A 57671-nucleotide genomic window follows, 5' to 3' on the forward strand; every position below is an offset into this window, starting at 1 on the left:
CTCTCCGGCTCTGTGTCCTGATGCATTGTCGTCTCCGCTCCGGTCAGGCCGGGGTGACGGTGTAGTCGGCGGCGCCGCGGAAGACGTCGGCGTTGCGACGGGCGAACTGCGCGAACGTGGTCGGTTCGATACCGAAACGCTCGTGGGTGGACAGGTCGACGGTCGAGCGGCCCAGCCGCTTCCGCTCCTGGAAGAGCTGCGCGAACGCCCTCGCGCGCGGGGGCGGGTATCCGGCGGCCAGCCAGTCGCGCTGCTTCTCCTCGGAGGTCACGTCGCGGTAGCGGACCGGCCTGCCGATGGCGTCGGAGAGGTGCTTGGCGGCGTCGGCCATGGTGAGGGCCTCCGGCCCGGTCATCGGATAGGTCACCCCTTCGTGGCCCGGGGTGGTGAGCACGGCGTAGGCGACCTTGGCGATGTCCTCGATGTCGACGGGGGCGAGCGTGGTGTCGCCGAGCGGCAGGCGGAGCTCGCCGTGGGCGACGATGTCGGGCACCTCCTCGAAGTACACCTGCATGAACTGGCTCGGCCGCAGCAGCGTCCACGGCAGGCCGGAGGCGAGCAGGTACCGCAGGACCTGCTCGTGGCTGCGGCTGGAGCGGAACCGTTCGTTGTCGAACCCCTCGATCGAGTCCTTGCCGGAGAACTTCACGAGGTGGCCGACGCCGGCCTTGACCGCGGCGTCGATGAACGTGCACTGGGTCTCCAGCAGCTCCGGGCCGGCGCCGCTGATCATCAGCGCGCGGTCCACCCCGTCCAGCGCGGACTCCAGCGTCTCTGGCCAGAGCATGTCGCCGTGGACGACCTCGACGCCCGGCAGTGCCCGCAGGTCGCCGGCCTTGTCCGGGTCGCGCACGAGTGCACGGACCGGTGTGCCGTGCCGGGCGAACTCGCGCACGGTGGCCGATCCGGGACGTCCGTTGGCTCCTGTGATGAGGATCATCGCTCCTGCTTTCAGATCGGGAACGGCTCGAAGATTACATATGAGAACCTTTTAGTACAACTTCGATACCGACTGAATTCGTTGTGGAAGTGCCCGCCGGATAGACTCGACGGCGTGGCAAGCAACGACGGCGTGGGAAGCACGCGAACCTACGGCGACGCCTGCGCGGCCGCACACGCCCTCGACCTGGTCGGCGAGCGGTGGGCCCTCCTGGTCGTCCGCGAACTGCTTCTCGGCCCCAAACGCTTCAGCGACCTGCGAAGCGGCCTGCCGAACGCGGGCCCCAACCGCCTGTCCCAGCGGCTGCGCGAGCTCGAACACTCCGGCATCGTGCGCCGCCGCAGGCTCGGCCCGCCCGCCCGGTCCTCGGTGTACGAGCTGACCGACTGGGGGCGCCAGCTTCAACCGGTCCTGGTCCACCTCGGCCGCTGGGGCCGCCGGTCACCGTTCCGCGACCTCGACGCCGGCATCAGCGTCGACGCCCTCATGCTGGCGCTCTCCGGGGACTTCTCCGCCGAGGCGAGCGACGGCCTGTCCGCCGTCTACGCCCTGGTCTTCGGCGACGACCACATCACCGTCCGCGTCGCCGGCGGCGCCATCGACATCACCCGCGGCGAACCCGCCGCCCCCGACGCGACCGTCACCACCGACCCCAGGACGTTCGCCACCGTGCTGACCCGTAGACGCCGCCTGGAGGACGCCGTCCGCGCCGGAGACCTCACGGTGTCCGGCGACGTCACCGCGGTCGAGCGCCTGCTCGACTCCTTTCCCCGTCCCGAAACGGCCGAGGCTCCGCCGGCATGACGGGGCGCCGGGCCCCTGTCCAAAACGGCGCAGGTGCCGCGTCGGTTGATCGGGCGGCCGCACCGGCGGCCCTGTCATGGACGGAGGATGAGATGAGCGCAGATCTTCACGAGCAGGCGGAGCCGGGAGGCGTCGCGTCGGCGCACGACGGGGAGCGCGCCGTACTCGCCGTGTTCGACGCCACGTCGGGCGCGTGGGCGGACGGCGACGGCGCCGCGTTCGCCGGCCGGTACGCCGAGAACGCCACGGTGATCCTCCCCGGGGTCCACCTGCGCGGCAGAGCGGACATCCAGAGGAGCATGGGCGACGCCTTCGCCGGCCCGTTGAAGGGGTCGAGACGCGTCCACACCCCGCAGAGCATCAGGTTCGTCGCCGAGGACGTGGCGGTCGTGGTCACCCGGAGCGCCACCGTGTTCCCCGGCGAGGACACCCCTCCGCCCGGCCGGTGGGAGCTGGCGACCTGGACCTTCGCACGACGCGACGGCAGGTGGCTCGTCGAGACGTACCACAGTTGCCCCGCAGACTGATCGAGGACGCGTCCGATCGGCCGCGTCACGAGCTCACCGGATCGGACCGAAGCTGAATGGAGAAGGCGATGAACCGCCTCATCGTGCACATGCAGGCGTCCATGGACGGATTCGTCGGCAGCGACGTCGGGGGATCCACCTGGCAGCTGTGGGACTGGGGGCCCGACTGGCCGTGGAGCGCCGATGTGAGGAAGCGCTTCAACGACGTGGTCGGCGCCGCCTCGGGCATCCTCCTGAGCCGCCCGATGATCACCGAAGGGTACCTCGGCCACTGGCGACGGACCGCGGACGAGCACCCGGACGACCCCGACTACCGCTTCGCGCACCGTATCGGCGAGCTGCCCACGTTCGTGGTCACCGGACACAGCCTGGACGGCGACTGGCCGAGGACCACGGTCATCAACGCCCCGCTCGCCGAGGGCGTACGCCGGGCTCTGACGACGGCCGGTGGAGACGTGATCTGTTTCGGCGGCGCCGGGTTCGTCAACGGCCTCCTCCGCGAGGATCTCGTCGACGAACTCCACCTGTTCGTCAACCCCGGCGTCGCCGGGGAGGGCCCACGGATCTTCGACCGGACAATGAGCCGCGACTCCTACGAGCTGGTCGACGCGTCCCCGTCCGACTGCGGGATCCTGCTGGCCAGGTGGAGGAGACGCCGCCGTTCGCCGGCCGAGACAGGAGCCTGACCATGGAGACCTGGGCGCCCGCCATCACCGCCATCACGCTCTTCGTCGAGGATCTCGCCGCCTCGAAGGCGTTCTACACGGACGTGTTCCAGCTGCCCGTCCACTATGAAGATCCCCACAGCGTGGTGTTCCGCGTCGGATCCACGCTCGTCAACCTGCTGTCCGTCGCGGAGGCTCCCGGCCTGGTCGCGCCGGCCAGAGCGGGAACGTCGGACTCTGACGCCCGGGCCGTTCTCACGATAACCGTGGACGATGTCGACGCCGTGGCCGCCGGCGTCGTCTCACGTGGCGCCGTGCTCCTGAACGGTCCTGTGAACCGGCCATGGGGAGTGCGTACGGCGAGCTTCAGGGACCCCGCCGGCCACATCTGGGAGATCGCCGGCGAACCCACCGCCGCCGGCTGAACCTCGAAGGGGTACCGGTCGGACGGGCCGAGCCGTCCGACCGGCGGCCAGGATCCCCTATGCCGACTGCCTCACCGACATCACGGCCCACGGCGCGAGTTCGACGTCGAGGTCGAGCACACCGGTGCCGGGCACGGTCAGCGTGAACCTGAGGAGCGAGTCGGCGACTCCGCTCAGGTGCTCGATCTCCGCCCGGGACGGGTTGAGGGGGGATCCGAGCCGGTACCACGCCTCGGCCACGTTCCCGTGCTCCCAGTCGAGGATCTCGACGAGGAACGCGGTGCCCGGCTCGAGTCCGCCGATCGCGTGCCGGATCCTCCGGCTCGGCCCGATCTCGGCCCGCGCGCGTGTCGCCGGGTACGTCTCCTCCGAGCCGACGGCCCTCATGCCCATGTCGCCGGGGTAGTTGAAGAACAGCGCCGACACGGCCGACGTCCGGCTGTCCCGGGTCACGACCCCGTCGGACGTCTCCAGGAGCAGCCGGTCGCCGAGTCGTTCCAGCATCGTGAACGCGTGGAACGTGGGCTTGTGGACGCCGGCCTCGTTCACGAGGCCGAACCCGCCGTGGAACGGCCCGATCCCGGCGCCTCCCTCCTCGAACACGTCGGTGAAGGTCCAGTAGGAGATCGAGTCGGCGAGGGTGGCGCACTTCAGGTACGACCGCGTGATGGAGGTCGCGGCGAACACCGTGTCGTGGATGAAGTCGCGCGATGACGGCGACGTCGACCACTCGGTGATGTGGATCTCCGCGTCGGGGTACGCGCTGTTCCTCACGAGCTCGCGCAGCAGGGTCAGGTCGTCGAACGTCGCGTCCGCGTACCGGGTGATCGGCACCGCCTCGCCGTCGGCGCCGAACGCGTAGTCGGTGGGGTACGTGTGGGTCGAGATGAAGTCGATCGGGAGCTCGCGCTCCGCGCACCAGGCGATGAAGTCCTCGATCCACACCGGGCGCCAGTCGAGCGCGTCGACGTCGGCCGCGGCGGCCGTCCCGGTCATCGCGGAGCGGTCCTCGACCTCGCCCTTGTAGCGGTCGTCGGGCACGAAGACGCTCGTCGCGGGACCGCCGACCTTCAACGCGGGGTCGATCGCCTTGATCGCCCGCACGGTCTGCGCGTAAAGCTCGAAGTACTCGGTCTTCGTCCCGGTCCAGAAGTGGGGAACGAGGTTCGGCTCGTTCCACACCTCGAATCGCCACTCCCGCACCTCGGCGATGCCGTACCGGTCGATCCAGTGCTCGACCGACCTCGTGACCAGCTCGACCCAGCGCGCCATGTCCTTCGGCGGACTGCAGTGAGCGCCCCACCAGAACAGCGTCTCCGTCACCGTCGCCAGCTCGCGCGGCATGAAGCCCAGCTCGACGAAGGGGCGGACGCCGCGGTCCAGGATGAAGTCGAACACCTTGTCCACATAGCTGAACGTGTACACGGGCGAGGCGAGGGGCGAGTTCGGGCCGAAGCCGCCGCCGTAGCTCTCCCGGTAGACGAACATGTCGTCGTGGAAGACGCCGTGAAAGCGGATGTACTGAAATCCCAGGGTGTCGACGGCCTCGGCGAACTGCCGCTGCCAGTCGGCGCGCAGTGCCTCGTTCGCCCGTCCGGCGCCGACACACCTGCTCCAGACGTGCGGGAGCGCGCTCTCGTCGCACAGCCTCCCGTCGATCCGCAACCGGGGTTCGGACACGTCGTCGTTCGTCATGCGTTACCCGCCGTCGAATGGAGAGCTTCGAAAATATTTCGCAAGATATTCGGTACTGCCTGGACAGTAGGGTGGCCTCTCTCCGGTGTCAACGGGTGGACAAGGCAGAGTGCCTGGCACGGGATGAACGAAGATCTCCGTGGTAGGTTCGAAATAGTTTCGTAGCTCGGAAGGGGCCCTCATGCGGCGGCGAGGTCGTTCGGAGCGAGCCACCTTGGCGGACGTCGCCCGGCTGGCCGGCGTCTCGCCGACGACCGCCTCCAAGGTCCTCAACGGGCGCAGCGACGTGGGGGCGAACACGCGCGAGCTCGTTCTCGGCGTCATGGCCGAGATCGGCTACAGGCCGACGGCGGCGCGTCACGAGCAGACCCGGGAACGGGCCCTCGTCACCGTGCTCGACATCGTGGAGTCCCGTTACGCCGGGACCGTGCTCCAGGGGATCCTCGTGGCCGCGACCTCCGCGCAGGCCGAGCTCCTCCTGCGCCTGCCGCCCGGCGAATCGATCAGCACGAACCGCACGGCGGCGCGTTCCTGGATGGTGGAGCAGAAGAAGTCCGGCGTCGTCGGTCTCATCGCGCTCGCCGTCGCCGTGCCCGACTCGGTGCTCCTCGCCGCCGAGGATCTCGAGGTGCCCGTCGTGGCGATCGACCCGATCGACACGACCGAGTCTCGGGTCGTCAGCATCGGCTCCACCAACTGGGCGGGCGGCCGTTCGGCGACCGAGCACGTCATCAGGCTCGGCCACCGCAGGATCGCCTGGATCGGCGGCCCACTGGGCTCCGCCCCCTCGGTGGAACGCTTCCACGGGTACCAGGCCGCGCTCGACTCCGCCGGCATCGCGCCGGACCGCGCACTGGTCCGCCACGAGGCGTTCTCCGTCGAGGCGGGACTCCGGCACGGCCACGACGTCCTCACGCTCGCCGAGCGGCCGACCGCGATCGTCGCGGGCAACGACGAGATCGCCGCCGGGGTCCTCGCCGCGGCCAAGGAGCTTCACATCGCCGTCCCGGGTGAGCTGTCGGTCACCGGGTTCGACGACACGCCGCAGACCGAGTGGACCGCGCCCCGGCTGACGTCCGTCCGGCAGCCTCTCGTCGGCATGGGCCGGATGGCCGTCGAGACCGTCCTCGGCATGGCGGACGGCGTCCAGCCCGCCTCCCGGCACCTCCAGCTGGCGACGACGCTCAGCGTCCGCGAGTCGACGGGCCCCGCCCCGTCGTCCTGATCCGCGCGGCCGACCGGCCGCCGTCTAGCGTTGCCTGAGGCGGAGTGCCTCTTTGCGGACCTCGGCCTGGACGGACCGCTCCCGCTCCAGCCACTCCGGGTTCTCCGCCTTCAGCGCGTCGATCTCGGCGGTGGTGAGCGGTCCGGTGATGCCACCTCTGATCAGGCCGGAGATGGAGATCTTGAGCTTCGCGGCGATGACCTGCTTGGGATGCGGGCCGTTGCGGCGCAGGTCGACGAGCCAGGCCGGAGGCTTCGCCTGCAACTCGTTCAGCTCGTCCCTGGAGACGACACCCTCCTGGAACTCGGCGGGAGTGGCCGAGAGGAGGACACCCAGTTTCTTGGCCGCGGTCGCGGGCTTCATCGTCTGGATGGATTTCGGTCTGGGCGAGCTCATAGACGTCAAGACTAGTCAGTCGGAGCGGGTTCCCAGGACATCGGTAGCCTGAGCGAGTGACTGACGGACAGACCGGCGGAACGTTCCGGCTGGCGTACGCGCCCGGGGTGACGCCCGCGAAATGGGTCAACACCTGGACCGAGAGAATGCCCGACGTGCCGATCATCCTGGTCCCGGTGCCCGCCGCCGAGGTGGTGGGACTCCTGCGGGACGGCGGCGCCGACGCCGGATTCGCCAGGCTGCCGATCGACCGGGACGGGCTGAGCGTGATTCCTCTCTACGTCGAGACCACGGTGGTCGTGGTGCCCAAGGACCACGCGGTGACCGCCGCCGACGAGGTGACCGTCGCCGACCTCGCCGACGACGAGGTGCTCCATCCGCTGGACGACACCATCGAATGGACGGTCCGGCCCGGACTGCCCGCGTTCACCCGCCCGGACACCACGTCGGAGGCGGTCGAGTTGGTGGCGTCCGGCGCCGGGGTTCTCCTGGTCCCTCAGTCGCTGGCCCGCCTCCACCACCGCAGGGATCTCACGTACCGGCCGGTGCTGGACGCGCCGCAGTCCCAGGTCGCGCTGACCTGGCCCACGGACGCGACCACCGACCTGGTGGAGGATTTCATCGGCATCGTCCGCGGCCGGACGGTGAACAGCTCGCGGGGCCGTACCCCCGCCTCCCCCGCGGAGAAGCCGGCCCGGCGGCAGGCACAGAAACCCGCGCAGAACGGCTCCGGTCGCCGGGCCGTGCCGTCCGGCCGTAAGAGGAGGGGCAACCGGCCTCGGTGACCCCTGAGTCCCGGACCCGTCGCATCCCTATCGCCCGGTGGTCACGCCGTTGACGGGTACGAGGGTGGCGGACCGGGAGATCTCATCGAGGTGGCCGGCGACCTCGGCGGGGAGGTCCAGGGTGAACCCGGCGAGGTTGCCCTGGAACTGCTCAAGGGTGCGGGGGCCGACGATGACGGAGGTGACGCCCGGCCGGCGCCGCGCCCAGGCCAGGGCCACGGCCGTCGGCGTCGTGGCCAGGTCGGCCGCGACCTCGACCACCTGGTCGGCGATCTCGAGGTTGGGCTCGTTGAGCAGTCCGTCGGCCCAGGCCCGGGCCATGGGCAGCGTGGAGGCGTGCAGCCGTCCCATCCGCGTGTCGGCCCCGGGGGCGGCTCCGCGGCGGTACCGGCCTGTCAGCACTCCACCCCCGAGCGGTGACCAGACCAGGGTGCCCAGGCCGTGGCGCCGGCAGGTCGGCAGGATCTCCGCCTCGATGCCGCGGGCCAGCAGCGAGTACTGCGGCTGGAGGCTGACGAAGGGCGTGGCGCCGAGGCGGTGAGCCGCCCACTGGGACTCCACGATCTGAGCCGCGGTGAAGTTCGAGCAGCCGAGGTAGCGGACCTTGCCGGAGCGCACGAAGCCGTCCAGGGTGGCCATCGTCTCTTCGATGGGCGTCGAGTCGTCCCACTGGTGGCACTGGTAGAGGTCGATGTAGTCGGTGCCGAGCCGGCGCAGGCTCGCCTCCAGCGCCCTGGTCAGGTGGACCCTCGACAGTCCCCTCTCGTTCGGGCCCGGCCCCTGCGGGAGGAACGCCTTGGTCGCCAGGACCACCGACTCGCGTCTGCCTTTGACGGCCCGGCCGACGATGCTTTCGGACTGGCCGCCGGAGTAGCCGTCCGCGGTGTCGATGATGTTGCCGCCCGCGTCGAGGAACGCGTCGACGATGCGGGCGGCCTCGGTCTCGTCGCAGCCGGCCACCGCGTGAGAGGTCCCGAAGTTCATGGTTCCCAGGCACACAGGAGAGACCTTGAGACCTGAGCGGCCCAGCGTCGTGTAGTCCATCGCGAAGTCCTTCCGTGGCCAGGACGGGGAATCGGCTACGATCCGGAACAGTCGTTCCGGGTAGTTCCGGGTCCAGAACATACGGAACAACCGTTCCGGATGTCAACGTGCGAGGACAGCGATGATCGATAGGGGCAGGCCCGTGCGCGCCGACGCGCGGCACAACCGGGCGCGCGTACTGGAGGCGGCCGAGGTGGTGTTGGCCCGCGACGGCCTGACGGCCTCGATGCGCGCCATCGCCCAGCACGCCGGCGTCGGACTGGGGACGATCTACCGGCACTTCCCGACCCAGGAGGCCCTCTACCAGGCCGTCATCATCGAGCGCGCACAGCGCCTGATCACCGAGGCGGACGCCTTGACGGTCGCCGACGACCCCGGCGAAGCGTTCTTCGAGTTCTTCACCCGGATCGTGGAGAACTCGACGCGGAACAAGACCCTGGCCGACGTGCTCACCCACGCCGGCCTCGATCCCAAGGCCGGCACGGCGGACGTCAGCCGAGACATGAGAGACGCCATCGAGCGGCTGTTGCTCCGCGCACAGGAGGCCGGCGCCGTCCGCGAGGACCTGCGCATGCCGGAGCTGCTGGCGCTGCTCGGGGCCGCGTGCATGGCGGCGGAACGCAACCAGTGGGGCGACGAACTCCGGACCCGGACACTGACGATCATCTTCGACGGGCTGCGCCCCTGAGACCGCCGCTGTTCCGGCAGGCAGGCCGATGGCGTCGCCCGTCGCTTTGGCATGCGCGGGAGGACCAGGCGGCGCGTCAGCCGGAGAAGGGCGTGGCTTAGGCTGCGGCCATGGCCGAGATCACGTCTCCGACTCCCGAAGAAGCCTTCGAGGTTCTGCTCGCCGGTAATCGCCGCTTCCTCGCGGGCACTCCCGAGCACCCGAACCAGGACGCGACACGCCGCACCGAGATCGCACCGGGCCAGCGCCCGTTCGCCGTCCTGTTCGGGTGTTCCGACTCCCGGTTGGCCGCAGAGATCATCTTCGATCGCGGCCTGGGCGACCTGTTCGTGGTGCGCACCGCGGGTCACGTGATGGGCGCGGAGGTGATCGGCAGCATCGAGTACGGCGTGGACGTGCTGGACTGCCCGCTCGTGGTGGTCCTCGGCCATGACTCGTGCGGCGCGGTCGGCGCCGCGTGCGCCGCGATCGAGGACGGGATGGCGCCGGCCGGGTACATCCGGGACGTCGTCGAGCGTGTGACGCCCAGCGTGCTCGCGGCCCGGGCCGCCGGACGCGTCCAGGCGGACGAGATCCTGGCCGAGCACATCCGGCACACGGTGGACCTGCTGCTGGACCGCTCTCGGGTGCTCGCCGACCGGGTCGACGCCGGCCGGGCCGCCGTCGTGGGCCTGTGCTACCGCCTCGCCGACGGCAGCGCCCAGGTGGTGGCGGCCCGCGGCCTCGACGTCACCGCCGGCTCCGCCTCGTGACCACTGCTCCGCCCGCCGCTACACAGCCCGCGTCCTGACCGCCTCCGCTGGTAGGCGGACGCGATCACGCTCCCCCTCCCGCACCTGGACGCCGCGGCGTCCGGGTGCCACGGGTGAGGAAGCGTGACGAGGTCAGGCGGAGGGGCGGGGCCCCGCGGCGCGGCGGAGCCGGTTGGCGATCGCCAGTCCCAGCCCCTCCTCCACCGGCAGGGAGGCGACGATGAGGTCACACCCCCGCTGGTCGAGCTCCCGCAGGAACCCGTACAGCCCGCGCGCGTACGCGGTCATCGAACCGGGGACCGCCACCACGGCGTGCGCCTTCACCGGGGCGCCGGCGAAGGAGGGGGGAAGAAGGACCCCCACCTGGTGCCCGAGCTCCTGCGCGAACTCCGCTTCGGCGACGACCTTCTCCGGCTCGACGAGGACGACCCGGGCACGCGGCGCGTAGTGGGACGGATGCTGACCCGGCACCCGGACGTGGCTCGTCGAGTGGACGGCAAGGGAGCGTCCCAGCACCGCTTCGAGGTCCTCGCGCGTCACCCCTCCGGGCCGGAGGACGCTCGGGACCTCGCCCGTGGCGTCGACGATGGTCGACTCGACGCCGACCGCGCAGGGGCCGCCGTCCAGGACGAAGTCGACGGCGTCGCCGAGCTCCGCACGGACGTGATTCGCCGTCGTCGGGCTGACCGAGCCGAAGCGGTTGGCGGACGGGGCCGCGACACCGCCGCCGAAGGCCGACAGCAGCGCGAGCGCGACCGGGTGGGCGGGCACACGCAGGGCCACCGTCTCCAGGCCACCGGTCGCTTCGAGGGGGACCCGGCGGCCGCGCCGCAGGACCAGCGTGAGCGGCCCCGGCCAGAAGCGTTCGGCCAGCAGGCGCGCCGTCGCGGGCACGTCCTCGGCCCAGTCGCCCAGGTGCTCCCCGCCACCGAGGTGGACGATCAGAGGGTGAGAGGGCGGGCGCCCCTTGACCTGAAAGACGCGCGCGACGGCGGCGGAGTCCTCGGCGTTCGCGCCCAGACCGTAGACGGTCTCGGTCGGGAAGGCCACCAGGCCTCCGGCGCGCAGCACCCCGGCCGCCTTCTCGATGTCACTGGTTCCTGCCGTCACCCTCACCATCCTCTCACTGATCCACGGCCCGTATACGCGTGGCCTCGCCAGCCGCCGCCACGGCGGAACCGGTCGGGGCGGCGGCGGCCTGTGGCTGTACTGAGGCGGCGGTTACTCGAAGATCAGTCCCACGCCCGGGACGCACTTGGGCTTCTTGGGAGCCGAGAGGAGGCCGTCGATGACCGTCGGAGTCTGCAGCGGCCCGCCTTGGATCCGTACCCCCGTGTAGAACTCATAGCGGACCGGCCGGAAGATGTCGCACGGGTCCTTGGGAATGTAGTCGGCCGGGATCCAGGTCGACCCGCCGCCGCCACCGCCGCCGGGGGAACCCGTGTCGGGGCCGCCCGGAACCGGCTCGCCGGGGAAGGGGAACGGGAGGACTTTGCCGGGGTCGAACCAGAGGTCGGTCGACAGGACGATGCCGGTCGGAGTGATGGCGCGGCACACGCTGTCGATCTCGGTCTCCTCGCAGAGCTGCGAGGAGTTGGTGGCCGCCCATTGCCCGACCGACTGGATCTCATCCGGCGTCGCGGCGGCCAGCGGCTGCGGGTTGATGGTCACGCGGTCGAAGTTCGGCCCCTGCGGGAAGAGTGCCGGCATCTTGGCCGCCAGGAAGGTCGCGAGCGCCTTGCCGATGGCCACCGAGCCAAGCTCGTTCGGGTGGAAGCTCTCCTGGAACGACTTGAAGATCTTGCCGCTCCACAGCACGTCCGGGCGGCGTACGAGGCCCTGGAAGTAGGAGTCGGGCTGGCCGAGCTCATGTCCCGCGACCACGCTGGTGCCGTTCGGCCCGGCCGTGTTCGGGTCGAAGATGTGGACCTTGGTGTTCGGATAGGCGGCCTGGAACTGCGCCACCCCGTCCCGGATGGCCTGGTTCACCTTGGTTGCGAAGGGATACATCAGGTCCATGGTGTGACCGGTGATCTCCTCGATGCCGGTGTTGCCCGACGCCTTGACAGGCAGCGGGTAGAGCGCCACGACGATCTCCGCCACCGGGTGGGTCTCCCGGACGGTTTCCAATCCCTGAACGATCTTGCCCGGCAGAGGGGTGATCCGCGACTGCAGCAGGCCCACCTCGAGAGCGACCGCCTGCTCCTGGTCGGTCTGCCAGGTGAACACTCCGAAGCGGCCGGTGGCCGGGTTCAGGTACGCCTCGGCCGCGGTGCTGACCAGGTCGGCGAAACCGGCGTCGTTGCCGCCGAGCCCGAAGTAGACGAGCTTGGCCATGGTCGGGACGTCCTGAGCCTGTGGCGGATTACGGACGACCGTTCCGCCCTTCTCCGTCTGCGGCTCGTTCAGGTGTTTGATCCACGCGCCGGACGAGGCATGGAAGAAGAGCCGGTCGCGCGCGAACCCGGTCAGCATCGTGTCCGAGGTGAGGGTCGGCCAGTACAGCGGGTAGCGGCCCATCTCCAGGCCCGTCCAGGCCACGGCGAAGGGGGCCAGACCGGACCTGTGGGTCCAGTCCTCGCTGCCGTCGGACTTCGTCACGTACGTGTGGTTGTGGCTCGCGCCCTCTCCGCTGGTGTAGCTGTCGCCGTAGACGACCGCGTCGTACGGATCCGGTCCCGGCACGTCCACACAGGTCGGCGGGCACGGCAGCGGGACCGGCAGCGGCGGGCGCGGCGGGAGCGGAACGCCGGACGGCAGCGGCGAGAACGTCGGGAACGGGGGTCGAGTCGGCAGCGGGATCGGATCGGCGCTGGCCACGGTGGCCGGCAGGAGCAGCCCCAGGGCGGCGAACAACGTCGTCAGTACGACGTATGCCCGGGTGCGTCTTGGGTCACGGGAGGGTGACATGCGAACCTCTCTCGATGATCGCGTGGCTTGCCGCAGCAGCATGCTCCGCGGCGGCCGTCGTTAGCATCGGGCGGTTCCCTACCGCACCCCCTACATCGATCCGCCGTCCGGGCCGGCGGCTGCCCGGTCGTCCGCGGCCCGCGCGTCCGCGGCCAGGTGCTGGCTCAGCGTGACGCGCGACTGGACGCCGAGCTTGGCGAAGGTGCGCGAGAGGTGAGCCTCCACGGTCTTGGGGCTCAGGTACAGCCGCTCCGCGATCTGCTGGTTGGTCAGTCCGTCCGCCGCGAGGTCGGCGATCTGCCGTTCCCGGGTGGTGAGCGCGGAGAGCGGGCCGGCCGGTTGCCGCTGTCTCCGGGGCGCCCGGGCGGCCAGCCGTCGTTCGTCGCGGGTCAACGCGGCGGAAAGCCAGGCCGCCCCGGTGGCGGCGTACAGGGATTTGGCCCGGCCTATCTCGTCGCGGACCTTCCCGACCGAACCCAGAGCGGCATACAGTTCGGCGGCGAGTTGCCGCGTGAGCCCCTCCTCGACCGGGGCGCCGGCGGCGGCGAAATGGTCGGCGCCCCGTGCCGCGTGGACAACCGCTTCCTTCGGTCTCCCGGAGAGCATGAGCACCTTCGCCTGCGCTCGGTGCGCGGACCCCAGTTGATGGGCCAGACCCGACTTCCTCGCCCGGGAAAGGGCGTCTTCGGCGAGGGAGCCGGCCTCGGACGGGGCACCGGCGATGGCTGTGACCATCGCCTGGAGGGCCAGGCAGCTCGTCGTGGTCGGTTCGTCGCCCGGGTCCTCCCAGGTCAGCACGGCGAGAGCGCGGTCCGGCCGCCCGGCCTCGGCGTAGACCAGCGCGAGGTCGAGTTGCGCCAGCCCGGACCACCAGCCGGACCGGGGCCGGGTCCCGGAGATCCGTTCGGCCAGCTCCAAGGCGGCTCGCGGCCCGTCCCGCCACAACAGCGGACGCAGCAACAGGATGCTGGACATGGCCAGGGTCTCCCCGCTGTGGATCAGCCGGGACGACTCGCGGGCCTCCTCTGCGGCGGTCATCGCCTCGGACAGCCGTCCCTGCCGCTCGTTCAGCGCGGACAGGGCGATGAGGAGGTACGGCACGCTGTGGCTACGCCCGGCACGATGGGCGATGTCCAGCCCGCGGCGCAGATGCCGCGAGGCGTCGTCGTAGCGTCGCAGGTGGATCTCGACCCAGGCCAGCGGTGCGATCAGCTCAAGGTGCGGTGCGAGGACGTCGTCGGTCATGGCGTCCGTCAACCACGCCGCCCGGTCGGTCTCGCGCCGGCTCTGTGCCACATGGCCGTCGCGCAGGCTGGCCAACGCGTGGATGGTGCGGGCGGCTGATTCCAGCGCCTCGTCGTCCGCGTCGCTCAGGGACCGGATCGCGTCGGCGGCCGCGAGCCGGGCCTTTCCCGGCTCCCGCCCCATCAACTCGACCGCGGCCAGCCCGACCTGGGCCAGGCTGGTCGACCGGTCGCGCGCGTGCGGCCGGGTCAGCTCGGTGGTGACAAGTGCCTTCGCCTCGTCGTAGTCGCCGAGCAGGCGATAGATCATCGAGGAGAAGCTCACCGCCGCGATCCGCAGCGGCCCCGGCGCCCGCATCACCTCCTGCAGGATCTGCCGGCTGGCCGCCAGATCGCCGGTCACCCCCAGCGCGCGGCCCAGCGCCCATTGCAGTTGGACCCGCCACAAGGCCAGGTCCGCCTCGTCCGGCAGCAACCGGATCGCTGTCCGCAACAGCCGGACGGCGGTGGACGGAGCGGCGTCCAGTGCCGCCGAGGCCGCCGCCTCCAGCGTTCGCACCGCCTGCACGTCGCCGTGCTGCGCCGATCGCGCGGTGTGGTGGGCCAGCAGTTGCAGCGGGCCGCCGTTGCCGCGCAGGTGCTCCGCCGCCCGGTCGTGGGCGCGGGAGCGCCAGGCCGCGCCGGACATCCAGTACGCCGCCGCCCTGATCAAGGGGTGACGGAACCGGAACGCGGCATCGGCCTCGACCACCAGGCCCACGCCGACCAGGTGGTCGATGGCGCGATCGAGGGCGGCCTCCGGCAGTTCGGTGATGGACGCGAGGAGGTCCAGCGAGATCGGCTCTCCGGCCACCGCCGCCGCGCAGGCCACCTGCCGGACCTCCGGCGTCAGGGCGGTCAGTTCGGTGCTGAGCACGTCGAGCAGTGCCCGCTCGGGTGCGCCGGTCGCCGCGCCACCGGCCTCCCCGAAGGCCGTCAGCGTCTCCACGCCCGCGTCGGCGAGCACCTGGAGGTAGAGCGGGTTTCCGTGGGTGGTGCGGTACAGCAGTCGTCGCCGGCCGCGGTCCGCCTCCGGCAACAGCGCCGCCACGTCGGTCTCACTGAGCGGGGCGAGACCGATGTGGACGGCGGCCTCGCCGAGTTCGGCGACGGCCCGGGCGATGCCCGCGGGCACCTGGGCCGCGCGGTACGCGGTGGCGAGCAGCAGCGGGGCCCGCGGCGGGCGGCGCAGCAGATACTCGGTCAGCTCCACGGAGGACTGATCCGCCCAGTGCAGGTCGTCGAGGACGATGGCGACCGGGCCGGCGGCCCCCTGGTCTTCGATGAGCCGGCGCGCCCGTTGGAAGAGCCGGTAGCGGCCGAGCCCCGCCCGCCGGGCCTCGGACGGCCCGGTGGCGTCCAGCAGCAACTCGGTCAGCGCACCCTGGGCGTCCCGGCTCGGATCACCCGGCTGGGGTTCGAACGCCGCGATGTAGACCCCGAACGGTACGTGACGTTCGAACTCGGTCGCCTGACCGTGATGGACGGCGAAGCCACGGGCCCGGGCCATCTCAGCCAGTTCGGCGAGCAGACGGGTCTTCCCCATCCCCGGGTCGCCACGCACCGCCACGGCCCGCAGCGCTCCGTCCGCCGCGCCCGACACGGCCCTTGCGAGAAGGCTGAGCTCACGGTCGCGACCGATCAGCCTGCCGTATGCCGGTCCGTTGGCCATCTCGCCCTACCCGAGTCCGGTGAGTGAAGACAGCAGTGACACTCAGACTAGTGACATGATCGTCGGTTGAGAATATCTCGCTGTTTCCGGGAGATGGAGGGCCCAGGGCTGACCTGCCCCGTCGATCCGTGCGCGCCGGCCGTCCGGCGGGAGGCGGTGCCGTACGAGTGCGTCGTGTTGCTGCCGTTGGGGCAGCACGACTCGACGGCACCCTCCGCGAAGATGCAGGTGTTCGGCGAGTACCCCGTCGCAGGGCCGGCGTAGGAGCAGAGGCCATACTGCTACTGCGCCTCTTTCGCCGGGCTGCGAAACAAGACCGCGAACTGCCGGCCCGCCCCGCACCTGGCCTCTCACGCATCATCGACGCACTCCTTCGTGACGGTGACAGCCGTGCTCGACGACGCTTTCGGCAAGCCCTTATCATCCGATTGCACGAGCCTGTCGCGAGACGTGGCACACAACCGAACAGATATATATGGCCGTGACGTGCCAACGCGAACTTCTCCTGACTCCTCGAGAGGGTGACCGCGCCATGAGCAATCCCTTCGATGATCCAGACGGCACGTTCCTCGTCCTGGTCAACGAAGAAAATCAGCACTCGCTCTGGCCGGCTTTCGCCGATGTGCCCAGTGGCTGGCGCGTCGTGCTGGAGGAGACCGGCAGGGAGCCGGCCCTGACCTACATCGCCGAGAATTGGACCGACCTGCGGCCCAAGAGCCTGGTGGAGTCCATGAACACCGCCGCCGGGCCCCCTGAGCGAATGAGCCCTGAGTGAGAAACTGAAGCGGCAAGGTCGCAATATTCAGGGATGACTGGGGCGTTCCACACATCCACGCCGACAACGACGACGCCGCCAGCGATGGGCTCGGCTGGACTCCAGAATGGACAGCAGATCCTTCTCGGCGAAGCGGCCGGTGAGCGCGGCGGTACCCGGCGCCCGGTCCGCCTGCGCCGTCGATACGGCTTGGGCAGGGCGCCGGCTTCGGCCACCGGGCAGGGGCGACCGGACTCACACCGGCGAGGGACGACGGGCTCACGGACACGACGATGAGCTGCTCACGCAGCCCCACCTCCTGGGCGCACGAAAAACACTCATTGACCGGAAAATGCCCTGGCGGTGACGATGCTGGGCATGAATCCTGATTCGAAGACGGTCGTCATTTCTCCGCATCCCGATGACGCGGTGCTGTCCTGCTGGGACGTTCTCACCCGGCCGGACACCCGCCGCGTCGTGACGGTCTTCTCCGGCATCCCCGACTCCAACGCCCGGCTGTCGGCCTGGGATCGGCTGACCGGAGCATCCGATCCCGCCGCCCGAGCATCGGAACGCAGGGAGGAGGACCGCAGGGCCCTCGCCATCGCGGACTGCACGCCGACCCACCTCGACTTCCTCGGTTCCACGCACCGCACCGACGCCCTCGACACGGCGGCGCTGCGCGCCGCGATCCGCCGTGCGGTCGCCGACGCGGACGTCATGTGGATTCCGGCGGCCATCGGCGGCCATCGCGACCACATCGCGGCCCGTGACGCGGCGCTCGACGTCAGAGGGTCACGGACCTGCTTTCTCTACGCCGATCTGCCCTATGCGGCGAGGTTCGGCTGGCCCGTCGGTCATCCGAACCTCGACGTCAAGGGCTGGCTCACCGCGCAGGCGACCGGAATTCCCGGGAACTCCCTCATTTCCGAGGAATACCGCACCACTCTGCTCTCCGATTCGAAATGGGCATCCAAAATCGCCGCCCTGAAGGAGTACCGGAGCCAGTTCGCGGCGCTGAGGGCGGCTGCGGAAAACGGATTCCCGACAGGGCCGGAATGGGCCTACGAGGTATTCTGGCCGATCCAGCTCAAGTCTCCAGCGATTGATCCTCTATTGGACGGCGAAGGACGCGTGGTACCGTCTCCGCGCAGCACTCGGTGACGGGGGACGCATGCCGGACGCACAGCCGCACGACGAATCCCTGCCCGAAGATCTGGCCGAAGATCTGGCCGAGGTTCTGCGGATGGCGGCGCTGTGACGGTGCTCTTCTGCTTCAAGAGCAGACACGGTCTCGGTAACGCCCGGCGAACCGTCCTGATCGCGCGGGCCCTGTCCGAACTCGCGCCCGGCATGAGGATCGTCCTGATGGGCCAGGGACGCCCCGCCCTCCTGCTGCGTGGCTGCGGATTCCCTGTGGTGAACCTGCCGATCCTCGACCGCCTGCCCAACGACGCCCTGGACGCCGCCTATCTCAGCCTGCTGAAGGCACTCGTGATCAGAATCTCTCCGTCGATCGTCGTGGAGGACACCTATCCCGACCCTCGGCACCTGTTCCTCGAACCGTTCCGCGATCTCCCGAAGGTCCTCGTCATGAGCGGGATGACCAGGGGCGCCTATCTCGAACGCCTGCGCCAGGACCGCCACTTCCGTCATTTCGACCGGATCCTGATCGCGAGAGAGCGGGGCGTCGTCCTCGCCGCGTCCGACCTCACACGCGCGACCCGGACGGTCCTCGACCACACCAGGGTCAGATTCTGCGGGCCGGTCTTCACGCTGCCGGACGCAGGCGAGGTCGCCGCGACCGCCGCAGCCTACTCCCCCGGCGGCGATCCGCTGGTCGTGGTCAGCGCCGGCGCGGGCGGCGACATCACCACCCAGGCCTATCCCGAGCGGCTCTTCGGCTCGATGGCCGAGGTGGCGGACCGCCTGCACCGGGACCGGGTCGCGGCCCGCGTCGTGATCGTGGCCGGGCCTCACTACCGCGGCGTGGAACCGCCGACGCCGCCGAACACCCTGTTCGTCCGATTCGCTCACGACCTCCCGGCTCTCCTGCACGCCGCACGCGTCGCGGTCATCCGGCCGGGCAGCAACGTACTGCGAGAAACCCTCTCGGGTCCGGCGACCACGATCGTCGCGCCCAACTTCAGCTGGGCCGAGGACCAGCGGGCGACCGCCGACCGGGTGGCCGGTTCGCTGCCCCAGGTCATGAGCGCCTCCCACGACGACCCGGACCACCTGCACGAGCTGACACTCGCCGGGCTCTCCGGCCCACCACGGCCGCCGTGGTCCGAAGCACGGGCCTCCTCGGCCGGCGTCATCGCCGCGGAGATCCTCGCGACGCTCGAGGAGCGGATGCCGATCCGCCCATCATGCTTCCTCTACATCAGCGGGCTCGGCACGGCCGAACGGCGCGCGACCGTCGAACGCCTCCTCCCGGGGATCCCCTGCGACGGCGACGACCCTCGGATCCGCCTGTTCAGCACCGTGCCGGGAGTGGACACGTCCCCCGCCGTCCTCCACGACGACGGTGTCCGGCTCCTGCTCATCCCCTCGGGTGAGTCCGCCGATTCCCGGCACGGCGTCAACTACGACCCCGGCTACGGTTACGACCTTCCGGTGTGGCGGAGGGCCCATCACCCCGCCGACCACGGGTTGGCCGTCGCGGAGGTACACCATCTGCGGGCGCTGCAGGGCGCTCCGGGCGCGCTCGCCTACCGGCTGGCACGGTCGCGCGAACAGACGGCGCTGCCCGCGGTCTGGATCGACCTGCGGGCGGTCGCCGATTCCGCCCTGCCCTCCTACACCGCGGCGCTGGCGGCGGCGCTCGCCGAAAGCGGCTGCCGTGGGGCGTCCGTCACGGAATTCATCGACCACCACGTGTCCGATCAGCTGATGTGAGGTGCCCGTGCCGTCCGAGGACGTCATCGTCGAGTTCAGCGTCCGCAGCGCGGGTCCGCGCATGGAAGAGGTCGCCGACCTCGTGATGTCGCTGCTGGAGACCGGAGCGATCCAGATGGTCGACTTCGGCGAGGAGGACGATCCGTCCCTGGTCAGAGCCGTCGGCTACGCCCCGGAGGATGCCGGCTGACCGATGCGGCAGAGCCACCGTGGCGACACGTGATGGGCCGAGAGCTAAGGACGACGACACTCGTGAACATCGTGGATGGTTTTCTCAGGACCGCCGAGGGCTCACCCGATGCCGTCGCGGTCTCGTGCGATCGACAGTCACTCACATATCGAGAGCTCGCCGAGATCTCCGGCGGGATCGCCCGGAGCCTCCGCTCCGCGGGTCTGGGGCGCGGCGACGTCGTGGGCCTGTCTGTGGGACGCTCCGTGAACCTCGTCGCCGCCATGCTCGGCGTTCTTCGGTGCGGGGCGGCCTACACCTTCCTCGATCCCGGCCATCCCCCGGCGAGGACCCGGCTCATCGTCGAGGACGCGTCCATCCGGCTGGTGATCGTCGATGGGCCGCTGAGCGTCCCGGCCGGCCTTGGAGTGAGGAAGCTCGATCTCAGCCGCCAGGGAAGACCGGACGCCGGTTCCGGATCGTTCCCCGAAGGTCTCGAGCGTGGAGATCGCCGGGCGGTCGCGGACGACCCCGCGTACGTCATCTACACCTCGGGCACCACGGGAACCCCCAAGGGGGTGGTGGTCACCCACGGGAACGTCCTGGCGCTCATGAGCGGCGCGGCCGAGGTCCTCACCTTCGGCTCGGGGGACGTCTGGTCCGTCTTCCATTCCGCGAGCTTCGACTTCTCCGTGTGGGAGATCTTCGGCGGGCTGCTGACCGGGGGGAGGCTGGTCATCGTCCCCGACGCGGCGCTCTACTCACCGATGGACCTGCTCGCCCTGCTGGAAACCGAGAGCGTGTCGGTCCTGAGCCAGATTCCGTCGATCTTCCGTCATCTCGTCAACGCCTACGAGCGCTCGGACCGGCCGGCCCTCGCGCTCAAGATGATCGTCTTCGGCGGCGAGGCGATCGATCGCTCCTCCCTCCTCAGGTGGGCGCGCCTGTATGACGGCTCGGCGCAGCTCATCAACATGTACGGCATCACCGAGACCACGGTCCACGCCACCTGGCACCGCCTCACCGAAGCCGACCTCGTGGACCTCCAGGCGCCCACTCCGATCGGCCTGCCCCTCCCCCATCTGGGCGTCCTGCTGCTGGACGCCACGGGACGACGGGTGCCGGACGGCGAGGCGGGCGAGATCTGGATCTACGGCTCCGGCGTGGCACTCGGCTATCTGAACCGTCCGGAGCTCACCCGCGAGCGCTTCCGAGAGATCCAGGTCGACGGTGAGACCGTGCGCGCTTACCGGAGCGGCGACCTCGGCAGGAGGCTGACCACCGGAGTCCTGGAGTATCTCGGGCGCATCGACGACCAGGTGAAGGTCCGCGGCCATCGGATCGAGCTGGGTGAAGTCGAGTCCGTCCTACGGGCGCATCCCTGGGTCCTTGACGCCGCGGCCTGCGTCAAGAGGTCGACGGAGTCCTTGATCGCCTTCGTCGTGCTCCGTGAGGCACCCGACCACGAGTCCGCCAAGTCGATCACGAAGGAGCTCCGCGCGTTCCTGGTGGCCCGCCTCCCCGGGCAGTCGGTCCCTTCCGCTGTTCACGCGATCGACCGCCTTCCGCGCCTCACCTCGGGCAAGCTCGACCGCAACGCCCTCGCCGGACTCCGCTCCCCGGGCCGGACCAAAGCGCATGAGGGATAAGAAGCGATCTGGATCACGAGGAATGTCGCTCTTATGCTTATTTGCTATGGGGACCCCCGTGAAGGTTCTGGTCGTCGGCAGCGGCGTGAGCGGGTTGAGCTGCGCGATCACCCTCGCGGAAAACGGCTTCGAGGTCCTCGTGGTCACCGCCGAGGACATCCTGAAAACGACTTCCGCATTCTCAGGAGCCATGTGGACGCCGCATCCGGTCGGCCCCGCAGCGCAGATCCTCCGCTGGGCGACTCAGACCTACCGGGAACTCGCGTCGATCTCCGAGAGCGACGACGCGGGCGTACGGATGCTCAGCGGTGTGAACGCCGCCCGGGAACCGGTGGATGATCCTCCCTGGGCTGCCCGGTGCACGCCGATCCGGCGCGTCCCGGCGGCGGACCTGCCGGACGGTTACGCCGACGGCTTCACGTTCGTCGCACCAGTCGTGGACATGCCGCGGTACCTCACCTACCTGCGGGAACGGCTGGCGCACGCCGGGGGCCGCGTGAAGAGGGCAGTGCTCGGCTCGCTCGGCGAGGTCCTCGACGCCGCACCCATCGTCGTCAACTGCGCGGGGCTCGGCGCCCGCGAGCTGGTCCCGGACGCCACGATGCGAGGCGTCCGGGGCGAGCTGGTGGTCACCACCAACCCGGGAATCGACCGATTTTTCGCCGAGATCTCAGAATCGGCCGAGGAAATGCTCTACATCTATCCGCACGCCTCGACCGTCGTGCTCGGGGGAATCGCGGTCGAGGACGAGGACGCCCGGCACCGCCCCGAGGAAGCCGAGGCGATTCTGAAACGGTGCGCCGCGGTCGAATCGCGTTTGAACGGCGCGGAGATTCTGGGATTCCGCACAGGGATAAGGCCCGCGCGGCCGGTCGTCCGCGTCGAGGCCGAGGTGGTGGCGGGGACGACCGTGATCCATGACTACGGGCATGGGGGCGCTGGAGTGAGCCTGTCGTGGGGATGCGCCCGGACCGTACGTGAGCTGGCAGAGCTCGCGGGACAGGCATGGTGAGCAGGCTGGAGGACCTCTTCGCGGCGGCCGTCCGCGCCGGGCCCGGCCATCCCGCGATCACCGCGTTCGACGAGACGGTCTCCTACAGGGAGCTCGACGAGCGGGCCGAGGCCGTCCGCGCCGGGCTTCTCGACCGGGGCGCGCGGCCGGGCGACGCGGTCGTGGTGCGGCTGCCTCCGTCCATCGGACAGGTCGCGACGCTGATCGGGGTGCTGCGGGCGGGCTGCGTGCACGTCCCCTTGGAGCCGCGCCTGCCCGAGCAGCGGGCACGGCTGATGACGGACTCGGTGCGCGGCCGGTTCCTGGCCGCCCCGGACGGTCTCAGCGGTCCGTTCGGAGTGGGCGGGGGCGCCGAGCACGGCTCCGACGCGCTGGCCTACGTCACCTTCACCTCGGGCTCGACCGGCGTGCCCAAGGCCGTGGGGACGCCGCACGCGACCGCCGTCCACTATCTGCGGACGCTCATCGAGGCGGGCCACGTGGCGGCGGACGACCGGATCCTCCAACTGGCGGCGCCGTCGTTCGACGCGTCCGTCCGGGACACGCTCGGCCCGCTCGCGGCGGGCGCTCACCTCGTGATCGGGTCCGGGGATCCGGGACTGCAGCGCGACCTGCTGCGGAGGCACGCGGTGAGCGGCATCCTCGGGATCGTCCCGACGCTGCTGCGGCTGCTGGCCGACGGCGAGGGCCCGCCGTTCCCCGCGCTGCGGCGCGTCCTGGTCAGCGGGGAGCCGCTGACGGGAGCGGACGTCCGGAGGGTGCGGGAGGCTTTCCACCCGGGTGTGACAGTCGTCAATCTCTACGGGCCGACCGAGTGCACGATGACCACCACCGCCCACGTGATCGTCCCGGCCGACGATCCGTGCGACGGGCCCGTCCCCATCGGGCGGCCCCGAGCCGGAACCACGATCCGGCTGCTCGACGAGCGGCTGCGGCCCGTCCCCGACGGCACCGCCGGCGAGGTCTACATCGGCGGGCTCGGGGTCACCCGCGGTTATCTCGCCGATCCCGTCCGTACGGCCGAGCGCTTCGTCGCCGATCCCGCCGCGCCCGGGCAGCGCATGTACCGGACGGGCGACCTGGCGCGGCTCCGCCCGGACGGCGATCTGGAGTTCCTGGGCCGGGTGGACCGCCAGGTGAAGATCCACGGGCTCCGGGTGGAGCCGGGAGAGATCGAGGCGGCGCTGCGGGCCCATCCGGCCGTCCGGGAGGCCGCCGTCCTGGTGGAGGACGGGACGCTGCACGCGCATGTGGGCCACGGTTCGCACGCCGCCCCCGACGCCCGGGATCTGCGCGGCCATCTCCGGAGCCTGTTGCCCGAACCGCTGGTCCCCGCGTCGTTCTCCGTCGTGGCGGAGCTCCCCCGGACGGCCAGCGGCAAGCTCGACCGCCAGAGCCTGCGCGGGCCCGAGCGGCTCAGACCCGTCGGAGCCGCTCCCCGCGCCGGCTCAGAGGAGCCCGCGATGCTGGCCCTCTGGCGCGAACTGCTCATCGAGCCCGAGCTCGGGACCAGCGACGAGTTCTTCGTCTTCGGCGGGGACTCTCTCACCGCCCTGCGCCTGCTGACCCGCGTACGCGAACGTTGGGGGCGCGCCCTCACCACCACCGACCTGTTCGAGCATCCGACCGTCGCCGGGTTCACGGCCCTCCTGGCGGCGGCGGAACCGCTCCCGCCTCGCCTTCCGGCCGCCTCCCCCGACCCGAGGACCCTGTCGTTCGCGCAGGAACGTCTCTGGTTCTTCGAGCAGCTCCTGCCTGGCACCCCGCTCAACACCATCCCGATGGGGTTCCTCACCGACGGGGAGCTGGACCGGGAGGCCCTGGAGGGAGCGCTGCGCGGGCTCATGGCCGCACATGCGGAACTGCGCGGCGGCTTCCTGTCCGAGCACGGCCGGCCGGTGCGACGCCGGCGAGACGACGAGGCCGTGACGGTCCGGGTTCTGCCGTCGGACGATCCCGTCGCCTCGATGAACGAGCTGGCCTCGCACCCCCTCGACCTCGAGAACGGCCCCCTCCTGGATCTCACCGTCTTCGAGCGGGCGGGCCGGACGGTCGGCCTGCTGATGCGTGCCCACCATCTGGTCTCGGACGCCTGGTCCGTCGAACTGATCCTCAAGGACCTCTCCCGGGCCTATGCGGCGCGCCGGCCCGGCCCGTCCCGGCCTGCCCCGGTCGAGTACTCCGACCACGTCGCCCGGCAGCGGGCATGGCTCACCGCAGAGCAGGTGGAACGGCACCTGCGGTTCTGGCGGGCGGAACTGCACGACGCTCCCCAGACGATCGACCTGCCGACCGACCGGCGACGCCCCGCCGTCCGGGAGTACCGGGGAGGCATGAGGGTCTCCCGCGTCCCGGCGGACGTCCTCGCCTCGGCCGAGACGTTCGCGCGCGCCGAGGGCACGACCCTGTTCACCGTGCTGCTGTCGGCGTGGGCCGCGCTCCTGCACCGCTACAGCGGCCAGGACGACCTGGTGATCGGCGTCCCGATGTCGGGCCGCACCGACGTCGCCTACGAGTCCGTCACCGGCCTGTTCGTCAACACGCTGCCGATCCGGCTGAGGCTGGACGGCTCCCTGGAGTTCGCCGGCCTGGTCGCGCGGGTCCGGACGGCCCTGGCCCGGGCCCTGGACCATCAGGACTTCCCGTTCGAACGCCTCGTGGAGGAGCTGCGGCCGCCGCGTGACCTTTCGCACGGGCCGCTGTTCCAGGTGCTCGCCGACTACCAGGTCGCTCCCGTCCCCGACCTGCCGGGGCTGAGCCTCACACCCGTCGACGTCCACACCGGGATGGCCCGATTCGACCTGTCGGTGACGTTCTCGCGGCGTGGCGACGCCGTCGACGCCGTCCACACCTACGACGCGGCGCTGTTCGACGCCTCGACGGTCGAGCGTATGACCGGTCACCTGTTCCGGCTGCTCGGTTCCGCCGTACGCGACGGCCGCCGACCTCTGATGCTGCTCGATCTGCTCTCTCCCGAGGAGCGCGACGAACTGACCAGGGGGCCGCGCTCCCCCGAGGTCGCGCCGCCGCTGGTGGTCCCCGCGTTCCTCCGGTGGGCGCGGGAGGCGCCGGAGCGCGTCGCGATCGTCGGCGAGGACCGCCGGGTCACCTATGGGGAGCTCGCCGGGACGGCCGGCGCGGTCGTCGGCCTGCTCGAACGGCGGGGCGCGCCGCCGGAGACCCCCGTGGCCGTCATCGCCGATCCGGGCCCGGACCTCGTCGGGGCGCTGCTCGGAGTCCTGGCGGCGGGGGCCGCGTACGTGCCGCTGGATCCCGCGTATCCGCCCGCGCGGATCGCCGCCGCCGCCCGGGACGCTGGAGCGGCGATCGCCCTGGTGCAGGAGCGATACGCCGGGCTCGTCCCGACCGGGATCGAGACACGCGTGATCCCGCGCGGTGACGGGCCGCTCCACACGGCCGAGTCCGGGAGGGAGCGGCTCGCCTACGTGATCCACACGTCCGGATCGACTGGACTGCCGAAGAGCGTCGAGGTCACCCACGGGGCGCTGGCCAACGTCCTCGGCGGGATGGCGGAGATCGTCGGCTTCTCCTCCGACGACGTGCTGCTCGCCGTCACGACCGTCTCGTTCGACATCGCCGCGCTCGAACTGTTCCTGCCGCTGATGCGCGGCGGCCGCGTGGTGACCGCCTCCCGCGAGCAGAGCCGCGACCCGGTCGCCTTACGGACTCTCGCGGCCGAGACGGGCGCGACGGTCATGCAGGCCACCCCCGCGACCTGGAGGGCCTTCACCGGGGCGGCCGGACCCGCCCCGGCGCTGAGGGTCGCGCTCTGCGGCGGCGAGGCCCTCCCGCCCGATCTGCTGCCGGGCCTGTTCTCCGTCGCCGACGAGGTCCGCAACGTGTACGGCCCGACCGAGACCACGATCTGGTCGACGACCGCGCTTCTGACGAAGACCGGGCCGGTCTACCTCGGCGACCCGATCGCCCACACCCGTGTCCTGGTCCTGGACGCCGCGCTGGCCCCGGTGCCGCCCGGTGTGGCGGGCGAACTCTACCTCGGCGGCGCGGGCGTGGCCCGCGGCTACCGAGGCCGCGCGGACCTGACGGCCGAACGGTTCGTCCCCGACCCGTTCGCCGCCGAGCCCGGAGCCCGCATGTACAGGACGGGCGACCGGGTGCGACGCGACGCGGCGGGCACCCTGTTCTTCCTCGGCCGAAGCGATCGGCAGGTCAAGATCAACGGCTTCCGGATCGAGCCGGGCGAGGTCGAGGCCGCCCTGACCAGCCATCCTTCGATCGTCGGCGCGATCGCCGCGCCGGCACGCTCACCCGACGGCACGGCACGACTGGTCGCCTACCTCGTCACCCGTGACGGACTGCGTCTGCCGGTGGAGGAGGTCCGCGCCCACGTGGCGGCCACGCTCCCCGCACACATGGTGCCGTCGGTCGTCGTCCCCCTGGAATCCGTGCCGCTGACCCTCAACGGGAAGGTCGACCTGGCGGCGCTGCCGGACCCGGGAACGGCCCGTCCCGCACTCAGCACCTCCTACACGCCGCCCGCACCAGGACCGCAGGCACGGCTCACCGGAATCTGGTCGCAGGTGCTCGGCGTCGAGCGGATCGGGGTCCATGACGACTTCTTCGCGCTCGGCGGCAACAGCCTGCTGGCGATCCAGGTCATCGCCCGGGTCAACGAGGCGTTCGGGACCGGGCTGCCGCTCCAGCCGCTCTTCGCCGACCCGACGGTCGCGGGCCTGGCCCGGCACGTCGAGGAGGACCTCATTCTGCGAATGCTCGACGAGCCGGCGCCGTGACGGCGGCAGGTCAGCCCTCGACGGTCAGGGTCCACTCGACGACACCGGACGGTGGTACGACCGCGGCCTCCTCCGGGCCCGCCAGTGCCAGGGTGGGACAGTACCCCACCATTGGTTCGATTCCGATGTTCCGGTACGGGGCCTGCTCGGGGAATCCGCCGAGGTTCCGCCAGACGGAGATCCCGTATGGCTGGCCCTCGACGGCCACCGACATGGTGAGGGCGTCGGCGCCGTCCCGGACGGTCACCGAGTCCACCCACGGAACGATGATCATCAGGGCGCTGCCGTCGTCCGGCCCGAGGACGCTGAGGTCGCTGTCGTGGTAGTCGGGCCAGACGGTCGGCGTCGAGGTGCCGGGGGCGTTGACCCAGATGTGATTGCCGCGGGGCAGGTCGACCACCGCTCCTTCGGCCAGGTCGACGAGCGCGTGGCCGGCCCAGATGAAGCGCCATCCGGGTTCGGCCTCCAGCCGGTACTCGCCGGTCACCTGACGTCCGGTGGTGATCCGGCGGCTCAGCCGGAACTCCTCCGCCTCGACGGACATCCAGCCGTCGGACTCACTCCACGGACGGCTCCAGGCGTCCCCGTGGTCGGGCAGGCCGGCGATGGTGGGCAGGCACTCCTCCAGGCCTCCGGCGTCGACGAAGGCGTCGCCCGGCCTGACGTCCGCGCGTCCCGGGGCGTCCCGGCGCCACAGCCATTCGCGTCCGCTCCTGCCGCGCAGCGACCGCCACCGGCCCCCCAGGGCGGGCTCGATCTCGACCGTCATCTCCGCACCGTCCACGCGCCCGCCTTCCGAGGCCTGAACACCACCGTCCCGCCGATGCTAACCGCTCGCACCGAGCCAGAGGAGGGCTTCCGATGCCGACGGACAGCGACGACGAGCGCCTGGCGGCGCTGCGCGCCCGGCTCACCCCCGACCAGCTCGAAACGCTGCGCCGGCGCCTCGGCGCAGACGCCCTCCCACCCGTGGCCGAACCGCCCGCGACACCGGCGACGCCCGCGGAGGGCACCGGGGAACGGCCGCTGTCGGCCACCGAGCGGCGGTTCTGGTTTCTGGAACGGCTGGCGCCCGGGACGGGTCGCTATGTGATCCCCGTCGCCTTCGAGCTCACCGGCCGGATCGATGAGGAGGCGCTGCGGAGCGCGTTCACCCGTGTCGTCGCCCGGCATCCCGTGCTCCGCTCGGTGTACCGCGAGCGACGAGGCGTGCCCTACGCGCTGATCTCCGACGGTCCGGCGCCGGCCTTCCGCACGACCGGCCCGGGGCCGGTCGAGGCCGGCGCGCTCGCCCGCGCCCTGGCCGCCGAACCTCTCGACGTGGAGAACGGCCCGCTGCTCGAGGTCGACCTGTTCCTCCGCGAGGGAGGCGCGATTCTGCTGCTGCGCGTCCACCACATGGTCGCCGACGGGGCGGCGGTGCAGCTGATCCTCGACGAGGTCTCCGCCCTCTACGGCGGGGCGGACGCCGAGCCGGAACCGGCTCCGGACTACACACGCTACATCGCCTGGCAGGAGGCGCTCCCGCAGGAGGCGTCCGCGGCGTTCTGGCGGGACGAGCTGTCCGGCGCGGACTTCTCGTTGGACCTGCCCACGGACGCCCCTCGGCCCGCGGTCTCCACCGGCACGGGAGCCGAACTGCGGTACCGCCTGCCGCCAGAGGCCGCGGCGGCCTGCCGTGGCCTGGCGCGACGGCACTCCGCGACCGTCTTCATGGCGCAGCTCGCGATCCTCGCGGCCCTGCTCTCGCGGTACACCGGCCGCCGCGACCTGGTGATCGGGGTCCCGGTGTCGGGGCGGACGCGGACCGGCTGGGAGCGGCTGGTCGGCCTGCTGGTCAACACCGTGCCCGTCCGGATCCGGCTGGCGCCCCGGATCACCGCCCACGAGCTGACGGCCGAAGTCCGCGACGCCTGCCTGCGCGCATTCTCCCACCAGGACCTTCCGCTGGACCACCTGCTCCGCGCGGCGGCCCATGGCCGCCCGGCCGCGGACGCGCGGACGTTCCAGATCCTGGCCGACGCCCAGACGCCCTTCCGCCTCGACCTGAAAACGATCACCTGCCGGGGGCTGCCCGTCGACACCGGCACCAGCAAGGTGGATCTCGCCTTCTCCTTCCAGGACGACGGCGTCGTCGTCTCCTACGACCGCGACCTGTTCGGCCTTCCGTTCGTCGAACGCCTCATGGGGCATTTCGTCCGGCTCGCGGTGGCCGCCGCGAGCACCCCGGACGCACCGATCCTCGGGATCGGCCTGGAGCCCGCGCCGCCCGTCCGGCGGGAGCCTCCGAGCACGGAGACGGTCTCCGCGCTCATCGCCCGGCACGTGGCCCTCGACCCGGCCGCCCCGGCGGTCGTATCCGAGACGGTCACCCGGACCTACGCCGCGCTCGACGACCGCGCCGACCGGATCGCCCACCTTCTGCGGACCGAGGGAGCGGCCACCGGCATCCCGGTCGCCGTCCGCATGGACCCGTGCCTCGAACTCCCCGAGGTGCTCCTCGGCGTGCTGCGGACGGGCGGCTGCTACCTCCCGCTCGACCCGGGTCCGACCGGGGACCGCGTCCTCGCAGGCGTACGGCCGCCCCTGATGGTCGCGCACAGGGCCCACGCGTCGCTGCCTCCCGCCTGCGACGGGACGCGCGTCATCGTCTGGGAGGAGCTGGAACCGCGTCTCACCGAGCGGCCCGAGGCGCCGCCGCCGCCCCATCCGGACGACCTCGCCTGCGTCCTCCCCACCACGGGCGGCGCTCCGCCGGCGGTCGAGATCACCCATCGTGGCATCGCCGGGCTGGTCCGAGAGACCCACCATGTCGAGGCCGGCCCCGGCCAGGTCTTCCTCCTGCTGGCCCCGCCGTCGTCTCCCGCGGCCGTCTTCGAACTCTGGGCTCCTCTCTGCACCGGAGCCGCGCTCGCGGTGCCGCCGCGCCGGCCGCTCACCGCCGCCGACCTAGGACCGGCCCTCAGAAGTCACGGCGTGACCGTGCTCTCGCTCACCGCGGAGCTCCTGCGGGAGGTCGCGCGCCGGCCCGGCGTCCTGTCCGGCCTCCGTCATCTCGTCATCGGCGGCGGGGTCCCCTCCCCCGACGAGCTCCGGGCCGTGCGGGACGCCGGCCTCCTCCGGGTGAGTCTCGTCCACGGAGTGGCCGAGACCACCGCCTTCGGCATCGCCGGCCGGGCCGGAACCGATCACCCGCTCCTGCTGGGCCGGCCGGTTCCCCCCGCCGAGGCCCATGTCGTGGACGACCTGCTGCACCCGTCGCCACCCGGTGTCCCGGGCAACCTGGCGATCTCCGGTCCCGGGTTGGCCCGCGGATACCACCGCGATCCGGTGGCTACGGCCGCCCGGTTCGTCGCCAACCCGTTCGGGCCCGGCCGGCTGTTCCTGACCGGCGACCGGGCCTCGCGGCGGTCCGACGGGCGGATCGAGGTCCTCGGCCGGGCGGAACCCGCCATGCCCGGGCCGGAGCCACGTCCGCAGGACCCGGCGCGGAACGACCGCGCGGAACAGGAGATCACCGCGATCTGGACGGACCTGCTCGACGTGGACGAGATCGAGCGCGACGACGACTTCTTCGACCTGGGCGGCCACTCGCTGCTCGCGATGACCCTGGTCGACCGCATCCGTGCCGGGCTCGGCGCGGAACTGCCGGTCAGGGCCGTCATGGAGCGCAGGACGATCGCCGGTCTCGCGGCCGCCGTGCGCGCTCTGGGGAGGCTGCCCGAACCGAGCCCGGCGGCGAGCGGCGACCTGGTCCTGCTGACGGGCGGAACGGGCATGACCGGCCGGTTCGTCGCGGCCGAGCTGAGACGGCGCGGGCTGCGCGTCCGGATGCTCACCCGGCAGCGGTCCCGGTCCCGCGCCGTGGAACTCGGCGGCGAACCCTTCATCGGCGACCTGGCGGACCCGGCGTCGCTGGCGGCCGCGCTCGACGGGGTCACGGCGGTCGTCCACGCGGCCACCACCTTCACCGAACCGCACATCGACGTCGCGGCCACGCGCACACTCCTCGACCGCTGGCCGGGTGGCCCGATGGTCTTCATCAGCAGCACCGACGTATACGGCGCCCCCACCGGAAGGGTCTGCGCCGAGGACGCCGCGACGCCCGGGGGATACTCGCCCTACGCCGACGGCAAGATCGAGTGCGAGCGGCTCATCGCCGCCTCGGGAGTCCCCTACAGTCTGCTCCGGCCGCCCTATGTCTGGGGTCCGGACCCGTACTGCCTCTGGCAGCTGCGGATGACGGCCTGCGCTCCACTGGCACGCGCCCACAGTACCGGCCGTCCCGTCGCGGCGCCCCGCGACCGGGGCCACGCGTGGGTCGACGCACGGGAACTGGCCTGGATCACGGCGGAATGCCTGACGAGGCCGACATCCGGCCCTCTCAACACGGTCGACGGGCACTTCTCCTGGTACGAGCTGGCCACCGAGGCCGTGGAACTGCTGGGGCTCGACTGCCCGGTGACGCCCGGCCACGCCGACGAGGAGGTGTATCTCGGCAACGGCCTGTTCGACTCCACTCTCTCCGCCCGGCTGCACGGGCCCCGGCCGATCCGGTCGTGGCGGGAGACCTTGGCCGAGGCGGCACGGCTCGGTGAGCGGTCACGGGCGGATCAGTGACGGTCCCAGAGCCGCTCGGAGCACGCCTCCCGCGCACTCTGTGCGAGTGCGGCGTCGTAGACGTCCAGGCTCGAATGGCCCGACAGCCGGTCACAGGCGAGTTTGAGGAAACCGCGCCAGCCCGCGCTCCAGGTCCGGACCGATCCGTCCGCCCCGCAGGTCACGAACGTGCGGCCGTCGCTCGCGGCCCTGATCCGCCAGACTCCCGCGGTGTGGGCGCGGACCGGTTCGCCGACCGGCAGGCCCTGAGCGTTCCAGAAGCGGATCATGCCGTCGGCTCCGCCGCTCAGCAGCAGCTCTCCGTCCGGTGAGAAGGCGAGCGCGTGGACGGCCGCCGTGTGCCCGAGGACCGGCTCACCCCGCGAGGTGACGCTCCCGTCCTCGTGCACGTCCCAGAACCGGATGGCCATGTCCCTGCCCGCCGTGACCAGCGTTCCGTCGGTCGGGTGGAACGCCACCGCGCGCACCTGGTGGTCGTGCGCCTCGACGGGCCCGCCCAGCGGGCGGCCGTCGCGGTCCCAGAGTCGCACCATCCGGTCGGCTCCGCCTGACGCGAGGGTCCGGCCGTCCGAGCTGAACTCCAGGGCGTAGACCTCACCGCCGTGCGCCGGAATCGCCGGGGAGAGCGCGCCTCCCTCCGGGTCCCAGAAACGTAGCGAGCCGTCAGAACCGCCGCTGACCAGTACGCCTCCGCCCGGGGCACCGGCCAGGATGTTCACCGCGCCCTGGCCGGTGGGCACAGGAGCGCGGAGCGGGCGCGCACGGGAGTCCCACAAGCGCAGCGAGCCGTCAGCGCCGCCGCTGACGATGAGGTCGCGAGCCGGGTCCGCGGCGAGATCGAAAACGAAACCCTCGTGGCCGATCCAGTCAGGGCCGACCTGCAGGCCGTCCCACGTCCATGCGCGGAGGGCGCCATCGGCGCTGCAGCTGATGATCAGCCGCTCGTCCTGGACGAGGACGACGCCGTTGACGTCGGAGCGGTGACCGGTCATGACCGCGTCGGGGCCATACCCGTCGCGGCTCCAGAGCCGGACGGTCCGGTCCGCGCCGCACGACCAGACCGAGCCACCGTCACGGCTGAACACGACGCCCGTCACCCTGGCCTCGTGGCCGACCATGGGTGAGGAGACCGGCCTGCCTCGCCGGTCCCAGAGCCGGACCGTCCGGTCGGCCCCGCCGGACACGATGGTCCGGCCGTCCGGGGAGTAGGCGACGGCCAGCACCGCGTCATCGTGGCCGGTGAACGCCGTGCCGCTCTGCCGGCCTCGCAGGTCCCACACACGGACCGTGCGGTCGGCGCCGCCCGACACCAGATGGCGGCCCTGCGGATGGAACGCCACGGACGTCACGTTCCCCTCATGGCCGCGGCTCTCCGCGAGCGGTGCTCCCTCCCGATCCCAGACGCGGACCGTCCGGTCGGCGCTCGCCGTCGCGAGGGTGGAACCGTCGGGTGAGAACGCCACCGACATCACGGCGTCCCCGTGGCCGGTGAACGGCTCGCCCACCTGGACACCGTGCGGATTCCACAGCCGGACCGTCCGATCCGCGCCCGCCGAGGCGATCAGTGAACCGTCCGGCGAGAACGCGACCGCCAAGACCGCGTCCTCATGACCGGTGAACGGCTCGCCCACCTGGACACCGTGCAGATTCCACAGCCGGACCGTCCGATCCGCGCCCGCCGAGGCGATCAGTGAACCGTCCGGCGAGAACGCGACCGCCAAGACCGCGTCCTCATGGCCCCCGAACGGAAGGCCGACCGGCAGTCCGCGTGCGTCCCAGAGGCGGATCGTCCGGTCGGCGCCCGCCGAGGCCGTCATCCGGCCGTCGGGGCTCACGGCGACGGCCGTGACCGGGGCCGTGTGTTCGGCGACCCGGTTCCGTTCCCGCGACGCCAGGAGCGCGGTGTGCAGACTGGTCTGGGCGGCCTCGACCATCGTCCCGGGCAGGGTCCGGAGATTGCGGATCATGCCGTCGACCGCGACAAGCAGGCCCGTCACGGGGACGAGCGGGACCAAGGTCAGGACACGCAGCGCCTGGTCTCGGACGCGCGACACGGCCAGCCGGGTCTCGGCCAGGGAACGCTGGCGCTGGGCCTCCTCGAGCGCCAGCCGCAGCCTGTCCTGCTCTGCCTCCCATGCCTGCGCGCTGCGCTCGATGTAGTCGCGCTGGGCTTCGGTGAGCGAAAGGGCGTGGGACTGCAGCCGTTCGCGGGCGGCGGTCAGGTCACGGCCGCGCAGCAGCCTGCCGTCGTCGAAGCCGTCGACGCCGTTGGAGAGCCACCAGCGCTCCCGTTGGCGCTCCAGATTCTGCAGCCAGACCAGGAAGCCCCGGTCCTCACGGATCCACATGCCGAGCGCGGGCCATTCACGGATCAGCGCGTCGTGGATCAGTTCGACGGTGTCGTCGTCGGCGCCGTCCCCCCTGCCCGTCACGACGAGACGCCGGTCCGCCAGGTACTGCACCATTCTGACGACGGCCGGCAGTTCGTCGTCGAAGGCGCAGAGTGAGGCCACCGTACGGCGCCGACGGCTGTCGGGGATGCCGTCGCGCTCGTCGCCCAGATGGACCAGGCCGATGAGGACCCGGCGTGCGAGCAGAACGCCGTCGTCGGCGAGACCGGTCAGGGCGGCGTCGGCCCACTGGGAGAGACCGCCGGTGAGGCCGCCGTTCCGCTCGTAGGCCGTGTGCTGCAGGACGCCGTCGCGGCGGTCCTCCCACAGACGGCTGAGGGCGAACTCCAGCAACGGCAGCGCGGTGCCCGCCGCGGCGCGCGGAACGGGCGACGGTATGAGACGGATCGCGTCGTCGGCGATGCGCTCCACGAGGCCGGGGTCGAAACGGAGACCGACGCGCCGTGCCGGCTCGTCGACGATCTCGACGAGCTCGCGGCGGTACAGCACCGGCGGGACGTTGCACAGGCCGTGTTCCAACGCGACCGCCAGGGTCGGGGCCTCCCGGACGAGCGTGCTGTAGAACTCGTCTCGCATCGTCAGGATCAGGGTGAGCGGTCCGCCGGACTCCAGCGCCGCGCCCAGCGAGGCCAGGAACGCCGCCCGCTCGGCGGGCTCGCCCTCGACGAAGACCTCTTCGAACTGGTCGATCACCAGGACGAGTCGGGCGCCCGCCGGACGGCTGCCGGCCCACCGGACGACCGTCCCCGCGAGATCGGACGCCGCCCCGCTGAGCTCGCCGTCCAGGACCCTCAGGTCGGCGGGCCGGGTCACCGCCGACTCCCAGCGGGCGGAACCGGCCACCTCGCCCCGCGCGAGCGCGGGCAGCAGACCGGCCTTCACCAGCGACGACTTGCCGCTTCCCGAGGGGCCGAGCACGGCCAGGAACCGCGGGTCCCGCCGGAGCGGCCCGAGCATCCGCTCAAGGGCCTCGCCCCGGCCGTGGAAGAACTCGGCGTCCTCGGTCTCGAACGCGGCCAGCCCTCGGTACGGGCGGACCTCCGAGACCGCCACCTCGGGGCAGAGCCGGGCGAGGGTCTCGGCGGGAACGGCGAACGCCGTCTGCGCGAGCCGCCCGTAGACGTCAGGGGAGGACAGTGACACGACCATGCCGATGACGCGCCGCGTCTGGATGTCGTACAGGGGGCCACCGCTGAACCCGGGCGTGATCTCGGCGGCCGACCCCAGCTGGAGGATCGGACGGCCGGACTCGTCCCGGATCCGGTCGACGACCTCGGCCGTGCCGGCCAGCCCGGCGACGGGCTTGAGCTCTGGGAAACCGAAGGTCGTGCACCGGTGTCCCGCCACCCCGTCCGTGGTGCCCAACGGGAGCTCCGTCACGCCCTCCGGGGGAGCTCCGATGAGTCGCAGGACCGCGGCGTCCCCGTCGTCCGGGGGGATCCAGCGGTCCGGCTCGACGATCGCCCGGATGACGTCGCCGCCCGCGGCGAACACCAGCTCGACCAGATCACCCGGGCCGGCGCCCGCGTACTGGACCACATGCGCGCAGGTGACGAGCAGCCTGTGCCCGGAGCTGAGAAGGAACGCCGTCCCGCTGGTGCCGTGGGGGCCGAGGACGCGGGCGACGGCGTGACGTGGCTCAGTCTCCGCCATCTGGTCCCGAGACGCTCTTCCAGAGGAGTTTCACCCGGTAGTTGGAATCGCCGCTGAGCTTTCCGATGGCGAAGTTGCCCATCTCGCCCGTGGCCTTCACGGAGAACTCGATCTCGACCTCATCGGGCACGTCCTCCAGGCGTTTGACCGCCCGCACGAACGCCCCGGCGTTCAACTCGATCAGGGTGGTCAGCGCGTCACCGAACCTCACCTGGGCCTGCGCGAGCCCGTCCTTGAGGCGGTCGCCCACCCCGGCCTTCACCATGCCGGGTACCTGCGCGGTCTCCCGGTCCGCCACCTCCACCAGGACGGGTGTCTCGTCGCCGTCGAACACCAGGTACGCCATCACGCTCCTCGCTGTCGGTCAGGCATAGCGGATCAGGTAGAAGCCTCGTGATCCCTCGTCGGTGATCATCGTCCCGCTCATGGCGTTCTTGGGCCGCGAGTTGAGCAGGCAGTCCAGGGTGGCCCACGGTCGCCTGTCGTCGGCGGTGACCGTCAGGGCGAGCCGGTGCGGGAACTCGGCGTCGGGCGTGGCGGAGACGCGGAGCCCTTCGGGGAGGCCGCGGCCCACGCAGGTGCCCGTGAGGGTGCGGCCATCGCCGGCGAGGTCGAGCCTCAGGGTCGCGGAGGTGCCGTCGAGCTGCGCGTTCCAGGAGCCGGCGAAGTCCTCGGGAACCACGTCTCCCGGACGGTAGTCGCCGAGCACCGTCCAGGGACTGCGGGCGGCGAAGAATCCGTACGGGGTGCCGCGCCAGTCGCTGGCTCCGGCGATGCCGGCGGCGCCGCCGGTGAAAAGACGGCCCACGAATCGCTGTTCGGGAAGCCAGTTGAAGTCCTGGACAGCCAGGGTGATCTCGTGGCCGAGCTCGCCGCCGATCTCGACGACGACCTCGTACTCGTCGTCGAAGCGGTCGCTGAAGAAGACGCCCTCCACCTGGCCGTCGCTCAGCTCGGAGAGTGTCAGTTCCCCTAGCCAACCGTCGTCGCACAGATACCAGCGGCCGACAACGGCCGAGAGCGGAATCATGAGCCGATTCCAGCGGTTGGATCACTCGGCCGTCAAGGCCGTGAAGGGCGAGAGCATGGAATCCGTCAGAGCCCGGCGGGTCCGGCCCGTCGTGGGGCCGGCCCTTCTCTGGCTCCGTTCACGGTGATCGTGATCAGCGGGCCGCGGGCGCTCACTCTGACGGCGTACCAGCGCCCGGCGGCCAGGTCGACCGGCGCGGCGGCCGAGGAGACCTGCGTCCACTCGCCCTTGACGCGCCGGTCGACCGTCACCCGCTGGTGCGCGGCGTCGAGCGTCGCGCGGTAGAGGTTGCCGGCGTCCTGTACGCGGAACAGCAGCCCGGCGGCGTCGCCTCCCGCGGTGACCAGGGCGTCGGCGTCGCCGGCCGCGCCGGTGTAGTAGCCGGTCTCACCGCTGGTGAAGGCGCCGGTGTTGACGACCTTCCACGTGCCGGACGCGGCCTGCCAGCGCCACGGGAACTCGAAGCTCGACCGGGGTCCTTGGCGCCGAACACCAGGGCGCCCTCGGTGATCCAGCCCTTGGCCGCGTCCCAGTCGGCGAAGTCGCTGCGGTACAGCTCCGTGCCGTCGGGATCGGTCAAGCGCACGTCGTCGAGCAGGACGAAGTCGCCCATTCCGCCGCCGTTGCGCTGACCGACGCGGATCACCCGTTCTCCGGATGGTACGGGAACTCTCCGCATACGCCGCATCCATGTCGGTCGGCGCAGCGTCGAGTCACCGACGCTGCCGCGGCGCGTCCCGCTGTCGAGGTGACGCGCGGAGACACCGCAGGACCGACGCGCTGACGAGGTAGACGATGAGCGGGACCGCCGGAATCCCCCACGCCGCCGGGCTGGTGGCGGGCGTCAGACTGTTGGCGAGCAGCGCGAAGGCGATGCCGGCACATCCCGCGAGGGTGAGCGTCAGGCGCAGGACCGGGCGGACCCGCGTGAGGGCCGGACCGCCCGGCACCGCTGACGCCTGCCGGGTGGTACGGCGGCGGGCGCCGTTGATCTCGATCGGCCCGAAGACCGCGACGAGGAACGCCAGGACGAGGGCGCACATGGCCAGCCAGGGGATCCGCCAGGCCAGCCAGCCGGCCGATCCCGGCACCGCCACGGGAAGGACGCCTGCGAGGTGCAGCAGTCCGGTGACCAGGATCATGGCGGCCATGTGCCAGAGAAAGATCGTCAGAATCACCGCGTTGACGGCCACCACGGCCGTCCAGGGGCCCGTGTGACGCAGCCACCGCTCGGCCCGATCCCGCAGCAGCAGCGCCATGCCGAGCTGAGTGGCGGCGACCGACAGCAGAGCCAGGCTCGGAGGTGACATGTTGTGCAGCCGCTCGCCCGGAATATTGATCATGCTGATCGGGTAGGGACCGGCCACCGTGAGCACGACAAGCATGACGATTCCCCCGGCCAGCAGCGGCAACGCCACCCCGGGACGGGCCGGCAGCCTCCCGTCACGCCAGGCGAAGCCCATCTGGTGAATCGCCAGCCAGCCGAACAGGAAGCTGCCCTGGCCCCACACCGCCTGACCGAAGAGGCGGGCAAGGTCGCCGAGCGCCACAAGACCGGTCAGGGCGAGCGGAACCGCCAGCCCGAAACGCCGGTGCAGGGCGTACATCGGCGGAGTGAGCACCACCACCATGAAGTACGCCACCAGGAACCACAGCGGGATCGAGGCGAACCAGACCACCAGACGAACCCGGCTCGGGTCGGCGCCGAACACACGGGCGACCAGCGCACCCCCGGCCATCACCAGCACCAGAGCGTTCGTCGGCGGCACCAACCGGCCGGTGCGATTGAGCACCCACTCCGCGGCACCTCCGCCGCGGCGGCGCTCGGCGGCCAACGACACCGCGTTGGCGTACCCGCCCACGAGGAAGAACACCGGCATCACCTGAACGACCCAGGTGAGCGGGTGCGCCCACGGCAGCTCCGGCAGGGCGGACCGCCCGGTCAGGTCACCTCGCCGGTCGTAACCCACCACCGTCGCCAGCCAGTGCCCAAGCACCACGGCGACGATCGACAACGCCCGCAGCAGGTCGATGAACCGCTCCCGAGAGGGGGGCGTCTGCTCCGCCAGCCGCGAGATCCTCCGCAAGGTGACGCCCACGTCATCCATGTTTCCACGGTGTCCTCGCCAGGGGAGGCGTTGAGACCCCCACCTCGACAGGCCCCCGGCCGCGGTCGGGGCCCTGGCTTCCGGCCCCGGCATCGCCCGGCCAACGCCGGGGCCCGGCTTCGCCCGCTGTCAGGACCGCTCACCGGCATCCCAACAGCCCCGACCGCCGCACCGCCGTACCATGGTCGCCGCCGCCGTCGGCGCCGCCGCGATCGGCCAGGTTTTCGATGGAGCGTTGCTGATCGTCATCTTCGCCACCTCCGGCGCGCTGGAAGCGCTGGCCGCCAAACGCACCGAGGACTCCGTACGAGACCTGCTGGACCTGGCGCCCGACCACGCCACCCGGCTGACCCCCGTCGGGGAGGAGCGGGTCGAGGCCGCCGACCTACGGGTCGGCGACGTGATTCTGGTTCGGCCCGGAGAACGCATCGGCGCGGACGGCGCGGTCGTCGCCGGGACGAGCGCCGTCGACCAGGCGAGCATCACCGGGAGAGCCTGCCGGCCGACAAGCACCCCGGTGACGAGGTGTTCGCGGGTACCCTGAACGGCACCGGACTCCTCCACGTCGAGGTGACGCGCCCCGCGACGGAGACGTTGATCGCGCGGATCGTGGCCATGGTCGAGCTAGCCGGCGCCACCAAGGCCTGCACCCAGTTGTTCATCGAGAAGGTCGAGCAGCGCTACTCGATCCTCATGGTCACCGCCACCCTCGCACTGTTCGCGATCCCCCTCATCTGGGGCGAGGCGCTGCAGGACAGCCTCCTGCGTGCGATGACCTTCATGATCGTCGCGTCGCCGTGCGCGGTGGTTCTGGCCACCATGCCCCCGCTGCTGGCCGCCACCGCCGGTCGTCAGGGCATGCTGATCAAGTCCGCTGTGGTGATGGAGCAGCTCGGCATCGTCAGCCGGGTCGCCTTCGACAAGACGGGCACCCTCACCGAGGGCCGGCCGCACCTGACTGATGTCCGCCTTCTGGCCGAGGCGCCCGACCTCACGGAAGAACGGCTGCTCACGCTGGCCGCCGCCGAGCAGGGGTCGGAATCAACGGGCTGCGCCTGCTGCGCAACGCCGCCTGGCGGCGCGCCGCCGCTTCCTCTGGTTGAGGAATTCACACTGGTGCTGCCTAACCGTCTATTGAGCCGTGAAGGTCCCGTTGCTCAGTGGACATGGTTGATCGTCAAGGCGTTCGTCGAACAGGTAAGCATCTCCGGGCATCGAGGACGACCCTCAACTGTGCCGCACTGGGCACGTTGCGCCCGTACCGCGGACGCCAAGGCCCGTCGTCGTCAGAAGGATGTTGAGGTGTGGTCGGCCCTCTTGATGCTCCTGCGGCGCCGGGTTCCGATGCGGGCCCACGCGAACAGCGCGATCTTCATCACAATGAGCGCGAGGACGATGTTGACGGCAGCGCCGGTCCATAGCGACTCCGCCACGACGGTGCCGGCCAAGCCGACGTGCAGAGCGATGACCACGACGATGGCCAGGGCGAGGAGGATGCTCTGGAGCTTCGATCGCGGAAAGCCACGCTGATGGGTCGGGGTCAGGGCGCCGGCGGGTCGAAATGAGCCGGGGTCAGACGTTTCCACCCGCTCCCAGGTGACCGTCATCGGGTCGCGGCGACTGAACCGCTCGAAGTCGCGCGTGATGACGTCGCGAATCTGGACCAGACCGTCCTCGTCGGCCGCCTCGATGCGCAGCATGAGGGTTCCGGAATCCGCGACCAGCGTGCACTGCCCACAGGGGGTGAAGGTGACGGTCCCCCTCATTTCCGACCACTCGGCCGCCACCCGCACCTCGCTGCGGGCCATCGGCCCGTGCAGGTGCATTCGGGAGGTGTGACCGCCGCCGCCCATGGCGGCGGCGTGCTTGCAGAACTGGACGAGGTAGCGACTGGCCCGCTCGGTCCGGATGTGAGCTTGCAGGATCGGCATGGTATTCCTGTCTGGAAAGGGCTGGTTACAGCTGTCTGGCGGCTGAGGGCCGAGTGGGCGAGGATCAGGTCCGGGTGAGTGCCCTACATGTGGACCCCCCGTCCTTCTTGCCGGATGCCGCGCATAGCGCCTCTTGGAGCGCTCAATTTATCGATACACACTGTCTACGGCAATAGCAGAGTGAATCGTACGCGACAGGGTGTATGCTCTGGACGTGCCGAAACTGTGGACCGAGACCATCGACGCGCACCGTGCCGCCGTCCGGGATGCCGCGTTGGATGCCATGGCGGCGCTGGTGGCCGAGCACGGGCTGGTCTCGCTGACGATGTCGCAGATCGCCGAAAAGGCTGGCGTCGGGCGTGCGACGCTGTACAAGTACTTCCCCGACGCCCAGGCCGTCCTCACCGCGTGGCACGAACGCCAGATCACCGCACATCTCGACCGGCTCACCGCGGCCGCTGATCCAGCCGAGCCGGCTTTCGTACGCCTGCAGGCGGCCCTGCAGACCTTCGCGCAGATCCAGTACCACTCAGCGCGCCACCACGGCGGCGAGCTCGCCACGATGCTGCATCGCGGCGAACACGTCGACCGCGGGCAGCAACGACTACGGGAGTTCGTGCGAAAGCTGATCGCCGAGGCCGCCGAGGACGGGGACCTCCGCGACGACGTGGCTGCGGACGAACTGGCCGGCTACTGCCTGCACGCTCTCACAGCGGCCGGCACCCTCGGCTGCCCGGACGCCGTCCACCGCCTGGTCGCCGTCACCCTGGCCGGACTGAACGCCCCGGCTCCCCTCGATTTCGGAGGGACGGCTCACGACCGACGCGGGGACGGTGCCGACCAGACCTGACAAGCTCGGGGACACCCGTGCTTCTCTTACAGCTTCCCACTCCACAGGGATCCTGCGGCGCTCGAATGGACCATGCTCCGCGCCGTTCAACGGGAGGCGTTCTCGTCAGGCTCGCCGTGCGGCTGCCAGGAATATCGGTATGGCGAGGAAGAGCCGCCCCGCTCCAGCCCGGGCCGTTTGCTCTGCGATCCATGTGTCGGCCTGCTCTCGGTCGATCGTCCCTGTCGCGCATACGGCATCGGCGATGCCCGACAGCATCGGAAGCATGGTGGCGTCGGTGAAGACGCCGGTGCGCACCTCGACCGACACGTCCTGGAAGCCGGCTTCGAGCAGCAGGGTGCGGTAAGCGCGAGCGACGCGTGGGTTCGGAACGGTGTCGGCGCGCGCGTGGACGATGGTGCGGGTGATCGCAGGAGTGTCAGAGTCGATGATGAAGCCGTCCCAGTCCTGGCCGATGAGAACGATACGCCCAGCAGGAGTAAGCACACGGGATGCCTCGACGAGCGCCTTCGCCGGGTCGTCGAGCTCGTGGTACACCTTGTCCGCCCGGTAGGCCCCCACCGCGCCATCCGGCAAGGACAAGTGGCAGGCGTCGCCCACACGCAGATCCAGCCGAGGCCAACGCCGACGGCCCTCAGCGATCATATGCTTGCCGGCGTCGACGCCGAGGGCATGCGCGCCCCGCTCGTTCATCTCCGCAACGGCGCGGCCGGTGCCGCATCCCACGTCGACAACCGAAACGCCGGGGGCGATGCCCAGCAGCTCGTACGATCGGGCACGGAGGTCTGCCGCGCCGGGGACGGCGTCGGCGACGTCGAGCATCCGGATGAGCGGATCGAGGTCGTCGGCAGGGACGTCGGTGGTGGTGGTGTCGTTGGACATGCGAGCCACGATGCGACTTAATGTCGACATGAAGTCAAGCCCGGACTCCTCGGCGTTGAGCATCGGTCAGGTGGCGGAACGTTTCGGCCTGGCCGCGCACGTCCTGCGCCACTGGGAGTCCGTCGGGCTGCTGGAACCGGCCCGGGCGGAGGGCGACCGCCGCCGGTACGGCCCCGACGACCTCTACCGCATCGCGGTCATCCTGCGAGCGAAGGAGGCAGGGTTCGGGCTCGACGACATCCGGGAGATGATCGCGACCAGGGAGCCGACCGCACGGCAGGCGATCCTGCAGCGCCTGGAGGGCGATCTGGTGCGGCGCATCGCAGAGGCTGAAGCCTCACTCGACCTCATCCGGTCCGCGCTGAACTGCGATCACGAGGACTTCACCTCCTGTCCGCACTTCCAGGCCATGGTGAGGGACAGAATCGGCGTGGAGGCAGAACCACACGTACCGGTCTGACGTTCCATCTGAGACACCGGCATTGCGAACGTCGCGCCCGCGTCTACCTCAACGGCCGGAATTCACCCCTGCGGCACGATCTTCAGGGCCTGACGGAGCGCCTCCGCCTCCGACGGCGTCAGTTCAGCGAGGAAGTGGACGAACGCCGCAGCCTGGTTGTTGCTTGTGGCGAGCGCTCCCCGCATCAGACGCGCCGTGTACGCCTCCCGTGAGGCGACGGCCTCGTAGCTGTACGCACGGCCTTCCATCCAGCGGCGCAGCCAGCCCTTCGTGTGCAAGGTGTCCATCACCGTCATCACCGTGGTGTAGGCGATGTCGCGGCTCTTCTGGAGTTCGGTCAGGACGTCACGCACGGACACCGGGCGGCCGAGATCCCACACGCAGTCCATGATCGCCGCCTCGAGTCTGCCGAACTCGCGCACGTCTCCTCCGCCCTCGACATGCCTCCCTACACAGGATAGTAGATCAGATCCAGAGGAAAAGGGATGATCACCACGTTCAGTGCGGGCACTCCACCGCGGTGTGAGTCCAGGAGATGGGACAGCCGGTAGTGTGTCGGCTGTGACTACGGGCGCTGTGGCGCGCAGGCCGGCTCGTTGGAGCGTGCCCTTCCTGCTGGCCGCCGTCCTGGGCGGGCTGCTCGCCATGCACGGCCTACAGCCCTCACCTGGCCCTATCCCGACTCCAAGCGTCCTGGCCCTGCAGTACGAGCATGCGAACGGCCTCGGCATGCCGGTGCCGGCCGACACGCGCCACGGCGACGGTAAGCGCTCTCCCCACGACGGGCACGGGGGCGGCCAGGTCTGTCTGGCGTTCCTGCTTGCCGGACTGCTTCTACTACTACTTCTCCTCGTCATGGCGGCCGCGAGCCGCTTCATCGCGCTGCCGATACGGCCGTTCTTGAGGCCGTTCCTCCCGCGCGGGCCCACCGTCCGCCCCCGAGGGCCGACCCTCGCTCAACTCTGTGTGATCCGGGTGTAGAAGCGCGCTCGGCGGTACGCGCACCGTCGAAGCGATCGCTGAATGTCCCGAATCAAGCACAGAAGGTGTTCACCAATGAAGCGTCTCATCGTTTCCTCGGCGCTGCTCGCCGGGGCCGGTCTCCTGAGCGGCGCGTGCGGCTCCGCCGACACCACCGTCCACGACGCGTCCTCCATGTCGTCCATGTCGGCGATGCCTACCGAGTCGCAGACTCCCATCACCAGCCCAGCGGCCGACCACAACGACAGGGACGTCTGGTTCGCGCAGATGATGATCCCGCATCATCGTCAGGCGGTGGAGATGGCGAAACTGGCCGAGGACCGCGCCGTCGGCAGCCAGGTCAAGGAACTGGCCCAGAAGATCAGGGCGGCCCAGGATCCCGAGATCCAGACCATGACCGGCTGGCTGGAGAGCTGGGGGGTGCAGGCTCCCGGTGAAAGCGCCATGCCGATGGACCACGACATGCCGGGGATGGAAATGCCCGGCATGATGTCCGGCACGGACATGAAGAAGCTCGAAGGCCTCTCCGGCACCACGTTCGACAGGGCGTTCCTGACGATGATGATCGAGCATCACCATGGCGCCATCACCATGGCCGAGGAAGAGCAAGGCGCCGGCGTCTACGAGCCGGCCATACAGATGGCGGCGTCCATCATCTCCAGCCAGTCGGCGGAGATCCGCACCATGAAGCAGCTCTTGCAGTAGCCGCCGGAAGGGGTGGGTGGTGTTCGTGTGGCCACCCACCCCTTCCTGGGAATATTCACCGGGGGCCTGAGAGGGTGGAGGACGTCGAAATGATCGCCGCGAGCATCGCCTTGGCCTGCTGCGTGCTCCTGCTCGGGCATCTCGCCGGGCCGCTACTCATGCGAGCGCGGTGGCCCGCGCGTCTGCCGGGCACCGCCGCCACCCTGTGGACCGCCGCCACTGCCGGCACCGCCCTGGCCCTGGCCGGGTTGGGCCTTCTGGGGCTCGTCTGGCCGTCGACCCCCGGCCATCGCCTCGTCGACTGGCTCGCCGATTGCCTGGACGACAAGCATGCGATCACCCTCGCGGCGGCGCTGACATCCGCGCTCCTGCTCACGGCGGGAGCAATCGCTCTCCGGCTGGCCGTCCCCAGAGTCGTCCACACCCTCCGGGAGCGGCGCGCGCACCGCGAGATGCTCGACATGGTCGCGCGTGATCTCGCCGGAACGCCGGATGTCCGTGTGCTGGACCATCCAACGCCGTTGATCTACTGTCTACCGGCGCGCGAGCGGCCCATCGTGGTGACCACGGGCGCGCTCGACCGGTTGGAGGCGGCCGAGGTGGAGGCGGTGCTTGCTCATGAACGCGCTCATCTGCGGCAGAGGCATCACCTTCTCCTCATGCTGGCCGACGCCCTGCATTCCGCCCTTCCCTGGCTGCGAACGCTGCGGCTCGCCCACGACATCCTGCCCGGCCTGCTGGAACTGGCCGCCGACGACAGCGCGGTACGACGCCACGGCAAGGCTCCACTGATCGGAGCCCTGCAGAAACTGGCCATCACCTCCTGTTCCACAGGGGCTCTGGCCGTCAACCCCGCCACCGCCCAGATCGCGAGACTGCGGGTCGCCAGATTGACCTATCCCCAGCTCTTCCCCGGGCTGTCACATGCCCGGCCGCTGTCCTGGATCGCAGTCGTCACGGCCGTCGGCGTCCCGGTTGTGCTGGCCACCCTGGGCCTCCTGCTGCCGCTGGTGTGCTGACCCCCTGACCACCACCCCTCTTCACGTCCTGTGGTGTCGTCCCCGCCTTCGGTGCCGGCCCACGGATGCACTACCCGCGGTGGTGGGCACAAGTGCCAGCAGCAGCCCAGCAGACATGACCGCATCACTCACGCTCCCCGGCGCCCCATTCCTCATTCGCGGGCGGCCGCGATGCTCCTCGTGCCGGGGACGCCGTCGGCATGGTTGTGCAGGGCCAGGCGGTGCCAGTGCGCGTCAGCCGGAAGCCGGTTGACCAGCCGGGCCCCGGACGACCTCACCCCCTGACGCGAAGGGCGCACCGGGGAATGCGGCCGTCGGACAACCGGGTGTCGACCGTCTGCCCGCCCCGATCCGCCATGGCACACTGCGCGGAGAAGCGCCGCCACCGGTCCTCGGGGCACCTCGTTTCCCCGCACTGCTCTTACCGGTGATAGTAGCGACGCCTTGCGCCACTAGACGGCCCTCCGTTGCCACGTAAGGGCCCTCTTCGGACCTCCACGCCAGAGACGGTCGCGTGGTAGCGGTCGTGCGAACCGTCAGCAGGCAGGGTACGTGATCCGGGAGCTATCGGACCTATAGGTCGTATTGGGATGAACGCCCCAGGCACTATCTATTATCGCCACTAGTAGCTTCAATAAGCGGCTAAAACACCTAGATGTCCGTTTATTGATTTTCGAAGCAGGCAATTACGACATTGCAGGAGATGGCTGCTGGAGTGCCGTCAAATGCCATTTCCTTGGATTCAAGGAGATGTATCTGATTATGGGCAATTATCCTCAAGGAGGAAACGCTATGCCCACTTACCGCAGTATCATCGCCGGCCTGGCACTCAGCACTGCACTGGCAGGTGGAGCGCTGTGCCTGGAAGCCTTGACCTGTACCTCCAGCGCCAGCGCCACGACGATCACCCACAGCCATGGCAGCTTCGGGCACCGCAGCAAGGGCTGTCACTGCCAGGACTGCCGCTGCAAGAACTGCCACTGTAAGAGCGGTCACTGCTCAAGCTGCCGGTGAGAGGCTGAAACGTGAAGTCGGGCAACCTTGGGACGGATCTTCCTGCGGACAGCGGGAGCGGGGCCGTTCCAGAGGTCTGAGGAAGGGCTCCGGCGAACCGCGGCTCGCCGGAGCCCTGATTCCTGATCCATGACGGCCGAGAGCTCGTACCCGACGAGACGTTAGGGAGGAGACCTTCCGGCCGGCAGGTGTGTGGATGTCCTGGTGAATGGTCAGTTGCTCCGCGTCCACAAGGGACACGGTGCATGGTCATTCATCCTTCGGGTTGGGAGCGCCGTAGCACGTCGAGGCGGGTCTGGTACTCATCAGTGTCGATCTCGCCGCGTGCGTAACGCTGCGCCAGAACCTCCTGTGCATATGGCAGGCCGGGACCGACCGGGGCATGGGGTGTCCGAGCGAGGTGGCGGACGAGCAGCACGGTGCCGGCGATCATCGCACCCCAGAAGATGACGTTGCCGGTCATCATCAGGGCGTAACCCCAGCCGTTCATTCCGTTCCAGTACATCATTTCGATCACCTCACTTGATCCGCCCTGTGCGTGATGCACGAGCCGCCCCTACGATCATCGGTCGGTGTGATCCTTCCGACGAGAGGGCCAACGTCCTCAGCCGGCCGGATTCAGTCCCAAGCGTGCAAGAACCGGGACGTGCGCCTTGACGGCAGGTGGCTTTGAGACCAAGCCTCGGGCTTTCGCCACTGCGGGGGGCGACCGAGCAAGGAGTGGCAGCTACCCCCAACCCCTCACGGGACAACCCGCAGGACCGTGATCGCCAGATGGCGCATCGTCGTCCAGGCCGTCCGTAACCTGTCCCTCCCGCCTCGCGGGGCTCGTCGGCGGAGACTCCCACGAGCAGGGTTGCGTCTCGATCACATCAGCTACCCTGAGCAACCTCTCAGTTACTCAATGGTAAGGGTCTCGGATACCCCTTGCGGGTATCGTCTCAGTGCAGAACTGTCAGGGAGCTATCTACTATTCAATTTAGTAGAGCACGTGGGGGGACCGGCGATGAAAACGACTGTGGTGAGGGTGATCGGCATGAGCTGCGGCTCGTGCGCGAGCAGCGTCTCCGCCGCCCTGGGAGACCTCCAAGGGGTCCACAGAGTTCGGGTCGATCTCACAACCGGTGAGGTGACGGTGACCAGCGAAGGAATCGTTACCGACAACGCCCTGCGAACGGCGATCGAATCAGCGGGCTACACGGTGGATCCGGCATGAGTGGGCGCGTCCGGGTGGTGCTGTTCCTCCTCGCCCTGATGGTCGTCTTCGTCGCGGCGCTGATCGCCGGCCGCCACACGGGCCTGTTCGGAACCGCCGGAACCTCGGGGACATCCGATAGAGAGCGCCATGACATGCGCTCCATGTCCTCACGGTCCATGTCCACCACCCCCGCCGCCTCCCGCTCCTCCCCCACGCCCGCCGGACTCCTGGTCTCCGACTCCGGCTACACCCTCAGCCCCCAGATTGCTGCACGATCAGGACACGCTGACCTTCGCCATTCACGGGCCAGACGGTCGCGCGGTCACCCAGTTCCGACGACTGAACGGTGCAGCGATGCACTTGGTGGCCGTCAGCCGCGATCTGTCCAACTACCGGCACCTGCATCCGACCATGTCCCCGGATGGCACCTGGTCGGTCCCGCTACGACTGCCGAGCGCCGGCTCTTACCGCGCTTTCGTCCAGTTCATCCCGGCGACGCTGGGCAGGATCCTCACGCTCGGCGTCGATCTTGCTTCAGGTGGTTACTACACTCCTCAGTCGCCGGCGGCGCCGACCCGCGCCGCCCAGGTCGGAGACGGCGACGATGATCACGACGACCTGGACATCAGCGTCAACGGCTGGCTGCACCCAGGCCAGGACGACGACATCTCCTTCACCTTCAGCCGCGACGGCCTGCCGGTCACCGACCTTCAGCCATACCAGGATGGCTACGCCCACCTCGTGGCACTACGCGAAGGTGACCTCGCCGTCCAGATCGCGCAGCCGGTCACGACCACTTCGGGTCCCGACGTCGGCTTCCGTCTTGGAACACCCGGTCCCGGCACATACCGCCTGTTCCTCGACTTCAAGTACCAGGGCTCTGTCACGACCGCCGCTTTCACGATGGTCGCCCAATAGCCCGGCAACCCGGCACTGTCAGGTTCATAAGGGAGCATTCGCATGTCCTCAGCATTCCTGTTCGTCACTGGCGTTGGGACCGGGCTGCTCGCCGGTGGCGCCAGTTGCGCGGCGGTTCAGGGCGGTCTGCTCGCCGCCGCCGTCACCCGCAGAACGGCCGTCGATCCGCAGACTGCGGCTCCTCCGCCATCGCTGGCGCCCGTGGCCGTCTTTCTCATCGGCAAGCTGGTCTCCCACGCCCTCCTCGGCGCCGCCCTCGGTGCCTTCGGTTCCGCCATCCAGTTCAGCTCACGCGTCCGAGCTGTGATCATGCTGGTCGCGGCGGCCCTGATGGTGTTCTTCGCCCTCGAACTGTTCGGCCTGCGCATCGCGCGACGGCTGGCGCCGAGGCCCCCGGTAGCCTGGACCCGGCTGGTGCAGAAAAGCGCCGCAACGACCTGGATGCTTACCCCGGTGCTGCTGGGGCTGGCGACCATCCTTCTTCCTTGCGGCGTGACCCTCAGCATGGAGCTCCTGGCCGTCACGTCCGCCACTCCCCAGGACGGTGCCGCGGTCATGGCGGGGTTCGTGCTCGGCACCGTCCCGCTGTTCACCTTTCTGGGATATCTGTTTCGCAAGTCCACACAGATCCTGCAGGGCCGCCTGCGGACGGCCACCGGCGCCGTCCTCCTGACCGTCGCCGCCTTCACCACCGTCTCCGGCCTCACGCTGGCCGGTTGGAACCCCGCCACAACGAGCCCCACTGACGCGGCGGCGCCACCGGCAGTCCCCCTGTCAGCGGCAAGAGACGATCGGCCGCAGACCATCGAGATAGGAGTGGGCAACGACTCCTACTCCCCCGCCGCCCTGACGGCGCATGCTGAGCGCCGCACCAAACTCGTCCTCCGAACGAACAAGACCACGAGCTGTGCCCGCGATTTCGTCATCCCCAGCCTCAACATCGAAAAGGTCCTGCCCGTAACCGGACAGACCACGATCGACCTCGGCCTGCAACCTCCCGGAAGCCTGACCTACACCTGTGCCATGGGGATGCACACTGGCAGGATCACGTTCGCGACGAGGCCGACAGCCGCCGGCGCCCTCACCAACAGCGCTATGGGGACTCAGGTCATTGAGATCAGGGTCCGGAACTACGAGTACTCCCCCAACCGCATCGTCGCTCGGGCCAATCAGCGCACCCGCCTCGTGCTTGTGACGAACGAGACGACGAACTGCACACAGGACTTCGTCATTCCCAGCCTCAGCATCGAACGGATCCTGCCTGCGACTGGCCGGACGGTAGTCGACCTCGGCGTACGCCCTCCAGGACGCCTCCCGTTCACCTGTGCCATGGGTGAGCACACGGGAGTCATCGTCTTCAAAAACGCACCGGCAGCCTCTCCGTCCCAGACCGGGAAGTCTCGAGGCCTGCAGGCAGAATGAGGACCGCACCCGGCGGCGGGCCTCGCCGGGAATGGTCGGGAGCGACCCGGTGACGGCGGCCTCGCCCCGGACAGGGGTGCGGTGGATCACGCCCTCGGCGAGCCGGCCGTCCGCGCGCCGCGAACGAGTCCCGGTCCCCGGCCATGGCGGGATGCACCGGGCGGCGAGGGCGTCACGGTCTGACGCGATGCTCGTCTGTGCGCGCTCTCGCGGAAGGCATGAGCCTGGCCGGGATCAGCTTCTCCTCTGCGCGGTGAAGGCGGTGATCTTCGTCAGTTCCCGGCGCTCCACGAGAGAGAAGAGCCGTTCCAGAGCGTGGTGAATCCGGTCGAGTTTGCGCGGGGGCAGGGAGTTCCTCCTCGCGATCGCGGAGGGCGCCGTTCCGCCGTGCCAGGCGATCAGCAGGACACCACCGGGCCGCAGGATCCGGTGGAGCTCACGCAGACCCGCGTCGAGGTCCGGCCACATGGCCACGTTGTTGACGGAGACGACGCGATCGAAGCTCTGGTCGGCCTGGCCGGTGCGGTCGGCGGTGCCGAGCCCCAGCAGCACCCGACCGCTCGCGACGGCCGCCGCGTTGTGCCGTGACGCCATGGCGAGCATGTCGGCGGACGGATCGAGGCCGCGGATCGTCTGCGCCCGTGTCTGCTGATCCAGCGCCCGTATGAGCGCCCCCGGCCCGCACCCGACCTCGCAGACGTGGTCGCCCTCCCGGACGTCGAGAAGGCCGAGCAGTTCCCGCGGGTCGTTCAGGCGCAGCATCAGCCATCCGGCGAGCCGCCCCGGAAGACCCGTGGGCATCGCGAACGGAGACCGAACGGGCGCGTCGAAGGCCCACGACGAGATCGATGGCGTCCTCATGCCGGCCAGGTTCCCGGTTCAAGCCGCCTTGAAGTCAAATGGGGTCATGAACGCGATCCCCATCGGCGAGGCCGCCCGCCGCTTCGGCCTCAACCCCTCGGCACTGCGCTACTACGAGGAACGCGGTCTGGTACGGCCAGCCGGACGCGAACGGGGACGCCGCGTGTACGGGCCGGAGGAACTGCGCCGCCTCGCGTTCGTACGGATGGTCCAGCGACTCGGCATCCGCCTGGAGGTGGCGGCCGCCGTCCTCGACCAGCCGCGTGACCGATGGCGGCACGACACCGGCCGGCAACTACAGGAGCTGGACGACCTCATCGCCCGAGCTCAGGCGGCCCGGCGGTTTCTCACGTCCGCGCTGGACTGCCCTGCCGAGCACCCCGCCCGCGACTGCCCCCACCTCATCGACATGCTGGACGAACTGGCCGGAGGCGTCACCCCCGAGCACCTCGTGGCCGGCCCCTCCGAAGAGCGTCCTCCCCCCACCCTCCGTTGAGCCCGAAGCGTGGTCGGCGGCCCCGATCGCCGCATGGGTCTGGGGAGGGACCAGCGGCTGTTCTCGATCAAGTCGGACCGATTCACGAACCGGTTCGACCGCTAATCCAGCGCAGCGCCGATCCCGGCAGCCCGCACCGCCGGCTCCCGGCCGCCCCGCCCATCTCCCTTCCCGGCACCACGGGACCGGCGAGACCCCACGCCCGACCCCGGCTCCTCCCCCGTCGAGTCCTCCTCGAACACCAGCACTGGATCCCCAGGCCCTGCGCGGCTTCCGGGTCCACGGCGTCGCATGACGGCTGCATGGCGAGGACGTATCAGGGACTTTTCCAGCTCTTGACCATCCCGCCGGCACACGCTTATGGTCTTGTCGAACCGGTTCGCGGAATCGATTCGACCTACTGCACCACCAGGGGAAAGGCGCATGGTCACACCCTTGTCTCGGCGGGCACGCAGGATCGCGCCGGACGCCGTCCTCGCCTCCGCGCTCGCGCTGACCGTGACCCCGTGACCCCGTGACCCCCGTGACCCGCGTGGCCGCGATGTGGCCGGCCCGTCCACGAAAGAAGGAAGAATGTCAGCTCATCCACAACGCTTGGCCACAATCAGGCGTCCCGACGATACAGCTGCGTCACACGGCCAGCGCCGAGGCTTGAACGGCAGAAAGCTGATCGCAGTCCTCGGGGCACTCGTCGCCACCGCCGCCTTGGGCGTGAGCGGCCAGCAGCCCGCCTCGGCGGACTCGAACGTCAGCTCTGCGAGCGTGAAAGCGCTGACCGTCGATCTGTCCGCGAAGACGAAGCGGTCTGCAGGGGTGGGTCTTGGCATTCTCTACGGCGTCACCCAGGACGGGTTACAACCGTCCGACGAATACCTCGACCCGCTGACGATCAACGCCTACCGCAGCGGCGGCTGGTATGCGGGCGGCTGGATCAAGGACAAGTACACCTTCGGACCAGGCACCCAGGCCAACATCGACGCGGTCATCGCCGAGGCGAAGCGTCTGCAGCGCCCGCCCCGTCACAAGGTCGAGTACCAGGTCCTGCTCAGTGATGTGTTCGGTTCGACCGGCGGGGCGCCGGCGAACACGCTGTGGCCGTGCACCGACGGCGACTGCAGCAACTGGATCACGTTCATCGACGCGACTGTGGCCAAGCTCCAGGCCGCCGGCCAGAAGTTCACCTACGAGATCTGGAACGAGCCCGACCTCAGCATCTTCTGGAGACCGGGCGTCAACACGGACCAGTACTTCCAGATGTGGGACAGCGCCTACCGCGAGATCCGGCGCATCGCCCCGGCTGCGACGATCGCCGGTCCTTCGTTCGCCTACACCCCCGAGCGGCGGCCCGAGGAGTGGCAGGCCTTCCTGGCCCATGTCAAGGCCGCGAACACCGTCCCGGACGAGATCACCAACCACGATGAGGGGACCGTGGACGACCCGGTCACCGTCGGCCGGTCCCTGGCGGACGCACTCGACGCCAACGGGATCGCCCAACGGCCCCTCTCGGCCAACGAGTACCAGCCCGCGGATCGGCAGACCGCCGGAGACACCGCCTGGTACAACGCCCGGCTGGCACAGTCGAACTATGCCAACGCCATGCGCGGAAACTGGAGTTGCTGCATCATCCCCAACCTGACCGGGCTGCTCACCAAGACCCCGAGCGGCTGGGCACCCAACGGAAACTGGTGGGCGATGCGAACCTACGCCGACCTGACCGGGACGCTGGTGTCCACCTCCGAACAAGTCGGGTCGACCGCGATTTCCGCGTCCGAGGACCCCGCGAAGAAGCGCGCTGTGGCGCTGCTCGGTGACATTCAGGGCGCATACGTCGGGCCGATGGCCGTAACGTTCAAGGGGCTGTCCTCGACGCCGTGGCTGGTCCGCGACGGCCTCGTGCACGCCACTGTCTACAGGATCCCTGACCAGGCACCCCTGTACGCGCGCCAGGTTGCCTTCAGCCAGGACGTCAAGGTCGAGAACGATGCCATCACGGTGCCGTTCGACTTCGCGTCGAAGCACGACGCCTACAGCGTCTATCTGTCCTGGACCGAACCGCAGGCGATCTCTCTCGACGCCCCGACCGCCGTGCAGCCCGGGAGCACCTACACGGTCCCGGTGACGTTCGTCAACGGCGGTGGGCAGACGGATCGCGACGTCCGGACGAGTCTCGCCGCCTACACCCCGGACGGCGAGCCGGCCCCCGGATTCACCATCACCTGCGCGGACAGTGACGCGCCCGCGTGCCCAGGCGTGCCCAAGCTGGCCTCCGGTCAGAGCACTGTCGTGCGGTACACGATGACGACCTCCGCCGATCTGCCCCGAGGCAACTACCGGTTCACGGCGGTCGGTACGGCGAAGTCGGAAGGGCAGGACATCTCCGTGAAGAACTCTGTCGACGCGTTGCTGCACTGTGAGGTCGGGGACGTCTGCGAGGCTGAGGATGGCGCTCTGTCCGGCGGAGCGTGCCTGGCCACGGACCATCCCGGGTATACGGGATCGGGCTTCGTCGCGTGCTTCACCACACGGGGGCCGAGCGTGACTCAGCGGATCGTCGCCCAGGATGCGGGCACGTACTCACTGGACCTCCGCTACGCGGCCGGCCCTGACGGTCCGGCCGGCACCCGGAGCGCATCGGTGTCGGTAAACGGCGGAGATCCTCACCAAATCTCACTTCCGCTCACCGGGAGCTGGAACACCTGGGGCGACGCGACCATTCCGGTGCAGTTGGTGGCGGGTATCAACACGATCAGCGTCAGCTACGGTTCCGGTGACGCCGGGTGGTTCAACCTCGACCACCTGGTAGCCGCCAAGTAGCGCAAGGACTGCGTTCTCGGTCGTACGTTCAGGCAGCCCCATCCGCAACCAGGTACATCGGTCGCGGATGGGGCTGCCGCTTCGACACTCCGAATACGTGAGAGAAACGCCCGGGACGTTGGGGAGTCCGGCCGAACCGTCGCGGCCGTGTTCACGATGCATCACTATCTCTGCTCGACAGTCAGGACGTGCCGGGTCCGGTCCCCGATCCAGGCCGCTTCGAGGATCGCGGTCAGGCTGGCGGTGTCGGTCGGGCCTGGATGGTTCTGGATCAGGCGGGTGACGCCACCGGCCATCTCCGCGAAGCGCGGGAGGTCGGCGCGTGCCACGCCGATGTCCGCCAAGGTGGCAGGGATGCCGATGCCGGCGAGGAGCCCGTCGAGCCAGGTGAGGAACGCGTCTGCGGCCTCGGCATCCGAGGCGTCGGTCACGTCGAGCCCGCACACCCCGGCGAGGACGGCCAACCGGTCGCCGATGGCATCCCTGGCCGCGTCCAGCGCGTAGGGCAGCAGCAGCCCGACGCCCAGGCCGTGCGGCGTGTGGGTGGCTGCGCCGATGGGGTACTGGAGGGCGTGCGGAGCCGCGGTGCCCGCGTGGGAGAACGCGAGCCCGGCCAGCATGGATCCATAGGACATGTCCGCGCGCGCGTCCTTGTCGCCTCCGTCCCTGACGGCACGGGGCAGGCTGCGGGCGATCCGCTCCGCGGCCAGGAGCGCGTAGTGATCGGTGATCGGGTTGCGGCCGAGGAAGACCTGCTCCACCGGGTCGCGCGGTCCGTGGGCCCGGGGTCGCGCGGTGTAGCTCTCCACCGCGTGGCAGAACGCGTCGATGCCGGAGTGGGCGGTGACGGTCGCCGGGCAGGTGTAGGTGAGCTCGGGGTCGACGATGGCGAAGTCGGGCACGATGTGGACGCTGGAGACCCCCACCTTCAGCTCGCGGTCCGGGTCGGTCAGCACCGAGACGGGCGTGAGCTCGGAGCCGGTGCCTGACGTCGTCGGGACCGCGACGAGAGGAATCGTCGGCCCCGGCACCTTCGACTCGCCGTAGAAGTCGCGCGGCGTCCCACCGTGGCGCCGGATGACGCCGACGATCTTGGCGAGGTCGATCACCGTGCCACCCCCGATGGCGAGGATCACGTCGGCGTCCACCTCCGCGGCGGCCGAGACGGCCAGGGCGACATCGGCGAGTGGCACGTCCGGAGTCGCGTCGGCGAACACCCCGGCGACTGCGACCTTCTCCCGTACGGCGGCCACGATCTCGGCCACGCACGGCTGCCCCAGAAGAACCCGGTCGGTCACGATGAGGACTCGCGAGCCACACTCGGCCACCACTCGTGGGATGTTCTGCGCGACCCCTTCGCCCACTATCAGCTGGCGTGGTCCGCGGACGGTCTCAAGCATGTCGGTGCCTCTCTGGAACGTCGGCGGTGATGTGCTGGGCGGGCGCACAGAGCAGCAGGCCGGTCACGGGAGGTCGATCGCCGCGTAGGTGACGTCGAGGTACTCACGGATGCCCTCGTGCGACCCCTCCTTGCCGATCCCGGACTGCTTCACGCCTCCGAACGGAGCTGACGGGTCGGAGATCAGACCACGGTTGACGCCGACCATCCCCGTCTCCAGCCCCTCGGTGAACCGGAGCGCCCGCTGGAGGTCACGGGTGAAGACGTATCCGACCAGGCCGTGCTCGGTGTCGTTGGCCTTCGCCATCACCTCGTCGTCGGACGTGAACGAGATGATCGGCGCCACCGGGCCGAAGATCTCCGCCTCCAGGATCCGCGCGTCATCGGGCACGTCGACGAGGACCGTGGGCGGGTAGAAGTGGCCCGGCCCATCCGGACGCTCGCCGCCCACCAGGACACGGGCGCCGCGATCGACGGCGTCGGCGACGAGCTCGTCGATCTTGGCGACCGAGGCCTCGTCGATCAGCGCCCCGACGTCCACGCCGTCGTCGAGACCATGGCCCACCGAGAGCGCGCCCATCCGCTTGGCGAAGCGCGCCGTGAACTCCTCGCGCACCGGCTCCTCGACGTAGATGCGGTTGGCCGCGATGCAGGACTCCCCGATGTTGCGCATCTTGGCCACCATGGCACCGTCGAGCGCGACGTCCAGGTCGGCGTCGGCACACACGATCAGGGCCGCGTTGCCGCCCAGTTCCATGGAGGTGCGCAGCACGTTGTCCGCCGCCTGTCGCAGCAGCACGCGCCCGACCTCGGTCGACCCGGTGAACGAGAGCTTGCGGGTCCGGCGGTCGGCCAGCAGTGCTGAGACCACCTCGCCGGCGCGCTTGGTCGTCACGACGTTGACGACGCCCGGGGGAACGCCGACCTCCTCCATGATGCGGGCCAGGAGCAGCATGGTGAGCGGCGTCTGGGCGGCCGGCTTGGTGATCGTCGTGCAGCCCGCCGCCAGCGCAGGAGCGATCTTGCGGGCGCCCATGGCCAACGGAAAGTTCCAGGGCGTCACGAAGACGCACGGTCCGACCGGCTTCGGCACGGTGAGGATGCGATATCCGCCGGCGGGAGCGGTGTTGTAGCGCCCCTCGACGCGCACCGCCTCCTCGGCGAACCAACGGAAGAACTCCGCGCCGTAGGCCACCTCCCCCCGAGCCTCGGCGAGCGGCTTGCCCATCTCGAGCGTTATCAGCCGGGCGACCTCCTCGGACCGCTCGGTCAGTGCCCGGTACGTCGCGGTCAGCAACTCTGATCGTCTCCGCGGCGGGGTCGCCGCCCACTCCGCCATCGCCGTGCTCGCCGCGTCCAGAGCGGCGAGCCCGTCGACGACGCCGGCGTCCGCCACCTCGGCGATGGTCGTGCCGGTGGCCGGGTCCTCGACCACGAAGGTGGCTCCGCCGGCGGCGTCGCGCCAGGCGTCGCCGATCCGGAGCCGCCGGTGCTCGGGGGCCAGGACGTTCATCGGGTCACTCATCGCGTCGCCTCCTGTGATGTTCTTGGTGATGTCCGGCGTGACCTCGGCGATCGCGCCACGCGGGTCGACGAAGGGCACACGACCTCGTCGGGATGGAGGGTGCCGGGCGGGCCGAACGCGGCCTTGGCCGTGGCCGCAGGGCGACGCCCCGCGCCGCCGATCGCCTTCTCAGGCCATGGCTGCTTCGGCGTCGCCGGGCCGTGCTCACCGGTGACGGCCCGCCGAGGCTCGCTTGCCACGTGCGGGCGCATGTCGACGTCGCCTGCGCGGTTATCTCCCGGCCTCGGACAGCGCCAGCCCGGT

At 70.3% G+C, this 57671-nt stretch carries 49 protein-coding genes and 1 pseudogene (1 of these 50 cut by a window edge); 28 read left to right on the top strand and 22 right to left on the bottom strand.

The genetic code is table 11. From position 1 onward, the window contains the following. Nucleotides 1-43 precede the first annotated feature (43 nt). Nucleotides 44-940: an SDR family oxidoreductase gene (locus tag MPTA5024_RS07140; protein WP_036320933.1), complete on the bottom strand. Its 897-nt coding sequence runs from the start codon at nt 938-940 to the stop codon at nt 44-46. A 114-nt stretch (nt 941-1054) separates the two neighbouring features. Here MPTA5024_RS07140 and MPTA5024_RS07145 point away from each other — a divergent pair, with 114 nt between their 5' ends. The 4 genes from MPTA5024_RS07145 to MPTA5024_RS07160 all read left to right on the top strand — a co-directional run bounded on the left by MPTA5024_RS07145 (nt 1055) and on the right by MPTA5024_RS07160 (nt 3361). After that, a complete protein-coding gene (locus MPTA5024_RS07145; RefSeq protein WP_232326253.1) occupies nt 1055-1744 on the top strand; it encodes a winged helix-turn-helix transcriptional regulator in 690 nt (229 codons plus the stop codon). Between the two features lie 92 nt (nt 1745-1836). Then, complete coding sequence (locus MPTA5024_RS07150; protein ID WP_051457802.1) at nt 1837-2271, top strand: SgcJ/EcaC family oxidoreductase; 435 nt, start codon at nt 1837-1839, stop codon at nt 2269-2271. A 68-nt stretch (nt 2272-2339) separates the two neighbouring features. Beyond that, nucleotides 2340-2957 (top strand): dihydrofolate reductase family protein, encoded by a 618-nt coding sequence (locus tag MPTA5024_RS07155; RefSeq protein WP_036323504.1) that lies wholly within the window; start codon nt 2340-2342, stop codon nt 2955-2957. Nucleotides 2958-2959: 2 nt separating this feature from the next. Continuing rightward, nucleotides 2960-3361, top strand: a complete 402-nt coding sequence (locus MPTA5024_RS07160) for a VOC family protein (protein ID WP_036320935.1) — start codon at nt 2960-2962, stop codon at nt 3359-3361. 57 nt (nt 3362-3418) lie between these two features. Here MPTA5024_RS07160 and MPTA5024_RS07165 read toward each other — a convergent pair whose 3' ends face one another. Then, a complete protein-coding gene (locus tag MPTA5024_RS07165) occupies nt 3419-5056 on the bottom strand; it encodes a GH39 family glycosyl hydrolase (RefSeq protein WP_051457804.1) in 1638 nt (545 codons plus the stop codon). A 214-nt stretch (nt 5057-5270) separates the two neighbouring features. Here MPTA5024_RS07165 and MPTA5024_RS07170 point away from each other — a divergent pair, with 214 nt between their 5' ends. Then, the gene (locus MPTA5024_RS07170) at nt 5271-6281 is read left to right on the top strand and encodes a LacI family DNA-binding transcriptional regulator (protein ID WP_232326256.1); all 1011 of its coding nucleotides are present in this window, start codon (nt 5271-5273) and stop codon (nt 6279-6281) included. Nucleotides 6282-6305: 24 nt separating this feature from the next. Here the strand turns inward: MPTA5024_RS07170 and MPTA5024_RS07175 are convergent, their stop codons facing one another. Beyond that, nucleotides 6306-6677 (bottom strand): DUF5997 family protein, encoded by a 372-nt coding sequence (locus tag MPTA5024_RS07175; protein WP_084369472.1) that lies wholly within the window; start codon nt 6675-6677, stop codon nt 6306-6308. Between the two features lie 56 nt (nt 6678-6733). Here MPTA5024_RS07175 and MPTA5024_RS07180 point away from each other — a divergent pair, with 56 nt between their 5' ends. Further along, nucleotides 6734-7462, top strand: a complete 729-nt coding sequence (locus tag MPTA5024_RS07180; protein ID WP_036320940.1) for a LysR family substrate-binding domain-containing protein — start codon at nt 6734-6736, stop codon at nt 7460-7462. Between the two features lie 27 nt (nt 7463-7489). Here the strand turns inward: MPTA5024_RS07180 and MPTA5024_RS07185 are convergent, their stop codons facing one another. Further along, on the bottom strand, nt 7490-8506 hold the full coding sequence (locus MPTA5024_RS07185) for an aldo/keto reductase (protein WP_036323506.1): 1017 nt from the start codon (nt 8504-8506) through the stop codon (nt 7490-7492). Nucleotides 8507-8648: 142 nt separating this feature from the next. On the opposite strand from MPTA5024_RS07185, the gene MPTA5024_RS07190 reads away from it, so the two are divergent. Next, nucleotides 8649-9194: a TetR/AcrR family transcriptional regulator gene (locus MPTA5024_RS07190; protein WP_198166990.1), complete on the top strand. Its 546-nt coding sequence runs from the start codon at nt 8649-8651 to the stop codon at nt 9192-9194. Between the two features lie 110 nt (nt 9195-9304). Further along, complete coding sequence (locus MPTA5024_RS07195) at nt 9305-9946, top strand: carbonic anhydrase (RefSeq protein WP_036320944.1); 642 nt, start codon at nt 9305-9307, stop codon at nt 9944-9946. Between the two features lie 132 nt (nt 9947-10078). On the opposite strand, the gene MPTA5024_RS07200 is transcribed toward MPTA5024_RS07195, so the two are convergent. The 3 genes from MPTA5024_RS07200 to MPTA5024_RS07210 form a co-directional block, all read right to left on the bottom strand. Continuing rightward, nucleotides 10079-11056, bottom strand: coding sequence for an L-threonylcarbamoyladenylate synthase (locus MPTA5024_RS07200; protein ID WP_232326263.1), 978 nt, complete (start codon nt 11054-11056; stop codon nt 10079-10081). A gap of 111 nt (nt 11057-11167) precedes the next feature. After that, on the bottom strand, nt 11168-12802 hold the full coding sequence (locus tag MPTA5024_RS07205; protein WP_036320950.1) for a hypothetical protein: 1635 nt from the start codon (nt 12800-12802) through the stop codon (nt 11168-11170). Nucleotides 12803-12946: 144 nt separating this feature from the next. Then, nucleotides 12947-15811, bottom strand: coding sequence for a helix-turn-helix transcriptional regulator (locus MPTA5024_RS07210; protein ID WP_036320952.1), 2865 nt, complete (start codon nt 15809-15811; stop codon nt 12947-12949). 532 nt (nt 15812-16343) lie between these two features. Here MPTA5024_RS07210 and MPTA5024_RS07215 point away from each other — a divergent pair. From MPTA5024_RS07215 to MPTA5024_RS07245, 8 genes are all read left to right on the top strand, one after another. Then, nucleotides 16344-16586 carry an MbtH family protein gene (locus tag MPTA5024_RS07215; RefSeq protein ID WP_036320955.1) on the top strand — a complete coding sequence of 81 codons (243 nt, stop codon included), beginning with the start codon at nt 16344-16346 and terminating at the stop codon, nt 16584-16586. Between the two features lie 23 nt (nt 16587-16609). Then, complete coding sequence (locus tag MPTA5024_RS44585; RefSeq protein ID WP_157099414.1) at nt 16610-16729, top strand: hypothetical protein; 120 nt, start codon at nt 16610-16612, stop codon at nt 16727-16729. 205 nt (nt 16730-16934) lie between these two features. Further along, nucleotides 16935-17729: a PIG-L deacetylase family protein gene (locus MPTA5024_RS07220; protein WP_232326428.1), complete on the top strand. Its 795-nt coding sequence runs from the start codon at nt 16935-16937 to the stop codon at nt 17727-17729. A 93-nt stretch (nt 17730-17822) separates the two neighbouring features. Continuing rightward, entirely contained in the window at nt 17823-19466 is a 1644-nt protein-coding gene (locus MPTA5024_RS07225) for a hypothetical protein (protein WP_036320957.1), read from the top strand. A 7-nt stretch (nt 19467-19473) separates the two neighbouring features. Then, entirely contained in the window at nt 19474-19656 is a 183-nt protein-coding gene (locus MPTA5024_RS07230; RefSeq protein WP_157099317.1) for a hypothetical protein, read from the top strand. Nucleotides 19657-19688: 32 nt separating this feature from the next. After that, nucleotides 19689-21284: an amino acid adenylation domain-containing protein gene (locus MPTA5024_RS07235; RefSeq protein WP_084369473.1), complete on the top strand. Its 1596-nt coding sequence runs from the start codon at nt 19689-19691 to the stop codon at nt 21282-21284. A gap of 58 nt (nt 21285-21342) precedes the next feature. Continuing rightward, nucleotides 21343-22296, top strand: coding sequence for an FAD-dependent oxidoreductase (locus MPTA5024_RS07240; RefSeq protein WP_198166992.1), 954 nt, complete (start codon nt 21343-21345; stop codon nt 22294-22296). Then, the gene (locus MPTA5024_RS07245; RefSeq protein WP_051457807.1) at nt 22290-27071 is read left to right on the top strand and encodes a non-ribosomal peptide synthetase; all 4782 of its coding nucleotides are present in this window, start codon (nt 22290-22292) and stop codon (nt 27069-27071) included. The genes MPTA5024_RS07240 and MPTA5024_RS07245 overlap by 7 nt, the downstream gene beginning before the upstream one ends. Before the next feature lie 10 nt (nt 27072-27081). Here MPTA5024_RS07245 and MPTA5024_RS07250 read toward each other — a convergent pair whose 3' ends face one another. Beyond that, a complete protein-coding gene (locus MPTA5024_RS07250; protein ID WP_198166993.1) occupies nt 27082-27855 on the bottom strand; it encodes a hypothetical protein in 774 nt (257 codons plus the stop codon). Between the two features lie 77 nt (nt 27856-27932). On the opposite strand from MPTA5024_RS07250, the gene MPTA5024_RS07255 reads away from it, so the two are divergent. Beyond that, nucleotides 27933-31691 (top strand): NAD-dependent epimerase/dehydratase family protein, encoded by a 3759-nt coding sequence (locus MPTA5024_RS07255; protein WP_036320968.1) that lies wholly within the window; start codon nt 27933-27935, stop codon nt 31689-31691. Here MPTA5024_RS07255 and MPTA5024_RS07260 read toward each other — a convergent pair. The 5 genes from MPTA5024_RS07260 to MPTA5024_RS07280 form a co-directional block, all read right to left on the bottom strand. Next, nucleotides 31685-35755, bottom strand: a complete 4071-nt coding sequence (locus MPTA5024_RS07260) for an nSTAND1 domain-containing NTPase (protein ID WP_036320970.1) — start codon at nt 35753-35755, stop codon at nt 31685-31687. The genes MPTA5024_RS07255 and MPTA5024_RS07260 overlap by 7 nt on opposite strands. Then, on the bottom strand, nt 35742-36101 hold the full coding sequence (locus tag MPTA5024_RS07265) for a CU044_2847 family protein (protein WP_036320972.1): 360 nt from the start codon (nt 36099-36101) through the stop codon (nt 35742-35744). The genes MPTA5024_RS07260 and MPTA5024_RS07265 overlap by 14 nt, the downstream gene beginning before the upstream one ends. Nucleotides 36102-36119: 18 nt before the next feature. Beyond that, nucleotides 36120-36785: a hypothetical protein gene (locus tag MPTA5024_RS07270; protein WP_036320974.1), complete on the bottom strand. Its 666-nt coding sequence runs from the start codon at nt 36783-36785 to the stop codon at nt 36120-36122. A 65-nt stretch (nt 36786-36850) separates the two neighbouring features. After that, a complete protein-coding gene (locus tag MPTA5024_RS07275) occupies nt 36851-37036 on the bottom strand; it encodes a hypothetical protein (RefSeq protein ID WP_036320977.1) in 186 nt (61 codons plus the stop codon). A gap of 462 nt (nt 37037-37498) precedes the next feature. Continuing rightward, complete coding sequence (locus MPTA5024_RS07280; protein ID WP_198166994.1) at nt 37499-38893, bottom strand: acyltransferase family protein; 1395 nt, start codon at nt 38891-38893, stop codon at nt 37499-37501. Between the two features lie 181 nt (nt 38894-39074). On the opposite strand from MPTA5024_RS07280, the pseudogene MPTA5024_RS44590 reads away from it, so the two are divergent. Then, nucleotides 39075-39676: pseudogene (locus MPTA5024_RS44590) on the top strand (HAD-IC family P-type ATPase); the annotation flags it as partial. A gap of 503 nt (nt 39677-40179) precedes the next feature. Here the strand turns inward: MPTA5024_RS44590 and MPTA5024_RS44595 are convergent. Further along, entirely contained in the window at nt 40180-40824 is a 645-nt protein-coding gene (locus MPTA5024_RS44595; protein WP_084369476.1) for a DUF2218 domain-containing protein, read from the bottom strand. Nucleotides 40825-41038: 214 nt separating this feature from the next. Here MPTA5024_RS44595 and MPTA5024_RS07295 point away from each other — a divergent pair, with 214 nt between their 5' ends. Next, complete coding sequence (locus tag MPTA5024_RS07295) at nt 41039-41674, top strand: TetR/AcrR family transcriptional regulator (protein ID WP_051457808.1); 636 nt, start codon at nt 41039-41041, stop codon at nt 41672-41674. A gap of 105 nt (nt 41675-41779) precedes the next feature. On the opposite strand, the gene MPTA5024_RS07300 is transcribed toward MPTA5024_RS07295, so the two are convergent. Beyond that, nucleotides 41780-42556 carry a methyltransferase domain-containing protein gene (locus MPTA5024_RS07300; RefSeq protein WP_036323513.1) on the bottom strand — a complete coding sequence of 259 codons (777 nt, stop codon included), beginning with the start codon at nt 42554-42556 and terminating at the stop codon, nt 41780-41782. Between MPTA5024_RS07300 and MPTA5024_RS07305 the strand changes: the two genes are divergently transcribed. After that, nucleotides 42534-43016, top strand: coding sequence for a MerR family transcriptional regulator (locus MPTA5024_RS07305; protein WP_232326265.1), 483 nt, complete (start codon nt 42534-42536; stop codon nt 43014-43016). The two genes, MPTA5024_RS07300 and MPTA5024_RS07305, sit on opposite strands and share 23 nt — an antisense overlap. A 62-nt stretch (nt 43017-43078) precedes the next feature. Here MPTA5024_RS07305 and MPTA5024_RS41920 read toward each other — a convergent pair whose 3' ends face one another. After that, nucleotides 43079-43438, bottom strand: a complete 360-nt coding sequence (locus MPTA5024_RS41920) for a BlaI/MecI/CopY family transcriptional regulator (protein WP_036320985.1) — start codon at nt 43436-43438, stop codon at nt 43079-43081. 181 nt (nt 43439-43619) lie between these two features. Here MPTA5024_RS41920 and MPTA5024_RS44600 point away from each other — a divergent pair, with 181 nt between their 5' ends. The 3 genes from MPTA5024_RS44600 (at nt 43620) to MPTA5024_RS07325 (ending at nt 45721) form a co-directional block, all read left to right on the top strand. Beyond that, on the top strand, nt 43620-43997 hold the full coding sequence (locus MPTA5024_RS44600; protein ID WP_442922030.1) for a DUF6153 family protein: 378 nt from the start codon (nt 43620-43622) through the stop codon (nt 43995-43997). A gap of 75 nt (nt 43998-44072) precedes the next feature. Further along, nucleotides 44073-44702, top strand: coding sequence for a DUF305 domain-containing protein (locus MPTA5024_RS07320; RefSeq protein ID WP_084369479.1), 630 nt, complete (start codon nt 44073-44075; stop codon nt 44700-44702). 89 nt (nt 44703-44791) lie between these two features. After that, the gene (locus tag MPTA5024_RS07325; protein ID WP_036320990.1) at nt 44792-45721 is read left to right on the top strand and encodes a M56 family metallopeptidase; all 930 of its coding nucleotides are present in this window, start codon (nt 44792-44794) and stop codon (nt 45719-45721) included. A gap of 152 nt (nt 45722-45873) precedes the next feature. Here MPTA5024_RS07325 and MPTA5024_RS44180 read toward each other — a convergent pair whose 3' ends face one another. Both MPTA5024_RS44180 and MPTA5024_RS07330 read right to left on the bottom strand, forming a co-directional pair. Beyond that, nucleotides 45874-45999: a hypothetical protein gene (locus MPTA5024_RS44180; RefSeq protein ID WP_269750550.1), complete on the bottom strand. Its 126-nt coding sequence runs from the start codon at nt 45997-45999 to the stop codon at nt 45874-45876. Between the two features lie 989 nt (nt 46000-46988). Continuing rightward, nucleotides 46989-47243, bottom strand: a complete 255-nt coding sequence (locus tag MPTA5024_RS07330; protein ID WP_036323515.1) for an SHOCT domain-containing protein — start codon at nt 47241-47243, stop codon at nt 46989-46991. Between the two features lie 498 nt (nt 47244-47741). Between MPTA5024_RS07330 and MPTA5024_RS07335 the strand changes: the two genes are divergently transcribed. The 3 genes from MPTA5024_RS07335 to MPTA5024_RS07345 all read left to right on the top strand — a co-directional run bounded on the left by MPTA5024_RS07335 (nt 47742) and on the right by MPTA5024_RS07345 (nt 50273). Continuing rightward, entirely contained in the window at nt 47742-47951 is a 210-nt protein-coding gene (locus MPTA5024_RS07335; protein ID WP_036320992.1) for a heavy-metal-associated domain-containing protein, read from the top strand. 246 nt (nt 47952-48197) lie between these two features. Then, nucleotides 48198-48851, top strand: coding sequence for a hypothetical protein (locus MPTA5024_RS07340; RefSeq protein ID WP_157099319.1), 654 nt, complete (start codon nt 48198-48200; stop codon nt 48849-48851). Nucleotides 48852-48893: 42 nt separating this feature from the next. After that, nucleotides 48894-50273 carry a cupredoxin domain-containing protein gene (locus MPTA5024_RS07345; RefSeq protein ID WP_063794633.1) on the top strand — a complete coding sequence of 460 codons (1380 nt, stop codon included), beginning with the start codon at nt 48894-48896 and terminating at the stop codon, nt 50271-50273. Nucleotides 50274-50507: 234 nt separating this feature from the next. Here MPTA5024_RS07345 and MPTA5024_RS07350 read toward each other — a convergent pair whose 3' ends face one another. Beyond that, complete coding sequence (locus MPTA5024_RS07350) at nt 50508-51134, bottom strand: class I SAM-dependent methyltransferase (protein WP_051457810.1); 627 nt, start codon at nt 51132-51134, stop codon at nt 50508-50510. A gap of 46 nt (nt 51135-51180) precedes the next feature. Between MPTA5024_RS07350 and MPTA5024_RS07355 the strand changes: the two genes are divergently transcribed. After that, entirely contained in the window at nt 51181-51630 is a 450-nt protein-coding gene (locus tag MPTA5024_RS07355; protein ID WP_036320994.1) for a MerR family transcriptional regulator, read from the top strand. A 651-nt stretch (nt 51631-52281) separates the two neighbouring features. Continuing rightward, complete coding sequence (locus MPTA5024_RS07360; RefSeq protein WP_055725762.1) at nt 52282-54444, top strand: CBM35 domain-containing protein; 2163 nt, start codon at nt 52282-52284, stop codon at nt 54442-54444. Between the two features lie 164 nt (nt 54445-54608). On the opposite strand, the gene MPTA5024_RS07365 is transcribed toward MPTA5024_RS07360, so the two are convergent. The 3 genes from MPTA5024_RS07365 to MPTA5024_RS07375 all read right to left on the bottom strand — a co-directional run. Continuing rightward, on the bottom strand, nt 54609-55844 hold the full coding sequence (locus MPTA5024_RS07365; protein ID WP_036320996.1) for an iron-containing alcohol dehydrogenase: 1236 nt from the start codon (nt 55842-55844) through the stop codon (nt 54609-54611). Nucleotides 55845-55907: 63 nt separating this feature from the next. Continuing rightward, on the bottom strand, nt 55908-57368 hold the full coding sequence (locus MPTA5024_RS07370) for an NAD-dependent succinate-semialdehyde dehydrogenase (RefSeq protein WP_036323520.1): 1461 nt from the start codon (nt 57366-57368) through the stop codon (nt 55908-55910). 270 nt (nt 57369-57638) lie between these two features. Further along, nucleotides 57639-57671 carry the final stretch of an ABC transporter ATP-binding protein gene (locus tag MPTA5024_RS07375; protein ID WP_036320998.1) on the bottom strand. The gene runs 1044 nt beyond the window's last position, so 33 of the gene's 1077 nt are visible here — the last part of the coding sequence; its start codon lies beyond the right edge, outside the window — the gene reads right to left on this strand; it ends in the stop codon at nt 57639-57641.

This window comes from Microbispora sp. ATCC PTA-5024 (assembly GCF_000511135.2).
GTDB lineage: Bacteria > Actinomycetota > Actinomycetes > Streptosporangiales > Streptosporangiaceae > Microbispora > Microbispora corallina.

Coding starts and splice junctions, on each gene's coding strand:
- MPTA5024_RS07220 (WP_232326428.1), top strand. CDS start 16,935: ATGCTGGGCATGAATCCTGATTCGAAGACGGTCGTCATTTCTCCGCAT.
- MPTA5024_RS07185 (WP_036323506.1), bottom strand. CDS start 8,506: ATGGACTACACGACGCTGGGCCGCTCAGGTCTCAAGGTCTCTCCTGTG.
- MPTA5024_RS07195 (WP_036320944.1), top strand. CDS start 9,305: ATGGCCGAGATCACGTCTCCGACTCCCGAAGAAGCCTTCGAGGTTCTG.
- MPTA5024_RS07320 (WP_084369479.1), top strand. CDS start 44,073: ATGAAGCGTCTCATCGTTTCCTCGGCGCTGCTCGCCGGGGCCGGTCTC.
- MPTA5024_RS07175 (WP_084369472.1), bottom strand. CDS start 6,677: ATGAGCTCGCCCAGACCGAAATCCATCCAGACGATGAAGCCCGCGACC.
- MPTA5024_RS07165 (WP_051457804.1), bottom strand. CDS start 5,056: ATGACGAACGACGACGTGTCCGAACCCCGGTTGCGGATCGACGGGAGG.
- MPTA5024_RS07370 (WP_036323520.1), bottom strand. CDS start 57,368: ATGAGTGACCCGATGAACGTCCTGGCCCCCGAGCACCGGCGGCTCCGG.
- MPTA5024_RS07335 (WP_036320992.1), top strand. CDS start 47,742: ATGAAAACGACTGTGGTGAGGGTGATCGGCATGAGCTGCGGCTCGTGC.
- MPTA5024_RS07300 (WP_036323513.1), bottom strand. CDS start 42,556: ATGTCCAACGACACCACCACCACCGACGTCCCTGCCGACGACCTCGAT.
- MPTA5024_RS07330 (WP_036323515.1), bottom strand. CDS start 47,243: ATGATGTACTGGAACGGAATGAACGGCTGGGGTTACGCCCTGATGATG.
- MPTA5024_RS07235 (WP_084369473.1), top strand. CDS start 19,689: ATGGGCCGAGAGCTAAGGACGACGACACTCGTGAACATCGTGGATGGT.
- MPTA5024_RS07355 (WP_036320994.1), top strand. CDS start 51,181: ATGAACGCGATCCCCATCGGCGAGGCCGCCCGCCGCTTCGGCCTCAAC.
- MPTA5024_RS07215 (WP_036320955.1), top strand. CDS start 16,344: ATGAGCAATCCCTTCGATGATCCAGACGGCACGTTCCTCGTCCTGGTC.
- MPTA5024_RS07325 (WP_036320990.1), top strand. CDS start 44,792: ATGATCGCCGCGAGCATCGCCTTGGCCTGCTGCGTGCTCCTGCTCGGG.
- MPTA5024_RS07150 (WP_051457802.1), top strand. CDS start 1,837: ATGAGCGCAGATCTTCACGAGCAGGCGGAGCCGGGAGGCGTCGCGTCG.
- MPTA5024_RS07245 (WP_051457807.1), top strand. CDS start 22,290: ATGGTGAGCAGGCTGGAGGACCTCTTCGCGGCGGCCGTCCGCGCCGGG.
- MPTA5024_RS07140 (WP_036320933.1), bottom strand. CDS start 940: ATGATCCTCATCACAGGAGCCAACGGACGTCCCGGATCGGCCACCGTG.
- MPTA5024_RS07345 (WP_063794633.1), top strand. CDS start 48,894: ATGTCCTCAGCATTCCTGTTCGTCACTGGCGTTGGGACCGGGCTGCTC.
- MPTA5024_RS07280 (WP_198166994.1), bottom strand. CDS start 38,893: ATGGATGACGTGGGCGTCACCTTGCGGAGGATCTCGCGGCTGGCGGAG.
- MPTA5024_RS07265 (WP_036320972.1), bottom strand. CDS start 36,101: ATGGCGTACCTGGTGTTCGACGGCGACGAGACACCCGTCCTGGTGGAG.
- MPTA5024_RS07255 (WP_036320968.1), top strand. CDS start 27,933: ATGCCGACGGACAGCGACGACGAGCGCCTGGCGGCGCTGCGCGCCCGG.
- MPTA5024_RS07350 (WP_051457810.1), bottom strand. CDS start 51,134: ATGAGGACGCCATCGATCTCGTCGTGGGCCTTCGACGCGCCCGTTCGG.
- MPTA5024_RS07260 (WP_036320970.1), bottom strand. CDS start 35,755: ATGGCGGAGACTGAGCCACGTCACGCCGTCGCCCGCGTCCTCGGCCCC.
- MPTA5024_RS07210 (WP_036320952.1), bottom strand. CDS start 15,811: ATGGCCAACGGACCGGCATACGGCAGGCTGATCGGTCGCGACCGTGAG.
- MPTA5024_RS07160 (WP_036320935.1), top strand. CDS start 2,960: ATGGAGACCTGGGCGCCCGCCATCACCGCCATCACGCTCTTCGTCGAG.
- MPTA5024_RS07270 (WP_036320974.1), bottom strand. CDS start 36,785: ATGATTCCGCTCTCGGCCGTTGTCGGCCGCTGGTATCTGTGCGACGAC.
- MPTA5024_RS44595 (WP_084369476.1), bottom strand. CDS start 40,824: ATGCCGATCCTGCAAGCTCACATCCGGACCGAGCGGGCCAGTCGCTAC.
- MPTA5024_RS07155 (WP_036323504.1), top strand. CDS start 2,340: ATGAACCGCCTCATCGTGCACATGCAGGCGTCCATGGACGGATTCGTC.
- MPTA5024_RS07365 (WP_036320996.1), bottom strand. CDS start 55,844: ATGCTTGAGACCGTCCGCGGACCACGCCAGCTGATAGTGGGCGAAGGG.